Genomic DNA, 56,661 nt, shown 5'->3' with positions numbered 1-56,661 from the left:
GGTCCCATTGGATGGCGGCCGTTTCGCAACTTCTGACTTGAATGACCTTTACCGTCGTGTCATCATCCGTAACAACCGTCTGAAGAGATTGATTGAAATCAAGGCTCCTGAAGTGATTTTGCGTAATGAAAAACGTATGTTGCAGGAAGCTGTCGACTCTCTGTTTGATAACTCCCGTAAATCGAGTGCAGTGAAGACCGACGCTAACCGTCCGTTGAAGTCACTTTCCGACAGTTTGAAGGGTAAGCAAGGACGTTTCCGTCAGAACTTGTTGGGTAAGCGTGTCGACTATTCCGCACGTTCTGTAATCGTTGTAGGTCCGGAGCTGAAGATGGGCGAATGCGGTATCCCTAAACTGATGGCAGCCGAGCTTTACAAGCCGTTCATCATTCGTAAGCTCATTGAGCGTGGTATCGTGAAGACGGTAAAGAGCGCCAAGAAGATTGTAGACCGCAAGGAACCCGTTATCTGGGATATTTTGGAACACGTGATGAAGGGGCATCCGGTGCTGTTGAACCGTGCCCCGACACTTCACCGTCTGGGTATCCAGGCATTCCAGCCTAAAATGATTGAAGGTAAGGCAATCCAGCTGCACCCGTTGGCATGTACGGCGTTCAATGCCGACTTCGACGGTGACCAGATGGCCGTGCACTTGCCGTTGAGCAACGAAGCGATTCTGGAAGCACAGATGCTAATGCTCCAGTCACACAATATATTGAACCCTGCCAACGGTGCTCCTATCACTGTGCCTGCTCAGGATATGGTACTTGGTCTGTACTATATTACGAAGCTGCGCAAGGGTGCCAAGGGTGAAGGCCTGACATTCTACGGTCCTGAGGAAGCGCTGATTGCCTACAATGAAGGTAAGTGCGACATCCATGCTCCGGTAAGCGTAATAGTGAAAGACGTTGACGAGAATGGTAACATTGTGGACAAGATGATGCACGATACCTCCGTGGGCCGTGTCATTGTCAACGAAATTGTTCCGGCAGAAGCAGGATATATCAATACGATTATCTCCAAGAAGTCACTCCGAGACATCATCAGTCACGTAATCAAGGTGTGCGGTGTTGCCAAGGCAGCCGACTTCCTCGACGGAATCAAGAACCTCGGTTATTACATGGCCTTCAAGGGTGGTTTGTCGTTCAACTTGGGCGATATCATTATCCCGGAAGAGAAGGAAGCATTAGTACAGAAAGGTTATGATGAAGTAGAGCAGGTAATCAATAACTATAACATGGGTTTCATCACGAACAACGAGCGTTACAACCAGGTAATCGATATCTGGACGCACGTGAACTCTGAGTTGTCCAACATCCTGATGAAAACCATTTCAAGCGACGACCAGGGTTTCAACTCTGTATACATGATGCTGGATTCCGGTGCCCGTGGTTCTAAGGAACAGATTCGTCAGCTCTCCGGTATGCGTGGTTTGATGGCGAAGCCCCAGAAAGCAGGTGCCGAAGGCGGTCAGATTATCGAAAACCCGATTCTTTCTAACTTTAAGGAAGGTCTGTCCGTGTTGGAGTACTTTATCTCTACCCACGGTGCCCGTAAGGGTCTTGCCGATACCGCTTTGAAGACGGCCGATGCCGGATACCTGACCCGTCGTCTGGTTGACGTATCGCATGATGTGATTATTAATGAAGAAGACTGCGGCACGCTCCGCGGATTGGTTTGTACGGCACTGAAGAACAATGATGAAACCATTGCCACTCTGTATGAACGTATCCTGGGTCGTGTATCCGTACATGATATTGTTCATCCTACAACCGGCGAACTGATTGTGGCCGGCGGTGAGGAAATTACCGAGGACATTGCACAACGCATTGAAGACTCTCCAATCGAGAGCGTTGAAATCCGTTCTGTATTGACCTGCGAATCCAAGAAAGGTGTTTGTGCCAAGTGTTACGGACGTAACCTGGCTTCCAGCCGTATGGTTCAGAAGGGCGAGGCAGTCGGCGTAATCGCTGCACAGTCTATCGGTGAGCCGGGTACACAGTTGACACTGCGTACATTCCATGCCGGTGGTACGGCAGCCAATATTGCTGCCAACGCAAGCATCGTGGCCAAGAATCCTGCCCGTCTGGAATTCGAAGAACTCCGTACGGTAGACGTTATCGACGAAGCAGGCGAACCGGCAAAGGTAGTGGTAGGCCGTTTGGCCGAAGTGCGTTTCGTGGATGTCAACACGGGTATTGTGCTTTCCACTCATAATGTACCCTACGGTTCTACGCTCTATGCAGCCGATGGTGAAATGGTAGAGAAAGGCAAGATGATTGCCCGTTGGGACCCGTTCAACGCGGTTATCATTACCGAAGCTACCGGTAAGATTGAATTTGAAGGTGTTATTGAAAACGTGACTTATAAGGTAGAGTCTGATGAATCTACCGGTTTGCGCGAAATCATCATCATTGAGTCTAAGGATAAGACGAAGGTGCCTACCGCACACATCATGACAGAAGACGGCGAACTGATCCGTACATACAACTTGCCAGTAGGTGGCCACGTAGTGGTTGAAGACGGTCAGAAGGTAAAGGCCGGTGAAGTTATCGTGAAGATTCCGCGTGCCGTAGGTAAAGCGGGTGATATCACGGGTGGTCTTCCCCGTGTCACTGAGTTGTTCGAGGCACGTAACCCGTCTAATCCCGCTGTGGTTTCAGAAATCGACGGTGAGGTTACCATGGGTAAGGTGAAACGCGGTAATCGCGAAATTATCGTTACTTCCAAGACCGGTGAAGTGAAGAAGTACCTCGTACCGTTGTCCAAGCAGATTCTGGTTCAGGAGAACGACTATGTACGCGCCGGTACTCCGTTGTCTGACGGTGCTATCACACCTGCGGACATCCTGGCTATCAAAGGTCCTACGGCCGTGCAGGAATATATTGTGAACGAGGTTCAGGACGTTTACCGTCTGCAGGGTGTGAAGATTAATGATAAGCACTTTGAAATCATCGTTCGTCAGATGATGCGCAAGGTGGAAATCGACGAGCCAGGTGATACCCGCTTCCTGGAACAGCAAGTTGTTGACAAGATGGAATTCATGGAAGAGAATGACCGTATCTGGGGAAAGAAGGTGGTAGTGGATGCTGGAGATTCCCAGAGTCTGCAGGCTGGCCAGATTGTGACGGCCCGCAAGCTGCGTGACGAGAACTCCATGTTGAAACGCCGCGACTTGAAACCCGTGGAAGTGCGCGACGCTGTACCTGCGACTTCTACTCAGATTCTTCAAGGTATCACCCGTGCTGCATTGCAGACTTCAAGCTTCATGTCGGCTGCTTCCTTCCAGGAAACGACGAAGGTACTGAACGAGGCTGCCATCAACGGAAAGGTGGACCGTCTGGAAGGTATGAAGGAGAACGTAATTTGCGGTCACCTGATTCCTGCCGGTACCGGACAACGCGAGTTCGAGAAGATTATCGTTGGCTCCAAAGAAGAGTACGACCGTATGCTTGCCAACAAGAAGACGGTACTTGATTATGCTGTAGACGAGAAAGTAGAGGGATAGCCTTACAACGTCAATATAATTCTATAAAATAGAGAGGGAATATCCTATAAGAAGGAGTATTCCCTCTCTGTTTTATCTTTGCCTCTTCCTTCTGTACTGCAATGCTTCTGTATGTTTGTTACAGTGCTACTGCAAAACGGTTGCAGTGGCTTGCTCCTTTTTCAGAACGGATTATTATGTGTCTTTTTGAACTTAAATGTATATCATCCGAAAAAAAAGAGTACTTTTGGTCTATCTTTTAAGAACATTTTAAAAACAATTGTGCAACATGGAAAATCAAGAAAACAACAACGGTCAACTCCAGATAGAATTGAAGGAAGAAGTGGCGCAAGGTACATATGCCAATTTGGCTATTATAACTCATTCCAGTTCGGAATTTATTCTCGACTTTATCCGCGTGATGCCTGGAATGCCAAAGGCTGGCGTGCAATCGCGCATAGTTTTGGCACCCGAACATGCCAAGCGTTTGCTGCGTGCACTCGAAGAGAATATTGGGAAATATGAACGCGCTTTCGGACTGATTCGCATGCCGGACGAACAAACATTTCCGCCTCTTCCCAACATCAAGGGTGAAGCGTAAAATCAAAAAAAAACTTGTAGTGCATTGATTATTCAAAACTTATTAGTATCTTTGCAGCCCAAAAGTGTATAGTTTTGAATTAATATAAACAATAATATATAACTAAAAACAATTAAAATGCCTACAATTCAGCAATTAGTAAGAAAAGGACGCGAAGTGCTGGTGGAGAAATCAAAGTCTCCAGCCTTGGACTCTTGTCCTCAAAGACGTGGCGTTTGCGTGAGAGTGTATACAACCACTCCGAAGAAGCCGAATTCAGCTATGCGTAAAGTAGCTCGTGTACGTTTGACCAATGGTAAAGAGGTGAACTCTTATATTCCGGGAGAAGGTCACAACTTGCAGGAACACTCTATCGTGTTGGTACGTGGTGGTCGTGTAAAAGACCTTCCGGGTGTGCGTTATCACATCGTACGTGGTACTTTGGATACTGCAGGTGTTGCAGGTCGTACACAAAGACGTTCCAAATACGGCGCAAAACGTCCGAAACCGGGTCAAGCAGCTCCTGCTAAGAAGAAATAATCTGGTGGCCTGATTCCCAAAATAGGAAAATTTAAAGTAATAACTTACGTTTTAGTTTGTTGGAAATGCTAAAGGTTGAGTAAATTCTCCGGAGGGAGAGTTGAAGAAGACAGAAGTAAACAACCAAGAACGAAAAACATTATTCTTTCAGACAAATGAGAAAAGCAAAACCAAAAAAACGCGTTATCCTTCCGGATCCCGTGTTCAATGATGTAAAAGTTTCCAAGTTCGTGAATCACTTGATGTACGATGGAAAGAAGAACACTTCTTATGAAATCTTCTATGCTGCGTTGGAAACAGTGAAGAACAAAATGCAGAACGAAGAGAAATCCGCTCTTGAAATCTGGAAAAAAGCTCTGGATAATGTGACTCCTCAAGTGGAAGTTAAGTCTCGCCGTGTGGGTGGTGCTACTTTCCAGGTTCCTACAGAAATCCGTGCTGACCGTAAGGAATCAATTTCCATGAAGAACTTGATTATCTTTGCACGTAAGCGTGGCGGTAAATCAATGGCTGATAAGCTGGCTGCCGAAATCATGGATGCTTTCAATGAACAGGGCGGTGCTTACAAACGTAAAGAAGATATGCATAGAATGGCAGAAGCTAACCGTGCATTTGCTCATTTCAGATTCTAATACTATAAGAGACTAACCAATTAGAAGATTAAAAAAACTTAAAGTAAGGGAATTAGAAAATGGCAAAGCATGATTTACATTTGACACGTAATATCGGTATCATGGCCCACATCGATGCCGGAAAGACAACGACTTCTGAACGTATTTTGTTTTACACGGGTTTGACCCACAAAATCGGTGAGGTACACGATGGTGCCGCTACAATGGACTGGATGGAGCAAGAACAAGAACGTGGTATCACTATCACTTCTGCTGCTACTACCACTCGTTGGAAATATGCCGGTGATACTTATAAAATTAACTTGATTGACACTCCGGGGCACGTTGACTTTACCGCTGAGGTAGAACGCTCTTTGCGTATTCTTGATGGTGCCGTTGCTGCTTATTGTGCAGTAGGTGGTGTTGAACCGCAATCTGAGACAGTTTGGCGCCAGGCTGATAAATATAACGTACCGCGTATCGCTTACGTTAATAAGATGGACCGTTCGGGTGCTGACTTCTTTGAGGTAGTCCGCCAGATGAAGGACGTTTTGGGTGCTAATCCGTGTCCTATCGTCATTCCTATCGGTGCTGAGGAATCTTTCAAAGGTCTGGTAGACCTTATCAAAATGAAAGCTATCTATTGGCATGATGAAACAATGGGTGCTGACTATACAGTAGAAGAAATTCCTGCAAATCTGGTAGACGAAGCTAATGAATGGAGAGATAAGATGCTCGAAAAAGTGGCTGAGTTTGACGATGCTTTGATGGAGAAATATTTCGATGATCCTTCTACCATTACAGAAGAAGAGGTTTTGAGAGCTCTCCGTAACGCAACAGTGCAAATGGCTGTCGTTCCGATGCTTTGCGGTTCTTCATTCAAGAACAAAGGTGTACAGACATTGCTCGATTACGTGTGTGCATTCTTGCCTTCTCCGCTGGATACAGAGAACGTTATCGGTACAAACCCCGAAACTGGTGCTGAAGAAGACCGTAAACCGAGCGAAGACGAAAAGACTTCTGCTTTGGCATTTAAGATTGCAACAGACCCGTATGTAGGTCGTTTGACTTTCTTCCGCGTTTATTCCGGTAAGATTGAGGCTGGTTCTTATATCTATAACTCTCGTTCTGGTAAGAAAGAACGCGTATCCCGTCTGTTCCAGATGCACTCAAACAAGCAGAATCCGGTAGAAGTTATCGGTGCTGGTGATATTGGTGCTGGCGTAGGTTTCAAGGATATACATACTGGTGATACATTGTGTGACGAAACTGCACCGATTGTATTGGAGTCTATGGACTTCCCGGAACCGGTAATTGGTATCGCAGTTGAGCCTAAGACTCAGAAGGATATGGATAAACTGTCAAATGGCTTGGCTAAGCTGGCTGAAGAAGATCCGACGTTTACAGTTAAGACTGACGAACAGACTGGTCAGACAGTTATCTCTGGTATGGGTGAGCTTCACTTGGATATTATCATCGACCGTCTGAAACGTGAGTTCAAGGTTGAATGTAACCAAGGTAAGCCTCAAGTTAACTATAAGGAAGCTATCACTAAGACAGTCAACTTGCGTGAAGTTTACAAGAAGCAGTCCGGTGGTCGTGGTAAGTTTGCTGATATTATCGTGAACATCGGCCCGGTTGATGAAGACTTCAAGGAAGGCGGATTGCAATTCGTCGACGAAGTGAAGGGTGGTAACATTCCTAAGGAATTTATCCCGTCTGTACAGAAAGGCTTCACTACTGCCATGAAGAATGGTGTATTGGCAGGTTATCCGTTGGATTCATTGAAAGTAACCTTGATTGACGGCTCTTTCCACCCGGTTGACTCAGACCAGTTGTCTTTCGAAATCTGTGCTATCCAGGCATATAAGAATGCTTGTGCCAAGGCAGGTCCGGTATTGATGGAGCCTATCATGAAACTGGAAGTTGTTACTCCGGAAGAAAACATGGGTGACGTTATCGGTGACTTGAACAAGCGTCGTGGCCAGGTGGAAGGTATGGAATCCAGCCGTTCCGGTGCACGTATCGTGAAGGCAATGGTTCCGCTGGCAGAAATGTTCGGTTACGTAACAGCATTGCGTACCATCACTTCTGGTCGTGCAACCTCTTCAATGGTATACTCTCACCACGCCCAGGTTTCCAACTCTATTGCCAAGGCAGTATTGGAGGAAGTAAAAGGTCGTGCTGACTTAATCTAAAAAAACTTGAAGTCCCGTAGGCTAGCGAATGACTCTTAGCCTGCGGAACTTCATCTTATATAACTATTTAATAACTAAAGACAGTAATGAGTCAAAAAATTAGAATCAAACTGAAATCTTACGACCACAACTTGGTTGACAAGTCAGCTGAGAAGATTGTAAGAACGGTGAAGACAACGGGCGCCATCGTTAGCGGTCCGATTCCTCTTCCTACGCACAAGCGTATCTTTACCGTGAACCGTTCGACTTTCGTTAACAAGAAGTCGCGTGAACAATTCGAACTCTCTTCTTACAAGAGACTGATTGACATCTATAGCTCAACAGCTAAGACAGTAGATGCTCTGATGAAGTTGGAGTTACCGAGTGGTGTGGAAGTAGAAATCAAAGTGTAAGTATTAAAAATTAAGTGAAATGCCAGGATTATTAGGAAAAAAAATCGGAATGACATCCGTTTTCAGTGCCGAGGGTAAGAATGTACCATGCACTGTTATCGAAGCAGGTCCTTGTGTTGTTACTCAAGTGAAAACTGTAGAAAAGGACGGTTATGAAGCTGTTCAGCTGGGCTTCCAGGACAAGAAGGAGAAGCACACTACAAAGCCTTTGATGGGCCACTTTAAGAAAGCTGGAGTAACTCCCAAGAAACACTTGGCTGAGTTCAAAGAATTTGAAACAGAGTTGAATCTGGGTGACACTGTTACCGTAGAACTGTTCAATGACGCAACTTTTGTTGACGTTGTAGGTACTTCTAAGGGTAAAGGTTTCCAGGGTGTAGTAAAACGCCATGGTTTTGGTGGTGTAGGCCAGACTACTCACGGTCAGCACAACCGCGCTCGTAAGCCGGGTTCTATCGGTGCTTGTTCTTACCCTGCAAAAGTATTCAAAGGAATGCGCATGGGCGGACAGCTTGGTGGCGACAGAGTAACTGTTCAAAACCTGCAGGTATTAAAGGTAATCGCGGAGCACAATCTTCTTTTGATTAAGGGATCTGTTCCTGGTTGCAAAGGTTCAATCGTAATAATTGAGAAATAATGGAAGTTAACGTATATAACATTAAAGGTGAAGACACTGGGAGAAAGATTACGTTAAACGAGTCTATCTTCGGAATTGAGCCCAACGACCACGCTATCTACTTGGATGTTAAACAGTTTATGGCTAACCAGCGTCAGGGTACACACAAGTCAAAGGAAAGAAGCGAAATCAGTGGTTCTACTCGTAAAATCGGTCGCCAGAAAGGTGGTGGTGGTGCACGTCGTGGTGACATGAACTCACCGGTACTTGTTGGTGGTGGACGCGTATTCGGTCCGAAACCGAGAGATTACTACTTCAAATTAAACAAAAAAGTAAAGGCTCTGGCTCGTAAGTCAGCTTTGTCATACAAGGCTCAGAACAACGCAGTTGTAGTAGTAGAAGACTTCTCTTTTGAAGCTCCGAAGACTAAAGATTTTGTTGCAATGACAAAAAATCTTAAAGTTTCTGACAAAAAGCTGCTTGTGATTTTACCAGAAGCAAATAAAAACGTATATTTGTCGGCTCGTAATGTGAAGGGTGCTAATGTGCAGACTATCTCAGGGTTAAATACTTACAGAGTATTGGACGCTGGGGTCGTTGTGTTTGCTGAAAGTGCACTTTCTGCTATCGACAATATCTTAATGTAAAAAGGAGGCTTAAATAATGGGAATTATTATTAAACCGTTAGTGACAGAGAAGATGACTGCAATTACTGATAAGACGAATAATCGTTTCGGCTTTATCGTGCGTCCTGAAGCTAATAAACTGGAAATTAAGAAGGAAGTTGAAGCCCTTTACAACGTTACAGTAGTTGATGTGAATACAATGAAGTATGCCGGCAAAAACAAGAGCCGCTATACTCGTGCCGGTATCATCAACGGACGTACGAATGCGTTCAAGAAGGCTATCGTTACGTTGAAAGAAGGAGATACTATTGATTTTTATAGCAATATTTAATAAAAATGGCAGTACGTAAATTTAAGCCCACAACACCGGGGCAAAGACATAAAATTATTGGTACTTACGAAGAGATTACTGCACGGGTACCAGAAAAGTCTCTTGTATTTGGTAAGAAATCTTCAGGTGGTCGTAACAACGAAGGTAAGATGACTATGCGCTACATCGGTGGCGGTAGTAAGAAGATTATTCGTATCGTAGATTTCAAGAGAAATAAAGACGGTGTGCCTGCAGTGGTTAAAACAATTGAATACGATCCGAATCGTTCGGCTCGTATCGCTTTGTTGTTTTATGCAGATGGAGAAAAAAGATATATTATTGCTCCCAATGGATTGCAAGTTGGTACGACTTTGATGTCAGGTGAGACTGCCGCTCCGGAAATCGGAAACGCACTTCCGCTTCAGAATATTCCGGTCGGTACTGTAATTCACAACATCGAATTACGTCCGGGACAAGGCGCTGCCTTGGTTCGCTCGGCTGGTAACTTCGCTCAGTTGACTTCTAGAGAAGGTAAGTACTGCGTTATCAAGTTGCCTTCAGGTGAGGTTCGTCAGATCCTCAGTACTTGTAAGGCTACTATTGGTAGTGTAGGTAACTCAGATCATGGATTGGAAAGTTCAGGTAAAGCTGGACGTTCTCGTTGGTTAGGACGTCGTCCGCGTAACCGTGGTGTTGTTATGAACCCGGTTGATCACCCGATGGGTGGTGGTGAAGGACGTGCTTCAGGAGGACACCCGAGATCTCGTAAGGGATTGTACGCTAAGGGTCTTAAGACAAGAGCTCCGAAGAAACAATCGTCTAAGTATATTATTGAGAGAAGAAAGAAGTAATCTGATTAATTGAGTAAATTATGAGTCGTTCATTAAAAAAAGGTCCGTATATTAACGTTAAGCTTGAGAAGAAAGTGCTTGCCATGAATGAATCGGGCAAGAAAGTGGTAGTTAAGACCTGGGCCAGAGCTTCAATGATTTCGCCTGATTTCGTAGGCCATACTGTTGCAGTTCACAACGGAAATAAATTTATTCCTGTTTATGTTACCGAAAATATGGTAGGACACAAGTTGGGCGAATTTGCTCCAACTCGTACTTTCAGAGGACACGCTGGTAACAAGAAAAAATAAAACAGGATTTATCTGAAATAATAAAGTAATAATATAATGGGAGCAAGAAAAAAAATATCGGCTGAAAAAAGAAAAGAAGCCCTTAAGACCATGTATTTTGCGAAATTGCAAAATGTTCCTACTTCCCCCCGTAAAATGCGTCTCGTGGCTGACATGATTCGCGGGATGGAGGTGAACAGAGCACTCGGCGTTTTGAAGTTCTCTTCAAAAGAGGCTGCCGCAAGAGTGGAAAAGTTGCTGCGCTCTGCAATTGCTAACTGGGAGCAGAAAAACGAACGTAAAGCTGAAAGTGGCGAGCTGTTCGTAACCAAGATTTTTGTTGATGGTGGTGCTACACTCAAAAGAATGAGACCGGCTCCGCAGGGTAGAGGTTACAGAATTCGTAAACGTTCAAACCACGTAACGTTGTTCGTTGGTTCTAAAAGTAATAACGAAGATCAAAATTAAGGTAAATGGGACAAAAAGTTAATCCAATAAGCAACCGTTTAGGAATTATCAGAGGATGGGATTCCAATTGGTATGGTGGAAAGAATTACGGCGATTCTCTGCTGGAAGATAGCAAGATTCGTAAATATTTGAACGCTCGTCTGGCAAAGGCTAGTGTGTCAAGAATTGTAATTGAACGTACACTGAAACTCGTGACTATTACCGTTTGTACTGCACGTCCGGGTATCATTATCGGCAAAGGTGGCCAAGAAGTTGACAAGTTGAAAGAGGAGTTGAAGAAGGTTACTGATAAGGATATTCAGATTAATATCTTCGAAGTTAAGAGACCAGAGTTGGATGCTGTTATCGTGGCTAACAACATTGCCCGTCAGGTTGAAGGCAAAATAGCCTACCGTCGTGCCATCAAGATGGCTATTGCCAATACAATGCGTATGGGTGCGGAAGGTATCAAGATTCAGATTTCAGGACGTTTGAATGGTGCAGAAATGGCCCGTTCTGAAATGTATAAGGAAGGAAGAACTCCGTTGCACACTTTCAGAGCAGATATCGACTATTGTCATGCAGAAGCATTGACTAAGGTTGGTCTTCTCGGCATTAAAGTTTGGATTTGTAGAGGTGAAGTTTATGGTAAGAAGGAGTTGGCTCCGAACTTTACGCAAAGCAAGGAAAGTGGTCGTGGAAGCAATAGCGGAAACAATGGCGGAAAGAACTTCAAAAGAAAGAAAAATAATCGCTAACGAATTTGATTTTTAGGAATTATGTTACAACCGAAAAAAACAAAATTCAGAAGACAACAAAAAGGCCGTCAAAAGGGTAATGCCCAAAGAGGAAACCAGTTGGCTTTCGGATCTTTTGGTATTAAGGCCTTGGAAACGAAATGGATTACAGGCCGTCAGATTGAAGCTGCGCGTATTGCAGTGACAAGATATATGCAACGTCAAGGACAGATTTGGATTCGTATTTTCCCCGACAAACCTATCACCAGAAAGCCTGCTGATGTGCGTATGGGTAAGGGTAAGGGTGCGCCGGAAGGATTCGTAGCGCCTGTTACACCGGGTAGAATTATTATCGAAGCCGAAGGAGTATCTTATGAAATCGCTAAAGAAGCTTTGCGCTTGGCTGCACAGAAGCTTCCTATCACAACTAAGTTTGTGGTTAGACGTGATTATGATATTCAAAATCAAAATGCGTAAGAAGTATGAAAACAGCAGAAATTAAAGAGATGCCTACCAGTGACTTGGTAGAAAGAGTTGAAGCAGAAGTAGCTAATTACAACCAAGTGATTTTAAATCATTCTATTTCTCCTTTGGATAATCCTGCTCAGATCAAACAATTACGCAGGACTATTGCGCGTATGAAGACTGAATTACGCCAAAGAGAACTTAACAATAAATGATGAGCTTGATGGAAGCAAGAAATTTAAGAAAAGAAAGAACTGGGGTTGTGCTGAGCAACAAGATGGATAAGACCATTACAGTAGCAGCTAAGTTTAAGGAGAAACACCCCATATATGGTAAGTTCGTTAGCAAGACGAAGAAGTACCATGCTCATGATGAAAAGAATGAGTGCAATATCGGCGATACTGTACACATCATGGAAACTCGTCCTTTGAGCAAGACTAAGAGATGGAGATTGGTAGAAATAATTGAAAGAGCTAAGTAATTATGATACAAGTAGAATCCAGACTTACAGTATGTGATAATAGTGGGGCAAAAGAGGCTCTCTGTATCCGCGTTTTGGGTGGTACAGGTCGTCGCTATGCTTCAGTAGGGGACGTGATTGTCGTTTCTGTTAAGAGCGTTATCCCTTCAAGTGATATTAAAAAAGGTGCAGTGTCTAAAGCTTTGATCGTACGTACTAAGAAAGAAATCCGTCGTGCTGATGGCTCTTACATACGTTTTGATGATAATGCTTGCGTGTTGTTGAACAATGCAGGTGAAATTAGAGGTAGTCGTATTTTCGGTCCGGTAGCTCGTGAACTTCGTGCTACTAACATGAAAGTTGTGTCACTCGCTCCTGAAGTACTTTAATATTGTAAAAGATTTGAGTAATGAGTAAATTACATATTAAAAAAGGCGATACAGTTTATGTAAACTCCGGTGAAGACAAGGGTAAGACTGGTCGTGTATTGAAGGTTCTTGTTGATAAAAACCGCGCAATCGTTGAAGGTATCAACATGGTGTCTAAGAGCACAAAACCGAATGCTAAGAACCCGCAAGGTGGTATTGTGAAGCAAGAAGCTTCTATCCACTTGTCAAACTTGAACCCCGTTGATCCAAAGACTGGCAAAGCAACGCGTGTTGGTAGAAAAGTAAGTGCTGAAGGCACTTTAGTGCGTTATTCTAAAAAATCAGGAGAGGAGATTAAGTAATGAGTAATACTGCTAGCCTTAAGAAAGAATATGCAGAGCGTATTGCGCCTGCATTGAAATCACAGTTCCAGTATTCTTCTTCTATGCAGATACCCGTACTTAAGAAGATTGTTATCAATCAGGGTCTGGGTATGGCTGTTGCCGACAAGAAGATTATTGAAGTGGCAATTAATGAAATGACTACTATCACTGGCCAGAAAGCCGTGGCAACCATTTCTCGTAAGGATATTGCAAACTTTAAGTTGCGTAAGAAAATGCCGATTGGCGTTATGGTAACTCTGCGTCGTGAGAGAATGTACGAATTCCTTGAAAAGTTGGTTCGTGTAGCTCTGCCTCGTATCCGCGACTTCAAGGGTATTGAAAGTAAGTTCGATGGTAAGGGTAACTATACCCTTGGTATTCAGGAACAAATCATTTTCCCTGAAATTAATATCGATAGTATTACTAGAATTCTCGGAATGAATATTACCTTTGTAACCTCTGCGCAAACAGATGAAGAAGGGTATGCCTTGTTGAAAGAATTCGGTTTACCGTTTAAAAACGCTAAAAAAGATTGATAATATGGCAAAGGAATCAATGAAAGCACGCGAAGTAAAGCGTGCTAAATTAGTAGCCAGATATGCCGAGAAAAGAGCTGCGTTGAAGCAAATCGTTAGAACCGGTGATCCTGCTGAAGCTTTTGAAGCTGCACAGAAATTGCAGGATTTGCCTAAAAATTCTAACCCGATTCGCATGCACAACCGTTGCAAGCTGACAGGTCGTCCCAAAGGATATATCCGTCAGTTTGGCATCTCCAGAATCCAGTTCCGTGAGATGGCTTCTAACGGTCTTATTCCCGGTGTAAAGAAAGCAAGCTGGTAATTATTGTTTTTAAATATTGTCAGGGTAGGCCTGATTAATTTAATTTATTTTTTATATGACTGATCCAATAGCAGATTATTTGACGAGGTTGCGGAACGCTATTCAAGCGAAGCACAGAGTTGTGGAAGTTCCGGCTTCTAATTTGAAAAAAGAAATCACTAAGATTCTTTTTGAAAAGGGCTACATTCTTAATTATAAGTTTGTAGAAGATGGTCCTCAAGGTACAATCAAAGTTGCCTTGAAGTATGATCCGGTAAACAAGGTTAACGCAATCAAGAAGCTGGAGAGAATCTCTTCTCCGGGTTTGCGTCAATATACCGGTTATAAAGACATGCCGCGTGTTATTAATGGTTTGGGTATTGCTATAATATCTACTTCCAAGGGTGTAATGACCAACAAAGAAGCCGCTGAACTGAAGATTGGTGGTGAAGTTTTGTGTTATGTATATTAATAGGAGGAATTAGCAATGTCAAGAATAGGAAAATTACCCATTAGTGTTCCCGCTGGAGTAACAGTTACTCTGAAAGATGACGTGGTTACCGTTAAGGGACCCAAAGGCGAAATGAGCCAATATGTAAATCCTGCTATCAATGTTACCATCGAAGACGGTCATGTTGTTTTGGCTGAGAATGAAAATGCAATGCTGGATAACCCCAAGCAAAAGCATGCATTCCATGGATTATACCGTTCATTGGTGCACAACATGGTTGTTGGTGTATCAGAAGGATATAAGAAAGAATTGGAACTTGTCGGTGTAGGTTACCGTGCCTCTAACCAGGGAAATATCATTGAACTGGCTTTAGGTTATACTCACAGTATCTTTATACAGTTGCCTCCTGAAGTTAAAGTTGAGACTAAGTCTGAAAGAAACAAGAATCCTTTGATTATATTGGAATCTTGCGACAAGCAGTTACTTGGTCAAGTTTGCTCTAAAATACGTTCTTTCCGTAAGCCTGAACCGTATAAGGGTAAGGGTATTAAGTTTGTTGGCGAAGAAATTCGTAGAAAGTCTGGTAAATCAGCTGGTGCTAAATAATCATTTAAATTGATATTATTATGACAACAAAAATAGAAAGACGAATTAAGATCAAATATAGAGTACGCAACAAAATTTCAGGTACTACTGAATGCCCGCGTATGAGTGTATTTAGAAGTAACAAGCAAATCTATGTTCAGATTATCGATGACTTGTCCGGTAAGACATTGGCTGCCGCTTCTTCGTTGGGTATGACTGAAAAAATGCCTAAGAAGGAACAAGCTGCTAAAGTAGGTGAACTGATTGCGAAAAAAGCTCAGGAAGCAGGTATTACTACTGTTGTTTTCGACCGTAATGGTTACTTGTATCATGGGAGAGTAAAAGAGGTGGCTGATGCTGCCCGTAACGGTGGACTTAAATTTTAATCATTATGGCAGGACTTAATAATAGAGTTAAGATTACAAACGATATAGAGCTGAAAGACAGATTGGTTGCTATTAATCGTGTAACCAAAGTAACCAAAGGTGGTAGAACTTTTAGTTTCTCTGCTATTGTGGTAGTAGGAAACGAAGAAGGCATCATCGGTTGGGGCCTTGGTAAAGCTGGTGAAGTAACCGCTGCTATTGCCAAAGGTGTTGAATCTGCAAAGAAAAACCTGACAAGAGTGCCTGTACTGAAAGGTACAGTTCCTCACGAACAGTCTGCAAAGTTCGGTGGCGCTGAAGTATTTATTAAACCGGCTTCTCACGGTACTGGTGTTGTTGCTGGCGGTGCAATGCGTGCCGTATTGGAAAGTGTTGGTGTAACAGACGTTTTGGCTAAGTCAAAAGGTTCTTCCAACCCGCACAACTTGGTAAAGGCTACTATCTTGGCATTGAGTGAAATGCGCGATGCTCGTATGGTTGCCCAGAACAGAGGAGTTAGTATGGAAAAAGTATTTAGAGGATAAGGAGGAAGAATATGTCGACTATAAAGATTAAACAAGTTAAAAGTAGAATTGGTGCTCCTGCTGATCAGAAGAGAACTCTCGATGCACTGGGACTTCATAAGTTGAATCGTGTGGTTGAACACGAATGCACTCCTTCAATTCTTGGAATGGTGGATAAGGTTAAACACTTGGTTACCATTGTTAAGTAATTATTTGTTGAATATAAAACGAATTACAATATGAACTTAAGTAATTTAAAACCTGCAGAGGGATCTACTAAAACAAGAAAGAGAATTGGACGTGGTCCGGGTTCTGGCTTGGGAGGTACTTCTACTAGAGGTCATAAAGGAGCTAAATCAAGATCTGGATACTCTAAGAAAATCGGTTTTGAAGGTGGTCAGATGCCTCTTCAACGTCGTGTACCTAAGTTTGGCTTTAAAAATATCAATCGTGTAGAGTATAAGGCTATCAACTTGGATACAATTCAGAAATTGGCTGAAGCAAAGAACTTGCAGACTGTAGGTATCAGTGACTTCATTGCTGCTGGTTTCATTTCTGCAAGCCAGTTGGTAAAAGTATTAGGTAACGGAACTTTGACTGCTAAGTTGGATGTACAAGCACATGCATTTTCTAAGACTGCTGTTGCTGCCATCGAAGCTGCTGGTGGACAAGTAGTAAAACTCTAATTCAATGAGAAAAGCTATTGAAACATTAAAGAATATATGGAAAATTGAGGATCTGAGACAACGGATCCTCATTACCATATTGTTTGTGGCAATCTACCGTTTTGGTTCGTATGTCGTTTTGCCGGGTATCAATCCGTCAATGCTGACACAATTGCATCAACAGACAAGCGAAGGTCTTTTAGCCTTGTTAAATATGTTTTCCGGAGGAGCATTTTCCAATGCCTCTATTTTTGCATTGGGTATCATGCCGTACATCTCTGCCTCCATTGTGATTCAGTTGCTGGGTATTGCGGTTCCGTATTTCCAGAAATTGCAGCGCGAAGGTGAGAGTGGTAGAAGAAAAATGAATCAATATACTCGTTATCTGACGATTCTTATTCTTTTGGTTCAGGCTCCTTCTTATTTGCTCAATCTTAAGATGCAGGCTGGTCCTTCTTTAAATGCTTCATTAGATTGGACTCTGTTTATGTTTACTTCTACCATTATTTTAGCGGCTGGAAGTATGTTTATTTTGTGGCTTGGTGAGAGAATTACGGATAAGGGTATCGGTAATGGTATTTCGCTGATTATCATGATTGGTATCATCGCCCGTCTGCCACAGTCCTTATTCCAGGAATTGATTTCCCGTATGACGGACAAGACTGGTGGTCTGGTAATGTTCTTGATTGAGCTTGTTGTTCTGCTGGTTGTTATTGCATTCGCTATTCTTTTGGTGCAGGGAACTAGAAAGATTCCTGTACAATATGCGAAGAAGATCGTGGGTAACAAGCAATATGGCGGTGCTAGACAGTATATTCCTTTGAAGGTGAATGCTGCTAACGTGATGCCTATCATTTTTGCTCAGGCTATCATGTTTATTCCTATCACTCTTGTTGGGTTCTCAAATGTAAATGATGCAAGTGGTTTCGTACGTGCATTGACTGATCATACAAGCTTTTGGTATAATTTGATTTTTGCAGTGTTGATTATATTGTTTACGTATTTCTATACTGCAATTACTATTAACCCGACTCAGATGGCTGAAGATATGAAGAGAAACAATGGTTTTATTCCGGGTATCAAGCCAGGAAAGCAAACTGCTGAGTATATTGACGTGATTATGTCGCGTATTACTTTGCCTGGTTCTTTCTTCTTGGCCTTGGTTGCCATTATGCCTGCGTTTGCCGGTATATTCGGTGTGAAAGCTGAGTTTGCTCAATTCTTTGGCGGTACATCTTTGTTAATCCTTGTGGGTGTGGTGCTTGATACTCTCCAGCAGGTAGAAAGTCATTTGTTGATGAGACACTATGACGGTTTGCTGAAATCCGGACGTATTAAAGGCCGCAGTGGTAATGTGGCTGCATATTAATCTTTTTTGAAGAATGATATTTCTTAAAACAGAAGATGAAATAGAGCTGCTCCGCAAGAGTAATTTGCTTGTTGGAAAGACGTTGGCTGAGATAGCTAAGGTTATAAAGCCCGGAGTGACAACAAAAGAGCTGGATAGGGTGGCGGAAGAGTTCATCAGAGACAATGGTGCTGTTCCAACCTTTAAAGGTTTTCCTAATCAATATGGCGATCCGTTTCCAGCTTCTATTTGCACATCTGTAAATGACCAGGTGGTACATGGTATTCCGGGAGATGATGTGGTACTGAAAGATGGTGATATCGTGTCTGTTGATTGTGGTACTTACATGAATGGCTTTTGTGGCGACTCAGCCTATACGTTTTGTGTAGGTGAAGTTGACGAAGAAGTCCGCAAATTACTGAAGGTTACTAAAGAAGCATTGTACATAGGGATACAGAATGCCGTTCACGGCAAGCGGTTGGGTGATATCGGTTATGCGATACAGCAGCACTGCGAATCTAATTCTTATGGTGTGGTGCGTGAGTTTGTGGGTCACGGAATAGGCAAGGAAATGCATGAAGATCCTCAGGTTCCCAATTACGGAAAGCGTGGTTATGGGACAATGCTGAAGAAAGGCTTGTGCATTGCCATTGAACCGATGATAACTTTAGGTAACCGACAAATACTCATGGAGCGTGATGGCTGGACGGTGAGGACAAAAGACCGCAAGTGTGCAGCTCATTTTGAACATACGATAGCAGTCGGCACTGGTGAAGCTGATATATTGTCATCATTCGAGTTCATTGAAGAAGTATTAGGAGATAAAGCAATTTAAGAAATTAATATGGCAAAGCAATCTGCAATAGAACAAGATGGAGTTATAGTTGAAGCATTGTCTAATGCAATGTTTCGTGTTGAATTAGAAAACGGACATGAGATTACTGCACATATTTCCGGTAAGATGCGGATGCATTACATCAAAATCCTGCCAGGGGATAAAGTAAGAGTCGAAATGTCTCCTTACGATTTATCGAAAGGAAGAATTGTATTTAGATATAAATAAAATTAAGATATGAAAGTAAGAGCATCCTTAAAGAAACGTACGCCAGAGTGTAAGATCGTTAGACGTAATGGCCGTTTGTATGTTATTAACAAGAAAAATCCTAAGTATAAACAACGTCAAGGATAATATTATTATTTTTGCAAAAAAAATAATTTAGTATATGGCTATAAGAATAGTTGGTGTCGATTTGCCTCAAAACAAGAGAGGTGAAGTTGCGTTGACCTATGTATATGGTATAGGTCGTAGTAGTTCAGCAAAAATTTTGGATAAAGCAGGTGTTGACAGAGACCTGAAAGTAAAAGACTGGACGGATGATCAGGCTGCCAAGATTCGTGAGATCATTGGTGCAGAGTATAAGGTTGAAGGTGATCTTCGTTCTGAAGTTCAATTGAACATTAAGCGTTTAATGGATATCGGTTGCTATCGTGGTGTTCGTCATCGTATTGGTCTTCCAGTAAGAGGTCAGAGCACAAAGAACAATGCCCGTACTCGTAAGGGTAGAAAGAAAACCGTTGCTAATAAGAAAAAAGCTACTAAATAATAATTGTTGATATGGCAAAAAAAACAGTTGCAGCAAAAAAGAGAAATGTGAAGGTTGATGCTAATGGACAGTTGCATGTTCATTCATCTTTTAACAACATTATTGTTTCTCTGGCAAACAGCGAAGGTCAGATCATTTCTTGGTCTTCTGCCGGAAAGATGGGTTTTAGAGGTTCAAAGAAGAACACTCCCTACGCAGCACAGATGGCTGCTCAAGATTGTGCTAAGATAGCATACGATCTTGGCTTGAGAAAGGTAAAAGCATATGTGAAGGGCCCGGGTAACGGACGTGAGTCTGCTATTAGAACTATCCACGGTGCAGGTATCGAGGTTACTGAAATCATTGACGTAACTCCGCTTCCGCACAACGGTTGTCGTCCTCCGAAAAGACGTAGAGTTTAAAATTTACCTTTAATAGAAGTGAGACTTGATTTTGTTATTGGATTGTAAACTTTCTCTCTGCAATCGCGGCTGCAACAAACCCAAGTTCATGAATAAACAATTAAATATTTAAAAGAAATGGCTAGATATACTGGACCAAAATCAAGAATAGCCCGTAAATTCGGTGAAGGTATCTTTGGAGCAGATAAAGTATTGTCAAAGAAGAACTATCCTCCCGGACAGCACGGTAATTCCAGAAAGAGAAAGACTTCTGAATACGGTGTTCAACTTCGTGAGAAACAGAAAGCCAAATATACTTATGGCGTTTTGGAAAAACAATTCCGCAACTTGTTTGAGAAGGCTGAGACTGCTAAAGGTATTACTGGTGAAATCCTTCTCCAATTGTTGGAAGGTCGCCTTGACAATATCGTATTCCGTTTGGGTATTGCTCCTACTCGCGCAGCTGCTCGTCAGTTGGTGAGCCACAAGCACATTACTGTAGACGGTGAGGTTGTGAATATTCCTTCTTATGCAGTGAAACCGGGTCAGGTGATCGGTGTTCGTGAAAGATCCAAATCATTGGAAGTTATCGCTAATTCACTGGCTGGCTTTAACCATAGCAAATATCCTTGGTTGGAATGGGATGATAACTCTAAGGTAGGCAAATTGCTGCATGTACCTGAAAGAGCAGACATTCCTGAAAACATTAAAGAGCATTTGATCGTAGAATTGTATTCTAAATAATAATTAATTTCATGGCGATATTAGCATTTCAAAAACCTGATAAAGTATTAATGTTGGAAGCGGACTCTAGATTCGGAAAATTCGAATTTCGTCCGTTGGAGCCCGGTTTCGGTATTACCGTGGGTAATGCACTGCGCCGCATCCTGCTTTCTTCATTGGAAGGTTTTGCTATCACTACTATCAAGATAGACGGTGTTGAGCATGAATTTTCCAGTGTTCCGGGGGCAAAAGAGGATGTTACTAACATTATCTTGAATCTGAAACAAGTGAGATTCAAGCAAGTAGTTGAAGAATTCGAGAGTGAGAAAGTAAGTATTACAGTCGAGAATTCAAGTGAATTTAAAGCAGGTGACATAGGTAAGTATTTGACTGGATTTGAAGTGTTAAATCCTGAATTAGTTATTTGTCATTTAGATTCAAAGTCGACTATGCAGATAGATATTACGATCAACAAAGGTCGTGGTTATGTTCCTGCTGACGAAAACCGCGAATATTGCACCGATGTGAACGTAATTCCTATCGATTCTATTTATACTCCGATACGTAATGTGAAGTATCAGGTAGAGAACTTCCGTGTAGAGCAGAAGACCGACTACGAGAAACTGGTACTTGAGATTACTACCGACGGTTCCATTCATCCGAAAGAAGCCCTGAAAGAAGCTGCAAAGATTCTGATTTATCACTTCATGCTTTTCTCTGACGAGAAGATCACGCTGGAAACAAATGATGTTGACGGCAATGAAGAGTTTGATGAAGAAGTATTGCACATGCGTCAGTTGCTGAAGACCAAGCTCGTTGATATGGATCTCTCTGTACGTGCCCTCAACTGTCTGAAGGCTGCAGATGTAGAGACTCTTGGTGACTTGGTACAATTCAACAAGACGGATTTGCTGAAATTCAGAAACTTCGGAAAGAAATCGCTTACCGAGCTTGATGATTTGCTGGAAAGTCTGAATCTGTCGTTTGGAACTGATATTTCTAAATATAAATTAGATAAAGAATAAAAAATGAGACATAATAAGAAATTCAACCATTTGGGTCGTACTGCCTCTCATAGAAACGCTATGTTGGCTAATATGGCGTGTTCTTTGATTAAGCACAAAAGAATCACTACGACCGTTGCAAAGGCTAAAGCTTTGAAGAAGTTTGTTGAGCCTTTGATTACAAAGGCTAAAGACGATACGACTAATTCCCGTCGTGTTGTATTTAGCAATTTGCAAGACAAGTATGCTGTAACTGAATTGTTTAAAGAAATCTCTGTGAAGATTGCTGATCGTCCGGGTGGTTACACTCGTATTATCAAGACTGGTAACCGTTTGGGTGACAACGCTGAAATGTGCTTCATTGAACTCGTTGACTACAACGAAAACATGGCTAAGGAAAAGGTTGCCAAGAAGGCTACTCGTACCCGCCGTTCAAAGAAAGCTGCTGCTACTGAAGCTACTCCTGCTGCAGAAACTGCTGCACCAGTTGCAGAAGCTCCTGCTGCTGAGGAAGCTAAAGCTGAATAATTCAACTATTCTTTTTATATATAGAAGCCGTTCCAATTTGTTTGGAGCGGCTTTTTATTTCCTATAAATCATCCAAGAAACATTAAAAGATGTGTGCATTAAACAAATTCCTGAAAGAAACTGTTATATTTGCACATAGATATGGCTAAATTCTTAAGATTCATAGGATTCATGGTGCTTGCATTGGCTTTATGGCAGACTGTAAGCGATACATTTGCCAATAAAGCGGCGAGTGGTGGGAATGTTGTGAGTGAGAATACTATTGCCGTACATGAGCAGACTGATGCCTATATTGCGATGCCTCAATTGCCTTATCTGCCGGATGCAGAGCTGGCGGGCATGGGTGGACAATTACATTCGCTGACGTACTCCCGTATACAGCGCATTTCTACCACGGAATATATATTTTCTTTAAAGGACTGGATTGACAAACTGGCCCAGCGAGCGGCTGTTTTGTCTCTGCATCGTGAGAAACTCTATGATGCCACTGCCTATTATCGTTGCCAGCCGGTGTGCGAATATTACATTTTCACGCTAAGGCGTATTCTCATTTAGTGTTTTATTGAATCTTCCTTTTTCCCTTGTGTATGGTCAGACTATGTGTTTTTGCAGGGAAATACTGTATTTTCTATTTCTAATAAATTCATTAAAACATATTATAATTATGGCAACTCAAACTATTGACGCAACTCTTTTTGCGTCTTCACATCCCGATATTGTAAAGCGTACCAGTGTTTCAGGACTTATCTTTTCAGTAGCTATGCTGCTGGTCGGTGTTTTTATTTTTGCATCCATTTTTGAGGTGAGTGATAAATCTTCCACTCTCAGCATGGCTTTGATGGTGCTGGGTACGGCATTCGTCTTGCTTGGCGTGTTCCGTCTGTTTTGGAAATCGAAGGAAGTGGTCTATTTGCCGACGGGCAGTGTGACCAAGGAACGCAGTGTTTTCTTCGATTTGAAATATTTGGGCAAACTTACAGATATGATTGAGAATGAACAGCTGAATGGCGAGACTGAAATAAAAAGTAGCGGCAGTGGAAATGTGCGCATGGATGTCATGATTTCGCAGGACAATAAATTTGCGGCTGTACAGTTGTATCAGTTTGTGCCTTACACGTATACTCCGGTAACTTCCGTACGCTACTATACGGGTAGCGATGCGGTTGCAGTATCTACTTTCCTGGAGAAATGTAAAACAGCATAATCAGTCAAAGAGTTAGACTTGACTTTAACTGTGGTGGGGATTAGTCGGCAACGGCAATCCCCATTTTTTTCATCAGGAAGCAGGCGTTCATATTCTGGGCGATGCCTGGGCGCAAGCGGTAGGAGAATGTCAGTTCATTGTCTGTAATGTCTGCTTCGAAGCGATAGTTGCGGATGTCATCGGGGAAGAGGTCGATGAGTGTTCCCAGCAGTAGGTCGTGGGTGGCAATGATGCCATTGGCCTGCAAAGTCATGAATTGCTTGATAAGGGCAAAGGAGCCTTTCTGCTTGTCCATGGAGTTGGTACCTTTCAGAATTTCGTCGAGGATGATGAAAAGCTCCTCACCAGCCTGCAGCTTGTCTATGATGAGTTTCAGACGTTTGAGTTCGGCAAAGAAGTAGGACTCGTTGTCGTTCAGTGAATCCGAGGTACGCAGGCTAGTGATGAGCCGGGCCGGGCATATTTCCATTTGGCGGGCACAGACGGGGGCGCCGATGCAGGCAAGGAGGTAATTGATGCCCACCGTACGCAGATAGGTGCTTTTCCCTGCCATGTTGGCGCCGGTGACGATGATGAAAAACGGTCGTTTCACCATGTCGATGTCATTGCGGACACAGCGGTCTCGGTTCATCAGCGGATGGCCCAGGGCTTCGGCACGGAGACGGAAGGAGGAAGGGGCATTGATGGGTGCTTCCGTTTCAGAATTGCTTTCTTCTTCTTTATTCAGGTTTCCTTTCCCCTTTCTTTCCGCTTGAACTATCTTTGGGTAAATATAGTCCGGATGATTATAGGCAAATGTTGCCAGTGAGTTGAGCGCATCCATTTGTCCGATGGCATCGAGCCACCCGGGCAGTTCAGCGGCATATTGCTCTTTCCAGGTTTCAATGCGCATGATTTGACGCAGCTCCCAGAAGAAGAGGCCGTTCAGAATGACGTACATAAAGACATTGTTGCGTTGGTCGAGTTCATCCATGAGCTTGTTCAGCCTGCTGATGGAGTGGGAGGCTTTCCGTTTTTCTCCGCCAATCTGTTGTTTTATCTCTTTGAGCAGGGTGGCTTGTGCAGGCTGCTTTTCCATGAGGTGGAGCAGGGCGGCGTAGGTGGAGAGAATTTGCAGTTTTTTGCCATAGATGGCCTGCATCTTGGTGACTTTGCCAGTGAAGCCGAAGCCGGCGATGACGAAGCAGGTCCAGATGATGCCGTAGATACTTGCGGACAGAATTCCTGCCATGACGAGTGCGAGGCAGATGAGGTTGGCTCCCGTCACCAGTACCGGCAGGAGGCGCAGTAATTTCCGGCTCCGGAAGATGCTCGGACTTTCCGCCCATTGGCACAGTTCTGTTTCATCGGCGGCTTTTCCTTTGTACAGCAGGCCGAGGATACGGAAGCGCTGACGGAATTTCAGTTCCGGAGCCAGTTCACTGACGGCTTCTTGTCGGCGGATGATTTCTTCCTTTCTCTCGAGATGTTTCCCCAGCCAGTGGGCGAGGCGGTGTTTCCCGGGCTGTGTGCAGGTACGGTTGATGTACTGGAAAAGGGAATGCGGACCGAAAACATCCAAATCATAGGTGTAGAGATGGGTGGGGTCGATGTATGCTTCGCCGTCATCGAAAGAAGACGTATCGTAATCCAGAGCGGCGAGTTCCTGCTCGTTGATTTCCATCTTCTTTTCTAGATAGTCCTTGCGATGGAACAGCCGGTTGTGGTATTTCATTAAAAATAGGAACGGCAGTAGGGTGATGAGGGCAATGCAGGCCAGTATACCCCAGCTCTCGCTCCAGAAATAGATAATTCCTACTACTCCTGCCACAAATAGCAGCAGGCGCAGGCTGCCGATGCGGTAAATCTTCTGTTGTACTTTATTCAGTTCTTGTCTTGCCTCTTCTGCCGTGTTGCGGTAGACGGCGCTGATTTTATCTATCGTATTTATTTGCTCCATACATGTTAAGTTTAAGGCAAAGATATACATTTCCAATTGTTTTTTCCGCGATTTTTTGTCTACTTCCGATAAAAAATGTACCTTTCGCTCACTAAAACAAAGTTTCAGAAAAGAGGAGGTTGGGATATGAAGAAGAGTTGGTTGTCAGGCGTTCTGATGTTGCTGGCGGTTTTGCCGGTGGGGGCGCAACAGGTAATGTATTCCAATCTGAAAGAGTTGGTGGAGAACCGTGGCGATACGGTTACCACACTGAAGATTGAGAAGCGTACAAAGAACCAGATTTACCTCATGGGCGGTGCCGATTATCGTATTACGGTAGACGACAATCCCGGTCTTTGCCGTTATTTGAAGTCCCGTTGTTATGCTGTACGGGTAGATACCTCGCTTTATGTCAATTGCCGTAAGATGCGCTATAAGCGTTATCGCTTCGGGCAGTGGTATGCACCTGCCATGTGGCTCGGCGGCAAGGTTTACTTCTGTGCACAGCCTGTGGGACAAGCAGCCACCAGTACCATGACTCCCGATGATGCCACACGATTGGGCGGTGAAGTGGGAGACGCCATCAATGCTTCGGGACTGGTGCATGCCCGCGTCTATTACGAACTGAATCCCGAAACCGGAAAGTCCGAGTTCGTGGGACGTGAGCGAATGATGCAATTGCTTGCCGGATACCCGACACTGCACGCCGAATTCGAGAAAGAAACAAGCGAGTCGGCAGAGGTCATCGGCAAGTATCTGCGTGCACTCCGTCCATTAATCACTAATCATTAATCATTAATAAGATGATATTATTGCAAGACGTGCCCGATGGGTACGAATACTGCTTTGCGGGTAACGGAAAGTGCCCCAAAGCCTCTTCCTGCCTGCGGGCGATAGCGGCACAACTGTTGTCCGAGAGTGAAGGCCCCCAGCCACAGTCCGTTCGTGCGGTGAATCCTTTTTATGTCGGCAGCTTGTCCGGGTCCTCCACCTGTGCCTGTTACCGCTCCAGCGAGCAGCTGCACTATGCCCGCGGTATGACACGCCTTTTCGACGAAGTACCCGCCAAGCTGCTTTTCACCGTGCGCCATCGCGTGATGGGATGCTTCTCTTGTGAACGCTATTACTATCATTGCCGCAAGGGCGAGCGCCCTATCTCTCCCGAAGAACAGCAGCGGATAGCCCGGGTATTCAAAGCGGTAGGCATAGGCACCAAGCCTAAGTTCGACCACTACGAGTATGCGGTAGCTTGGTGACCGGCTGCAAAGTCACTGCACACCTTTTGCAGCGTCACTGCAAACCCGTTGCAGTCGCGCTGCAAAGCAGTTGCAGTATCACTGCAAATAGGTATGCAGTGATGCTGCAAACGGTATGCAGTGGCACTGCAAAATGCATGCACTCACTTTGCAGTGAGAAGTCGCTGTTGTTCACGTTGTTACAGTATGAATACAATGAGGCCTTATCTCCCTCTTTTCGGCCTGCTGTTTACAGATTGCAGAAGAAGGATACGAATACCGGTACACTCATATCAATTAATATTCCGTGGAATATAGCGATAGGAATCACGTCCTTTCCGGAATATTGGGTGATGGAGGGTAGAAGTACATCCATCGAATTGACCCCTGCCGCCGATATAGGTGCCAGTTTGCCGAAATATTTCCGGATGAGCGGTGCACCCAGCAAAGCCATCATTTCACGGAAGATATTGGCAAGCAGGGCGATGGTGCCCAGCTCCGTGGCGAGTTGCAGGCCTATGGAAGGTTCCTTGAATTGCGTAATCAGAATGGAGGAAAGCGAATAATAAGCAAATCCGCTACCCACCGCCATGCAGTCGAACACACTCCATTGGCTCAACAGCAGACTGGCGAAGGCGGAGAACAACAGCGTTCCCACAATGGTGGCCATCGGCACCAAAAGCATTTTGGGCCGCAGGCTCTTGACCAGCTCCTTCAGTTTCTTGTTGCTCCCGATGCCGATGCCCACCTGGAACATCAATGCATAGAGCACATACATGGATAAGTCGTGCAGGTCGAACTGAAAATCATTGGCTACTCCCATCAGGCAGCCGGCACAGAAAAATGCAACAACCGTCAAACTTCCCTTCATCTCTTCTCTCCTTTCTTGAAAAATAGGTGAAACACCATCAGTGAGGCCAGCATACTGCCCGTAATGCTCAGTGAGGCCAGTACGGCGGCCTGCCACCCGAATCTTCCCAGATTGTCAACAATCAGACGGTTGGAACCGATGGATACGCCGAGTACAAAGAGCAGCAGTAAGATGGTGAGCGAGGCGCTTTTCTCCACTTTTTGCAACATCTGTACGTTACGCATCAGGTATCCGATACCGATTCCTATAAACATGATAGATATAATTGTAAACATAAGTTTTCTTCTTCTTTTTGGTGAATACATAGGTTAGTCCGGTTTTTCCGAATGGAAACCCCATACACGGCATTTCTCCCTCCTTTTCTCGGTAAGGGAAGTGCAAAATAGTAAAATGTAAATTGCAGGGTAGTTAAATGAATCCGCTGAACCAATGTACGTGCACTATGAAATGGCCGCATAAGGTCTTGTTGCCCCATGCAGCATTGCGCGTATTGTATGTTGTAGTTAAGGACTGGTTCATATCGTTTTTTGAATTTCGGCGCAAAGGTAATGCTAGCTTGAATAATTTCCAAATAAATATTCATAATTTGTTTTGTGAAAAGACTCTTCAATATATGGAAGCTCCCGTAAAAACATTATTTTTGCAGGAACATAGAGGAAATACAAGAGTTCCTTTGTTTAGAAATATAGTTTTAAAAAGAAAAGAGACATGAAAAGATTGAGAGATTTAACTGCTGTTCTTGGCATGGTTGCTTTGACTGCTTGCAACAATGCCTCCATTGAAGGCTCTTGGGTGGAGCCGGTTCCGGGAATGTCCGGTATGCAACAAGGTTTCGTTCTTGATGGGGACGGAAGCGCCTCTTCCATTAACATGGCCACCTTGAAATATGAGGCATGGAAAAAAGTAGGAAACCGGTTGTTACTTTCAGGTACCAGCATCGGCAATCACCAGAATATTTCTTTTACGGATACGCTGACAATAGAAAAACTGACGCAGGACAGTCTGACTCTTAAAAGAGGAGAGCTACTCTTGAGGTATGCCAAAACCAACGAAGACTGAATAAAGAAAAAAATGCTTTGATTTTGGTTATTTAGTCTCGGGGCTGGGTTTCAAGAAGTCGTTCCGGCTCATTCTTCTCAGATGCTTCTTTTTGCTTCCGTCATCAATGACGAGGGTCAGCGAATCGCTCCATTGTTGGAGAGAAGATAGAGAAGAGATATCGCATGATACGGTACGGAAGTGATGGCTTGTTTTTGTCCATCCGTCGGGAATGCGCGGATTGTAGCAAAGTTGCAGTCTGAGCGTGTCCGGTTCCTGCTTGGTTGCGTCGTATACCAGATTCACTTCTCCGTTGTGGATTTCGCCGTTTATGTGGTTGAAGGTGGAGAATCCGGCCTGTAAATCCACATAGCCGTAAGAGGCATAATCTATAGACAATGATTGGGGAATAGTACAATTTTCATTGCCGGTGATGTGTCCGGCATCCGCTTCCTCCTGGGTGAGGGGATGAACTGTTTCGTATGCCTCTATTGTATAGACCTGCGCATTGTCGATATATTTCATGCCATTGGTAGAGGTGGTCCAGTCGTCTTCTGTGTAATAAAAGTTGAAGTAACCCCGTTCCTTGCCGGCAAGTTCCTTGCTGTGCGAAACAACCAGACCGGCATAGTGTCTCTGGTAGCAGTAGAAACCGTTTTCTGCATCTCCCACGATGGTGGCCACGTTGGCAAATCCTCTGGAACCGTCGTCCTTCATAAGGTCTGTGCAACTAGCACAGCTAAGCATGCCGATTGTCAGGATGATACTTGATAGTAAGTTTTTCATAGTTATATTCTTTTGGCTTTTAATGATTTTATCTCGTCTTTTTTTGGAAGAGTTTCACAAATATAGAGATTATTTTGATAAAATGTAGTGTGTGGAGGCAAAAACATCTGAAATGTTTGCAGGTTCTGGGATAATCTCTGATAAAAGCGTTGTAACAAACAGCGGGGGGCGGGCGAAGTGTTTTGGTCGGTTTCTGACTAAAAGATAAATAATCCTGGCATTCCATTGCGAATATCGGGATTTATTTCTATATTGCGGCAAATATAGCCTTCGTGGGCTGACACTTTGTAAATCCTTAATCTTTATAGGACATGGAGATAACCTTAAGTAAAACATTGCCTTCCTATCCTTCCTTTGTCGAGGGTATCCGGCGGGCACCCGACCGTGGCTACACCCTTACCCCTGCGCAGACGGCTACGGCATTGAAGAACGCTTTGCGCTACATCCCCAAAGAGCTGCACGAAACCCTCGCTCCGGAGTTCATGGAAGAACTGCGTACACGTGGACGTATCTATGGCTACCGCTACCGCCCGCAGGGCGACCTCAAAGCGAAACCCATCGACGAATACAAGGGGAACTGCATTGAAGGCAAGGCATTCCAGGTGATGATTGACAATAATCTTTGTTTCGACATCGCCCTTTATCCGTATGAATTAGTTACCTATGGTGAGACGGGACAGGTCTGCCAGAACTGGATGCAATACCGGCTCATCAAGCAGTACCTCGAAGTGTTGACGCGCGAACAGACACTGGTCATCGAAAGCGGACATCCGTTGGGGCTTTTCAAGTCCAAGCCCGAGGCGCCCCGTGTCATCATTACCAATGCGCTGATGGTGGGGCTCTATGATAATCAGAAGGACTGGCACACCGCTATGCAGATGGGCGTTGCCAACTACGGGCAGATGACTGCCGGCGGCTGGATGTACATCGGTCCGCAGGGCATCGTGCACGGCACGTTCAACACGTTGCTGAATGCAGGCCGTCTGAAACTGGGCATTCCGCAGGACGGCGATTTACGCGGACGCTTGTTTGTTTCTTCCGGTCTGGGAGGCATGAGCGGTGCGCAGCCCAAAGCTGCCGAGATGGCAGGGGCGGCGGCAATCATTGCCGAGGTGGATGCTTCCCGCATCGAAACCCGCCATACCCAGGGTTGGGTGGGACACGTTACGGATTCTCTGGAAGAAGCCTTCTCGCTGGCTCGACAAGCCATGGACGAGTGTCGCCCGGTTTCTGTGGCCTATCACGGCAATGTCGTCGATTTGCTGGAATATGCGGTGCAGAAGCAGTTGCACATAGATTTACTTTCCGACCAGACTTCCTGCCATGCCACCTATGAGGGCGGTTACTGTCCTGCCGGACTGACGTTTGAGCAGCGTACCCATATGCTGCACGAGAATCCGTCGAAGTTCCGGTGTCTGGTGGATGCTTCCTTGGAGCGTCATTTCAAGGCTATAAAAAGGCTGGTGGAACACGGCACGTACTTTTTCGATTATGGGAACTCCTTCATGAAAGCCGTCTACGATGCCGGCGTGAGCGAAATTGCTCGGGACGGAGATGATAAGAACGGCTTCATCTTTCCCAGCTATGTGGAAGACATAATGGGACCGGAACTGTTTGATTATGGTTATGGTCCGTTCCGCTGGGTGTGCCTCAGTGGAAAACATGAAGACTTGGTGAAGACCGACCGTGCGGCGATGGAATGTATCGACCCTACACGTCGCGGGCAAGATTTGGATAACTATAATTGGATTCGTGATGCGGAGAAAAACAACTTGGTGGTAGGCACGCAGGCTCGTATTCTTTATCAGGATGCCGTGGGACGTATGAATATAGCTTTGCGCTTCAATGAAATGGTGCGTAAGGGAGAGGTCGGCCCCATTATGTTGGGACGCGACCATCACGATGTCAGCGGTACAGACTCTCCATTCCGTGAAACATCCAATATCAAGGACGGCAGTAATGTCATGGCAGATATGGCGGTGCAGTGTTTTGCTGGAAACTGTGCGCGTGGTATGAGCTTGGTGGCCTTGCACAATGGAGGTGGCGTAGGTATCGGAAAAGCCATCAACGGCGGTTTCGGCATGGTGTGCGACGGCAGTGACCGGGTAGACGAAATCCTGCGTTCCGCTATGTTGTGGGATGTGATGGGTGGTGTGGCCCGCCGTTCGTGGGCACGCAATCCGCATGCCATGGAGACGAGCGAGGAGTTTAACCGTACGCATGCAGACGGCTATCATATCACGATGCCGTATGTGGCTGATGAGAAGTTGGTGCAGAAAGTGGTGAAGGAGTAAGTAAAGTGATGATTTCATTTTTTAGACGCGGATAACGCGGATTTTTTCTTTCAAAAGAATCCCGACGTCTCTGTATTCCGATAAAAAGAATTCGCGTCATCTGCGTCTGAAAAATCAGAGTATATATATTTTTTTTTAAAGAGCATTATGAATAAGATTATGGAATGCGTCCCCAATTTCAGCGAAGGGCGCGATTTGCAGAAGATAGATAAGATAGTAGCTCCTTTTCGGGGCAAACAAGGTGTGAAACTGTTGGATTACAGTAACGATGAAGACCACAACCGCCTTGTGGTGACCGTAGTGGGCGAGCCGGAACCGCTTCGTGATGCTGTGCTCGAAGCTATCGGCGTGGCGGTAGAGCTGATAGACCTCAATCACCATCAGGGACAGCATCCTCGTATGGGTGCTGTAGATGTAGTACCTTTTATCCCCATCCGGAATGTGACGATGGAAGAAGCCGTTGCCCTCTCGAAAGAAGTGGGCAAGGAGGTTGCAAAACGTTACAATCTTCCCGTCTTCTTATATGAAAAGTCTGCTTCTGCCCCTCATCGGGAGAATTTGGCTGCTGTCCGTAAAGGGGAGTTCGAAGGTATGGCCGAGAAGATAAAGCAACCGGAATGGCATCCCGACTTCGGACTGGCCGAACGTCATCCCACCGCAGGCACAGTGGCTATCGGTGCCCGCATGCCTTTGGTGGCTTATAACATCAACCTCAATACCCCCAGTCTGGAGATAGCCCATGACATCGCTAAGAAAATCCGTTTCATCGGCGGAGGACTGCGTTATTGCAAGGCAATGGGAGTGGAGTTGAAGGACCGCGGCATCACGCAGGTATCCATCAACATGACGGACTATACCCGCACCGCCCTCTACCGTGCTTTCGAACTGGTGCGTGTGGAAGCCCGCCGCTACGGCGTCAGTATTGTGGGCAGTGAGATTATCGGTCTGGTGCCGATGGAGGCCTTGATAGATACAGCGTCCTACTATCTGGGATTGGAGAACTTCTCCATGGAGCAAGTCTTAGAAGCACGAATGTAACCGAATTAAATAGTACTAACTTAATTCCCCTCCCTACGGGGGAGGGGTTAGGAGAGAGGCTTTATGACAGAAAACCTTATTATATTCAATACCCGTGTAGTGACCCCCCTCGGCTTTTCTGCCCGTTGCGGCAAGGAGATGGAGCAACTGAGCATCATCGACAATGCTACGGTGGAAGTGACCGATGGCATCATCACCTACGTCGGACCTAACCGTGGAGAGGAGCGTGACGGCTATTATCAGCACTACTGGCATTACAATGCCCGCGGCAAGTGTCTGCTACCCGGCTTTGTGGACTCACACACACATTTTGTGTTTGGTGGCGAGCGTGCCGAGGAGTTCTCCTGGCGTTTGAAGGGAGAGAGTTACATGTCCATCATGGAACGTGGAGGAGGCATCGTGAGTACGGTGAAAGTTACCCGTGCATGTAATTTCATCCAGCTGCGCAGCAAGGCGGAGGGCTTTCTGAAGCAGATGAGTGCTATGGGAGTGACTACCGTAGAGGGAAAGAGCGGCTACGGTCTGGACAAGGAAACCGAGCTCCTGCAGCTTCGGGTGATGCGTAGCCTTAATAATGACGAGCACAAGCGTGTAGACGTTGTCTCCACTTTTCTCGGTGCACATGCTGTGCCTGCAGAATACAACGGACAGACGGACGAGTACGTGGACTACATTATCCGCGAAGTGATGCCCGTAGTGGTTCATAATAATTTGGCAGAGTTCTGCGATGTCTTCTGTGAGCAGGGCGTTTTCTCCATCGAGCAGTCCCGTCGCCTTTTGCTGGCAGCCAAGGAAATGGGACTTGTCTTGAAACTCCATGCCGACGAGATTGTACCATTAGGGGGTGCCGGACTGGCTGCTGAACTTTCTGCCGTCTCTGCCGACCATCTGCTGCATGCTTCGGATGCGGACATCCGCGCCATGGCCGACAAGGGAGTTGTGGCGACCCTTCTTCCGCTGACAGCCTTTGCTTTGAAGGAACCCTATGCTCGTGGGCGCGAAATGATTGATGCTGGTTGTGCCGTGGCCCTTGCCACCGACCTCAATCCGGGCAGTTGTTTCTCCGGTTCCATCCCCCTGACATTTGCCTTGGCGTGCATTTATATGAAAATGAGTATTGAAGAGGCCATCACTGCTCTGACCTTGAACGGTGCGGCCGCTCTGAACCGTGCGGACAGCATTGGTAGTATCGAGGTGGGCAAGAAAGGAGACTTCGTAGTGCTCAATACGGATAATTATCACTTTTTACCTTATTATGTAGGTATGAATTGTGTCAATACCACCATAAAGGGGGGAGTGCTTTATCCTGTACTTTAAGAAGTGCTGATATCCCCTCTTAATCCTTAATCTTTAATATTTAATATCATGTTAGTTGATTTGACAGTAAAGGAATTTTTGAATAAAGTGGCGGGTAGCGATCCCGTCCCCGGTGGCGGTAGTATTGCCGCTTTGAACGGTGCTATTGCTTCTGCTCTTGCCGCTATGGTTGCTAACCTCACCATCGGTAAGAAAGGTTATGAACTTCACGAAGAGCTGATGCGCCATATCTCCGGAGTTGCCTTGCAGCAAAAGGGGGCTTTTGTAGAAGATATAGACCGCGACTCTGAAGCCTACGACAAGGTGTTTGCCTGCTTCAAGATGCCGAAAGCTACGGATGAGGAAAAGGCGGCGCGCAGTACTGCCATCCAGGCGGCTACCAAGTTTGCCGCCCTTGTTCCCATGCAGGTGGCACGCAATGCGTATGAGCTGATGACGGTTATCATGGATGTAGCTCGCCTGGGCAACCGCAATGCCGTTACGGATGCTTGTGTGGCCATGATGTCTGCCCGTTCGGCTGTGCTGGGCGCACTGATGAATGTACGCATCAACCTGGGTTCGCTGAAGGACAAGGAGTTTGTGTCCAAGCTCCAAAGTGAAGCCGACGAATTGGAACACTTGGCTTGTGCGAAAGAAAAGGAATTGTTGGACGAAATCAATCAAGAGCTGAAAGTATGAACAATGTCTATTATGTAGGTTCCGGTGAGTTGACCTTCGACCTCATCGAACGTATCATCAATGAAAATCTGAAACTGGAGCTGGCTCCGGAAGCCAAGCTGCGGATACAGAAGTGCCGCGATTATCTGGACAAGAAGATTGCGGAGTCGGAAGAACCCTTGTATGGCATTACCACCGGTTTCGGCTCGTTGTGCAGTAAGAGCATTTCGTCGGACGAGCTGGGCACCTTGCAGGAAAATCTCATCAAGAGCCATGCTTGCAGTGTGGGCGAGGAGATACGCCCGGTCATCATCAAACTGATGATGTTGCTCAAGGCGCATGCTCTCTCTTTGGGGCATAGCGGTGTGCAGGTCATCACCGTGCAGCGCATCCTCGATTTCTTCAATAACGACGTGATGCCTATCGTTTATGACCGTGGCTCACTGGGCGCCTCCGGCGACCTGGCTCCTCTGGCCAACCTCTTCCTGCCGCTTATCGGTGTGGGCGATGTCTATTATAAAGGAAAGAAGCGCGAGGCTATCAGTGTGCTCGACGAGTTCGGTTGGGAACCGGTGAAGCTGATGAGTAAAGAGGGATTGGCATTACTCAACGGCACCCAGTTTATGAGTGCCAACGGTGTCTTTGCTCTTCTCAAAGCCTTCCGTCTCTCCAAGAAAGCCGACTTGATTGCCGCCCTCTCCCTGGAAGCTTTCGACGGGCGTATAGATCCGTTTATGGACTGTATCCAGCAGATTCGTCCACACAAGGGCCAGATAGAAACAGGTGCCAACTTCCGCAAACTATTGGAAGGCAGCGAGCTGATAGCCCGTCCCAAGCAGCATGTACAAGACCCTTATTCGTTCCGTTGCATCCCTCAGGTGCATGGGGCCACGAAAGACGCCATCCGTTACGTGGCTTCCGTCCTGCTGACGGAAATCAATTCTGTGACGGACAATCCCACCATCTTCCCCGATGAGGACCGTATCATCTCGGGCGGTAACTTCCACGGCCAGCCGCTTGCCATTTCCTACGACTTTCTCGGCATTGCCCTGGCAGAGCTGGGCAATATATCCGAGCGGCGCATCGCCCAGCTTATCATGGGGCTGCGTGGACTTCCGGAATTCCTTGTGGCCAATCCCGGTCTGAACTCCGGTTTCATGATTCCGCAATATGCTGCCGCGTCTATGGTAAGCCAGAATAAGATGTACTGCTATGCCGCCAGCAGCGACTCCATCGTTTCCTCCAACGGGCAGGAAGACCATGTCAGCATGGGTGCCAATGCAGCTACTAAGCTTTATCGCATTATGGACAATCTGGAGCATATCCTTGCCATCGAACTGATGAATGCCGCTCAAGGCATCGACTTCCGCCGTCCGGCAAAGACTTCTCCGGTTCTGGAGCGTTTCCTGCACGAATATCGCAAGGAAGTCCCTTTTGTGAAGGAAGACATCGTGATGTATAAGGAAATCCATAAGACAGTCGCTTTCCTCAACCGGACAAAGTTTGATTATTAGGAACTTCCCAATAAATCTGCCAGAAACATAATAATTATTAATCTGTTAACAATAAGAAAGGAAACTTAATTGGCGAATTGAGTTTTCTTTCTATATTTGTCCCGTTTTATTCCGATAATGAATAAAAATAGTTTTAGTTTAGAAAGGGAAGAAAAATGGGCGAACACACGAAGCATTCAACATCACGGGTGGAACTGAGGGAACGTATCATTCTGGCCGCCGTAGAATTATTTACAACAAATGGAATAAAAAGTATCACGATGGATGAGATTGCCGCATCTTTGGGTATCTCTAAGCGCACTCTCTACGAAGTTTTTCCGGACAAGGAAACCTTGTTGGAAGAATGTATCCTGAAGTCCCAGAAGGATGGTGATATTTTTGTGAAAGGAGTAATAGAGACTTCCAGTAACGTATTGGAAGTTTTGTTGAGATGTTATCAGTGGAGCATAGAGCGTTTTCATGCCACGAACAAGAAGTTTTTTGAGGATATCAAGAAATATCCCAAGGCTTATCAGCTGATGAAGAACAACCGGAACCGGAGCTCGGAAGATACAGTGAACTTCTTCAAAGAGGGCGTGAAGCAAGGCATTTTTCGTGATGATGTGAATTTCGCCATTATCAATCTGCTCGTGCGCGACCAGCTCGATTTGCTGATGAATTCGGACATCTGCAATGAGTATTCTTTCCTTGAAGTGTACGAATCTATCATGTTCACTTTCTTGCGCGGTATCTCTACGGAGAAGGGCGCCCGTGTCCTGGAGGACTTTATCTGCGAATATCGCAAGAATCAGGTAAAGCCGGATGAAACGAAGGAGTAGTTTTAATAAATAATCTATTTTTGATTTATGAAGATGCAGAGATTTTGGGTAGGAAGAGCACTACTGTTGGCAGTTGCTGTGCTGTATGCCGGCGGCTATGTGCGCGCACAAGAGGCAAAGGATACCCTGACCCTGACCCTTGACCGTGCCTTGGAGATTGCTTTAAGCGACAATCCTACCATAAAGGTGGCGGAGGAAGAAATTGCTTTGAAGAAAGTGACTCACAAGGAAACCTGGCAGAACTTGCTTCCGCAGGCAAGCATTGACGGTACGTGGAATCATACCATCAGTGCGGCACAGATGAATCTTGGCGGACAGTCGTTCAAGATGGGTATGGACAATTCGAATACGGTAAGCGGGGTGCTGAATATAAGTTTGCCCATATTCGCCCCTAGCGTATATAAGGCCATGTCGATGACGAAGACAGACATTGAACTGGCTGTGGAAAAGTCACGGGCTTCTAAGCTGGACTTGGTGAACCAGGTAACTAAGGGTTACTATCAGCTGATGCTGACGCAAGACTCTTACGATGTGTTGCAGAAGAGCTATAAGCTGGCGGAAGACAACTACAACATTGTCAATGCCAAGTATCAGCAGGGTGCCGTCAGTGAGTTCGATAAAATCAGTGCCGAGGTGCAGATGCGCAGCATTAAGCCGAATGTGATTTCGGCGGGTAATGCCGTGACGTTGTCCAAGTTGCAGTTGAAGGTACTGATGGGGGTAACGGCCGATGTGGATATAGAGATTGCCGACAATCTCGGCAATTATGAGACAGAGCTGTTTGCCAATGAGCTGAATCAGCCCGCTGCCAATCTGAACAATAATACGACGATGAAGCAGTTGGACTTGAACCGGAAGATGCTCAATCAGAACATCAAGTCACTCCGTACCAACTTCATGCCTACTTTGGGTATGAACTATTCTTACCAGTACCAGTCACTCTACAACGAGGATTGGAACATCCTCGATTATAATTGGAGCGGAAGTTCCGCACTGATGTTTACGCTGAGTATTCCTTTGTATAAGGCAAGCAATTTCACCAAGCTCAAGTCCAACCGTATTCAGATACGTCAGTTGGAGCAGAACCGTCTGGACACAGAGCGAAAGCTGAACATGCAGATTACCAGCTACCAGAACAACATGGCTGCCAGTTCCGAGCAGGTTGTCAGCAACCGCGAGAATGTGATGCAGGCACAGAAAGCTGTGCAGATTGCCGGTAAACGCTATGAGGTAGGCAAAGGTACGGTGTTGGAACTGAACACATCACAAGTGCAGCTTACGGAGGCCGAACTGACTTATAATCAGTCCATCTATGATTATCTGGTTGCGAAGGCTGACCTTGACCAAGTGCTGGGAAAGGATTATATTGCAGAGAACTAAGAATGAAGAACTAAGAACTAAGAATGAAGAATAGAAATAAGAACAACGATATGAAAAAAGGTTTTCAATGGATGGCCCTGCTGGTTGTTGCCATGCTGGGGGCATGTAGCGGAGGTAGTGATAAAGCTGCTGCTGAGAAGGTGGACGAAAAGCCGAGGGTGAAACTGGCCGAGGTGTCGTCCCGTCCCGTGGAACAGATTCAGGAATACACCGCTACGGTGGAAGCCGAAGTAAAAAACAATATTGCTCCCTCTTCTCCGGTGCGTATAGACCGCATCTTTGTGGAGGTGGGCGACCGCGTGTCGAAAGGCCAGAAGCTGGTCAGCATGGATGCTGCCAATCTGAAGCAGATAAAATATCAGCTGGACAACCAGCAGATAGAGTTCAAGCGTATTGACGAGTTGTATAAGGTAGGCGGTGCCTCCAAATCGGAGTGGGATGCCGCCAAGATGAATCTCGACATCCGTGAGACTTCCTATAAGAATCTCTTGGAGAACACCTCGTTGCTCAGTCCCATTAACGGGGTGGTGACGGCACGCAATTACGATAACGGAGATATGTATAGCGGTGGAGAACCGGTACTGGTAGTGGAGCAAATCACTCCGGTAAAACTATACATCAACGTATCCGAAGGCTACTTTACCAAAGTGAAGAAGGGCGCTCCCGTATCCGTGAAAGTGGATGTCTATGGTGACGAGGAGTTCGAAGGCAAAATCAGCCTTGTTTATCCTACCATCGACCCGGCTACCCGTACTTTCCCGGTAGAGATACAGCTTGTCAACCGTGACCAGCGCGTACGTCCGGGAATGTTTGCCCGCGCCACGCTGAACTTCGGAACACAGGACCACGTGGTTGTTCCCGACCTGGCCATTGTGAAGCGTGCCGGTTCAGGCGACCGCTATGTCTATGTCTACAAGAACGGCAAGGTGTCTTATAATAAGGTAGAGCTTGGCCGTCGTATGGATACGGAGTATGAGTTGATTTCCGGTGTAGACAATAACTCTCAAGTTGTTATTGCTGGGCAGTCTAAATTAGCCGATGGTGTGGAAGTCGAGGTAGAAAAATAATATGGTAATGTGGTAATGTGATAATATGCTAATGTGCCGATGTAGCTACATTGCGCAGCCAATTAGCATATTAGCACATTGGCAAATTAAAGAATTAATCTTATGAGTTTATACGAAGGAGCGGTTAAGAAACCGATTATGACCTCGCTCTGCTTCCTGGCAGTGGCTATATTTGGTCTGTTCTCTCTGTCGAAATTGCCGGTAGACCTTTATCCGGACATCGAGACCAACACCATTATGGTGATGACGACCTATCAGGGTGCCAGTGCCTCGGACATCGAGAATAACGTGACCCGTCCGTTGGAAAACGTGCTGAATTCGGTCAGCAACTTGAAGCATATCACTTCCCGTTCGTCGGAGAATATTTCCGTGATTACGCTGGAGTTTGAGTATGGGTATGACATAGACGTGCTGACGAACGACGTGCGTGATAAACTGGACATGGTGAGCTCCATGCTGCCCGATGAGGTCGAAACTCCCATCATCTTCAAGTTCAGTACGGACATGATTCCTATCCTGCTGCTCTCCGTGCAGGCGGAGGAGAGCCAGCCGGCTCTTTACAAAATATTGGATGACAACGTGGCGAATCCCTTGGCGCGTGTGCCCGGTGTCGGTACGGTGTCCATTTCGGGTGCCCCCAAGCGTGAGGTCAATGTATATTGCGACCCCAATAAACTGGATGCCTACAACCTTTCTGTAGAAACTATCAGCTCTATTATCAGTGCCGAAAACCGGAATACGCCGGGCGGTACGTTTGATGTGGGTAGCAATACCTATTCGCTGCGTGTGGAAGGTGAGTTCAAGGATCCCAAAGAGATGGAGAACATCGTGGTAGGTACGCACAACGGTGCTTCCGTCTATCTGCGCGATGTGGCAAAAGTTGTGGACTCTGTGGAGGAACGTGCACAGAAGACGTATAGCAACGGTGTGCAGGGCGCTATGATTGTGGTGCAGAAACAATCGGGTGCCAATTCTGTAGCCATTTCGCAGAAGGTAATTGATATGTTGCCACAGTTGCAGAAGTCACTGCCGAGCGATGTGAAGCTGGGGATCATTGTCAATACTTCCGATAACATCTTGAATACGATAGACAGCTTGGAGGAAACCATTATGTACGCTATGCTGTTCGTTATCTTGGTGGTGTTCGTTTTTTTGGGGCGTTGGCGTGCCACGGTCATCATCTGTATCACCATACCGATGTCACTGGTTGCCTCGTTCATCTATCTGGGTATCATCGACGGCGGTTCACTGAATATCATCTCGCTCTCTTGTCTCTCTATTGCTATTGGTAACGTGGTGGACGACGCCATTGTGGTACTCGAGAATGTAACGACCCATATTGAACGGGGTTCCGAACCGAAGCAGGCAGCGATACATGCCACGAACGAGGTGGCCATCTCCGTAATTGCATCTACGCTGACTATGATTGCGGTATTCTTCCCATTGACGATGGTAAGTGGTATGTCCGGTGTGTTATTCCGTCAGTTGGGATGGATGATGTGTGTGATTATGACGGTTTCCACAGTTTCAGCCTTGTCATTCACCCCGATGATGTGTGCGCAGCTTCTGCGTTTGCAGAAAAAGCAGAGTAAGATGTTCCTTACGCTCTATACGCCGATTCAGCGTGCGCTGGACGGTCTTGACGTGTGGTATCAGAACCGGTTGAACTGGGCTGTGCGCCATCGTCTGACGGTTATGGCAGGCTGTGCCGCATTCTTTGTGGCAAGTCTGTTCTGTGCCAAGTACATCGGTACCGAGTTCTTCCCGGCAGCAGACAATAGCCGCATCGGTATCAACCTTCAGTTGCCCATCGGGGCCCGTGTGGAGCGTGCGGAAGCATTGGCTTCGGAACTGACAAACAAGTGGATGACGCGCTACGGAGATATGATGAAAGTTTGCAACTACACTGTGGGGCAGGCGGACTCTGACAATACGTTTGCTTCCATGCAGGACAACGGTAGTCATATCATTAGTTTCAATATCAGTCTGGTGAGTCCGGGAGACCGTGACGTGACACTGGAAACCGTTTGCGACGAAATGCGTGAGGACTTGAAGGGGTATCCCGAATTGGACAAGGCGCAGGTTATTCTGGGCGGTAGCACAGGCGGCATGAGCGCCCAGGCAAGTGCCGACTTTGAGGTTTATGGTTACGACTTCACCGCTACGGACAAAGTGTCAGCCGAACTGAAAGAGAAATTGTTGCAGGTGAAAGGTGTGAGTGAAGTGAACATCAGCCGTCAGGATTATCAGCCCGAATATCAGGTGGACTTTGACCGTGAGAAGCTGGCATTGCATGGCTTGAATCTTTCTACTGCCTCCAACTATCTGCGTAATCGTGTAAATGGTGCTTTGGCATCTTATTATCGCGAAGATGGTGACGAGTACGACATCCGTGTGCGTTACGCTCCCGAATTCCGTACAAAGATTGAAGATTTGGAGAACATCCTTATTTATACGCCTTCCGGTGAGGGTATCCGCGTGAAAGACCTCGGCAAAGTAGTCGAGCGTTCTGCTCCTCCTACTATCGAACGTAAAGACCGTGAGCGTATTGTTACTGTATCTGCGGTTATTTCGGGAGCACCTTTGGGCGATGTGGTGGCCGATGGTAATGCTATAATTGATAAGATGGACCTACCAAGTGGTGTTTCTATCCAGATTTCGGGTTCGTATGAGGACCAACAGGATTCATTCTCCGACTTGGGAACGCTGGCTGTATTGATTGTTATTCTCGTATTCATTGTGATGGCAGCTCAGTTTGAGTCTTTGAGTTATCCGTTCATCATCATGTTTTCCATTCCATTTGCATTCAGCGGTGTGTTGATGGCATTATTCTTTACGGGAACCAATTTGAATGTGATGTCGCTTTTGGGTGGAATCATGTTGATTGGTATTGTGGTGAAGAACGGTATCGTACTCATAGACTACATCACGCTTTGCCGCGAACGTGGTCAAGCGGTGCTTCACTCTGTAGTCACGGCAGGCCGCAGCCGTTTGCGTCCGGTATTAATGACTACACTGACCACTATCCTCGGTATGGTGCCGATGGCTGTAGGGCAGGGTGAAGGTGCCGAGATGTGGCGTCCGTTGGGTGTTGCCGTAATTGGCGGTCTGACGGTATCTACCATTCTGACATTGATTCTTGTCCCCGTACTCTATTGCTCGTTTGCAGGTGTTGGTATCCGCCGCACGCGTAAGAAGATTAAGAAAGACCGTGAGCTGAATGATTATTACCAGTTGCATAAGGAGAAGATGACGAAACCACGTAAACAATGATTAATCATTATCCGTTAATCATTAAACATTAATCACTAAACATTATATAGCGTGAAATCAGTATTTATAACATTCGACCAAGCGTTCTTTGAACGTATCATGGCATTGCTTGACCGCCACAACTGCCGCGGCTTCAGCTATTGGCAGCAAGTACAGGGGCGTGGCAGTAAGACGGGGGAACCGCACTATGGCAGCCATGCCTGGCCCAGTATGTGTTCCGCCATCATCACTATCATAGATGAGGCTAAGGTGGCTCCGTTGCTCGAAGCGCTCCACCGGATGGACAAGGAGACCGAGCAACTCGGACTCCGTGCTTTTGTTTGGAATATCGAACAGACCATTTAATCGGGTCTGCTCTGTCTATAACCGTTATCCCTGGAGAAAAAATCTTGTTTCTTTGGGGATAATTCTTTTTTGTCCGGAGAGATTTTTTCAACCTATATCTATATCTTTGCGGCCACATTAGGTATGGAAAAGAATTCATTGAAATATACGGGTCTGTTGGCGTTTATCGTATGGGGTGCATTGTTGCTGATGCATCTGTTGCCAAGTATTACGATGGGTGGCCGTGTGCTGAGGCGTGTGGATATCTTGGGGGACGTGCGTCGTCCTTCCAAGCCGGTGAGTGAGCCGGACAGCCTGCTGCCTCCGCCCCCGAAGGTGAAGCCCGCCTTTGTGGACACCTGCCGTGCGGGCATGACGTGCATTGAAGATTACAGCGATTCTACCATGCGTGGCATGACGCGGTTCTATCAGGCGCTCGACGAGCTTGCCAAAGCACCCCGTCCGGTTCGTATCGCCTACTTCGGCGACTCCTTTATCGAAGCGGATATTCTGACGGCTGATTTACGCGAGATGCTTCAGCAGAAATATGGCGGTTGCGGAGTAGGTTTTGTCACCATTACGTCCATGACCAGTGGCTTCCGTCCTACAGTGCGTCATTCCTTCAGCGGATGGCAGAGTCATTCTGTCATGGACTCCGTGTTCTTTGACCGTAGCAAGCTGGGAGTCTCCGGACATTACTTTATTCCGAATACCGGTGCTTATGTGGAACTGCGGGGGCAGAAGAACTATGCCTCCCGTCTGGATACTTGCCAGCGTGCCAGTATTTTTTTCTATAACCGTGGCACAACCACCCTTTCTGTCCGCGTCAATCGTGGCGAAGCAACTACCGAGACTTTTGAGCCGATTGATGATTTGCAGGAGATGACGGTAGAGGGAAATATCGGTTCTGTCCGTTGGACGGTGGAAAGTGCGGACTCCACCTTGTTTTATGGCCTTGCCATGGACGGTACTTCCGGCATTGTGCTGGATAACTTCTCACTGCGTGGCAGCTCCGGCCTTTCCCTCCGCTCTGTTCCCGTGTGGATGATGCGTGAGTTCAATGAACAGCGTCCTTACGATTTGATAATCCTGCAGTACGGACTGAATGTGGCTACAGAGCGCGGACGGAATTACGACAAGTACATTGCCGGCATGCAGACAACGGTGCAGCATCTCAAGGAGGCCTTTCCGCAAGCAGCCATCCTCATAGTCAGCGTGGGCGATAGGGACTATAAGACCGAAGAAGGGGAGCTGCGTACCATGCCTGGCATCAAGAATCTGGTTCGTTATCAACAGAATTTGGCGGCGGATGAGGCTGTCGCTTTCTGGAACATGTTCGAGGCTATGGGTGGGGAAGGCAGTATGGCAGACATGGTGCATGCCAAGCCGTCATTGGCCAATTATGATTATACGCACATCAACTTCCGTGGTGGAAAGCATCTTGCGGGATTACTTTATGAGTCTTTGATTTATGGCAAGGAACAGTATGACAGAAGGAGGGCCTACTATGAAGAGGAGCCATAAGGAGGATTCACGATTGTACGATTTACGATGTACGATTTGCTGCGCGGTGCTGGTGCTGATTGCGGCGATACGGCCGCTCCATGCACAGGACATACTGCCAGGCAGCCTTTCGTGTCATGCCAGTGGAGCGGATTGTGATACTCTCTGCCTCTATTCCCAACGTACGGATACGGTGTCTGTCCCTTTGATAACTTTTCCCGCCGCATTCCGGCAAATGAAGGAGAATGTACTTACCGACAGTCTGGGTATTCTTAATCCTTTCTGGGAGAAGTTGCGTCTGTCTCGGCTGGGCGCTTCCGCTGATACGCTTCGCATCGTACATGTGGGCGACAGCCATATACGCGGCCATATCTTCCCCCGTACCACCGGTGCGTTGATGCAGGACACTTTCGGGGCAGTCTCTTATACCGATGTAGGTATCAACGGTGCATTTTGTACTACTTTCACCCGTCCGGACCGTATTGCTGATATTGCGGCTCTGCATCCCGACCTGCTTATTCTTTCCTTCGGGACGAACGAAAGCCATAACCGCCGTTACAATACAATGCTGCACTATCGCCAGATGGACGACCTTGTACGCATGCTTCGCGAGAAACTGCCGAATGTACCGATGTTGATGACCACTCCTCCGGGCTCTTACGAGAGTTTCCGGCAGCGTCGCCGTCGTCGGACCTATAAGATTAATCCGCGTACTGCCGTTGCCGTGCAGACTATCCGCTGCTATGCCGATGAAAACGGATTGGCGGTATGGGACATGTACGAAATACTTGGCGGTACCCACCGTGCCTGCCTCAACTGGCAGGAAGCCGGATTGATGCGTCCGGACCATGTACACTATTTGCCGGACGGTTACCGCCTGCAAGGCGAGCTGTTCTACCAGGCCTTGTTAAAAGCTTATAACGATTATGTGGAATATTGACGAATTTTTATCCGGATTGAATATAGACTTGGACCGTTTGCGCGATGTCTTCACTTATGACCCGCAAGCCCCGATGATATTCAGCAGTGGTATTTTCCTCTGGCTGTTTGTCGCTTTTATATTGGTTTATCTGTTGTTGCAACGCCGGACGACGGCGCGTTTGCTGTTTGTCACCTTGTTTTCCTATTACTTCTATTATAAAAGTAGTGGCACTTATTTCTTCCTGCTTGGACTGGTGACGGTCTGTGACTTTTTCATTGCACGCTTGATGGCACGCGAGGCTATTCCCTGGCTACGTAAGGCATGGGTTGTGTTGAGTCTGTTCATCAATTTGGGATTGTTGTGTTACTTCAAGTACACCAATTTTCTGGGCGAAACTTTTGCCTCGCTGACGGGAGGCACGTTCACGACAATGGATATTTTCCTTCCGGTGGGCATCTCTTTTTTCACTTTTCAGTCGTTGAGCTATACGATAGATGTGTACCGTCGCCAGATAACGCCTCTGACCAGTTTGTTGGATTATGCTTTTTATGTTTCTTTCTTTCCCCAGTTGGTGGCGGGTCCTATTGTACGTGCCCGTGATTTCATTCCGCAAATCCGCCGCCCGCTGTTTGTCTCCAATGAGATGTTCGGACGTGGAATCTTCCTCATCGTGAGTGGGCTCTTCAAGAAAGCGGTTATATCGGACTATATCAGCGTTAACTTTGTAGAGCGTATTTTTGATAATCCTACTCTTTATTCGGGGGTGGAGAATCTGATAGGTGTTTATGGCTATGCCTTGCAGATTTATTGCGACTTCTCCGGTTACAGTGATATGGCTATCGGCATTGCCTTGTTGCTGGGCTTCCATTTCAATATCAATTTCGATTCCCCTTATAAGTCCGCTTCCATTACGGAATTTTGGAGGCGGTGGCATATTTCGCTTTCCAGCTGGTTGCGCGATTACCTTTATATTTCTTTGGGAGGCAACCGGAAGGGGAAAATCCGCCAATATGCCAATCTCATCATTACCATGTTCCTGGGCGGCTTGTGGCATGGCGCTTCGTGGAATTTTGTACTTTGGGGAATGATGCATGGCGTTGCGCTTGCAGCCCATAAGTTCTGGATGACGCTTACCGGGCGTAAGAAGGGGACGGAGAGCCATGGCATCCACCGCTTCTTCGGAGTGCTTGTCACTTTCCATTTTGTTTGTTTCTGCTGGATATTCTTCCGTAATGCGGAGTTCTCCACATCAATGGATATGCTGAAGCAGATATTCACTACTTTCCGTCCGCAACTCTTCCCGCAGCTGGTAGAGGGTTATTGGGAAGTGTTTGCACTGATGGCATTGGGCTATCTGCTGCATTTTGTGCCCGACAGTTGGGAACGTGCTTGCACAAAAACAGTAATCCGCCTCCCCTTGTTGGGAAAGGCGGTACTGATGCTTGCTGTAATCTATCTGGTCATTCAGATGAAAAGTTCGGAGATACAGCCGTTTATCTATTTCCAGTTCTGATTACTTCTTCTCGGTCGCTGTGGAGTCTGCCTGCTGTCGGAAGGGTTCCCGGTAGTTGAGCCCGTCTCTCCGGTAGAGGCCGATGAGTCCGGCCAGTCGGGTAGTGAAGTTTGTATAATCTTTCTTTTCCAGTTGTGTCCATTGTACTTCGGCAAGGGCGGCCATACGGGGGAGAACCATATACTCTACCTGTTCGCTGGTCGGGATGTATTCTGTCCAAAGGTTGGCTTGTGTGCCGAGTATGTGCTTGGCTTGTTCTTCGGTCAGTGAGGCGGTAGGATTCAGACTGTATACTTTCTCCAATGGGACAAAGCCTCCGATGGCAAATGGTTCGTGCCGGGTATCCTCACTTTGGTAATAATCAAAGTAGCAATAGTCATTGGGTGTCATTATCACGTCGTGTCCCAGTTGGGCCGCCTTGATTCCTCCTGCCGAGCCACGCCATGACATAACAGTTGCGTTGGGGGCGACGTCGCCTTCCAGAATCTCATCCCAGCCGATAATCTGGCGTCCTTTACTATTGAGGAGCTTTTCGATACGTGTCATACAATAGCTCTGCAGACGGTCTTCGGCAGTATGGTTCTTGTCGGCTTTCAATTTTTCGGTTCTGATACGTGCCTGGCATTTGGGACACTTTTCCCAACGGGTGCGGGGAGCTTCGTCACCGCCGATGTGGATGTATTTGGAAGGGAATATGTCAATGATTTCGGCCATGACATCTTCGAGGAACTGCATGGACTTTTCGTTGCCGATGCACAGCACATCTTCGAATACGCCCCAACGTGGGCACACTTCATACGGTCCACCGGTACATCCCATTTCGGGATAGGCGGCCAGTGCGGCAAGCATGTGTCCGGGCAGGTCTACTTCGGGGATGACCGTGATATAGCGCTCCCCGGCATATTTTACGATTTCTTTGGCTTGCTCCTGCGTATAGAAACCGCCATACCGGGTGTTGTCATACTCTTCGGTGTTCCGGCCGATAACGGTACGGTCGCGCCAGGCGCCAATTTCCGTCAGCTTGGGATACTTCTTTATTTCTATTCTCCAGCCTTGGTCTTCGGTGAGGTGCCAGTGGAAGGTATTCATATTGTGAAGTGCCAGCAAGTCTATGTATTTTTTTACGAACTCAATGGGAAAGAAGTGGCGGCCCACATCGAGGTGCATGCCCCGGTAGCTGAAGCGGGGTTCATCCTGGATGCTGCCGGCAGGCAATAGGATAGAGGTGGCTTTGGTTTCGGCGGGGATTGATTTACGCAGGGTTTGTATACCGTAGAACACCCCGTTCTCGGTCTGTCCGTTTAGGGTCACCCGGTCGGCTTTGACGGTCAGCACATAGCCTTCCCGGTTGCTGATGGCCGGATCCAGTCCCAATGTGATGGCGCCTTTGGGCGCTTCGCTCCCCGGGGCAAGGGCTTCTGTCTGGAGGGTGTGGCCGGTGGACTGGCTGATGTATTCGGCCAAAAACTCGGCATTGCGTTTCAAAAGTTCATTGTGTTCGGGGTAGGCGATGATGGTACCGTCATTCAGGTTGAAGGGGGATTCCTGACTCAAGGCAACCTCCTGGGGCAGGGGAATGACTTGATAGTTGGCTGTTGTTTCTACTCCGCATGAAGAGCAGGCCAGGATGAGAGTGCCTGCAAGGAGCATGTGTGTAAGTTTTCTCATGGTATTGAACTGATTAAATTAGTGTCTGACAAATATACTAAAAAAATACTAAAGAGGCAGAGGAGAAGGGGATAAATGCATGCTCATACCTCAGTTCTTCTTTGCTCTGTACTCCTTGGGTGACATTCCCGTGTGTTTCTTGAAATATCGTCCGAAGAAAGACTGGTCGGGAAAACGATATTTGTCGGCAATCTCTTTCAGTGACATGCCGGTGGATTGCAGTGCCATTTTCAGTTCCAATATCAGGTTTTCGTCAATGATTTCTTTGGCAGAATCTTCTGCCACTTGTTTGGTGATGGCAGATAGGTAGCGGGTCGAAATGCAGAGTTGGTCAGCATAAAAAGCGACATCCCGCTGGGTAGTACAGTACGTATGTACCAGATTTATGAACTTTTTGAACAATTCTTCTTTCCGGTTACTGCCATTGATTTGCTCTTCCGTAAAGTAACGTTGAACCTTGTCGTAGGTGTCGAGAAAGAAAATTTGCAGCAGGTTTTGTGCAATGGCTTCGCGATACAGATTTTCAGAATCGCGGTAGATGGCATTGCTTGCCGTGATGAGTCCTGTGATAGCACGAACCGGTTCGTCTTCGGTATGCGTATAGCATGCATTCTCCTTTATAAAATGTATGAAGGGCGGCTCTAAACGGAAGCATGCCGTCTTGAACATTGTCTCGGAATAGGCAAAGAAGTCCACCAGGAAATCTTTACTCGCACTTGTCAGTGAAATAATGGAACTTGGAAGCAGCGTAATGTGCGTATTGGGTACAATATGATATTTTCTTAAATCTATTGTGATATTTGCTTCTCCACGGGTGCAGAACATCAGTGCTCCATTGTTCATTTTCAGAAGACGTTCCCGGAAGAATTCCAGCTTGTCTGTTCCGGCTCTGAACGTTTCTTGTTTGGTAGTCAGTAATGGGTTCATATGTTAGATTGCTTATGATTTGCGGTTACAAAGGTACGAGTTCTTTTTGGATTGTTAAATGGCATGTTCCGAAAATGAACAGTCGTGTACCTTCAATGAAACAAATGGTTGTTCAAAAACGGCATACCTTTGCTGCCGGCTTAAAAAATGAAAGAGAAAGCCGACGTATTATTTTTTTAAGATAAAAAGTATGATAACAAAAAAGAGTATGATGAAACAGATGATGACCGTCATCTGTAGTGCAACACTGGCAGCCTGCGGCAGCGCGCCTGTCGTGCAACCCCAGTCGGAATATCAGGTGATGACTATTTCGACTACCGACAAAGAACTGCAGACAATTTATTCCGCAGCCATCCGCGGACGGCAGGACATTGACATCTATCCGCAGGTGTCCGGTACACTCACCAAACTTTGTGTGGAGGAAGGACAGACCGTGCGTCGGGGGCAAGTCTTGTTTATTATCGACCAGGTGCCCTATCTGGCAGCCTTGCGCACAGCAGAAGCCAATGTGGAAGCTGCCCGTGCCGGCGTGGCCACTTCGCAACTGACATATGACAGCAAGAAGGAGCTTTATGCCCAGAAGGTGATTTCCGAGTTTGACTTAAAGACTTCCTACAACAGCCTGCTGACAGCGAAAGCCCAGTTGGCCCAAGCCGAGGCGCAGCAGGTGAATGCCGCCAATAACCTCTCTTATACAGAAGTGAAGAGTCCGGCAGATGGAATGGTAGGTACGCTCCCTTATAGGGTGGGGACGTTGGTCAGCGCCAGTTTGCCCAAACCACTGACGACCGTATCCGATAATTCTAATATGTATGTCTATTTCTCCATGACAGAGAATCAGTTGCTTGACCTCACCCGCCGCTACGGCTCCAAGGATAAGGCGCTGGCAGAGATGGACTCTATCGAATTACAGCTCAATGACCGTTCTGTCTATCCGCAAGAAGGTAAGATAGAAACTATCAGTGGTGTAATTGATACCTCTACGGGTACAGTCAGTCTGCGTGCCGTGTTCCCCAATAAAGAGGGATTGCTGACCAGTGGCGGTTCGGGCAACGTCATCATCCCGGTACGGAAAGAGAACTGCATCGTTGTTCCCCAGAGTGCCACTTACGAAGTACAGGACAAGGTCTATGTATATAAGGTAGTTGACGGCAAGGCGCAATCAGTTCCCGTGCAAGTGACCCGTGTGAATGGAGGTCAGGAATATATCGTAGAGAGTGGCTTGAAAGTGGGGGACACAATTGTGGCCGAAGGCGTGGGTTTGCTGCGTGAAGGTACCTCCGTCCAACCCAAAACGAATGAATGATAATTTTTAACCGATAGAATATGAACCTCAGAACTTTTATAGAACGCCCCGTTTTTTCGGCAGTCATCTCCATTACGATTGTCATTCTGGGCATCATCGGATTGTTCACCTTGCCCGTTGAGCAATATCCCGACATTGCGCCGCCCACCATCATGGTGAGCACCACTTACTATGGTGCCAGTGCGGAAACCCTTCAGAAAAGTGTTATCGCTCCGTTGGAAGAGGCCATCAACGGTGTGGAGGACATGACTTACATGACTTCTACCGCCAGCAATGCAGGGTCGGTTTCCATTACTGTTTACTTCAAGCAGGGTACAGACCCGGACATGGCGGCGGTCAATGTGCAGAACCGTGTGTCCAAAGCTACGGGGCAGCTTCCTGCCGAAGTAACCCAGGTGGGTGTCACCACCAGCAAGCGGCAGACCAGTATCTTACAGATGTTCTCTTTATATAGCCCTGATGACAGCTATGACGAGAACTTTCTTGCCAACTATATCAGTATCAACCTGAAGCCGCAGATTCTCCGTATCTCCGGTGTGGGCGATATGATGATTATGGGTGGTGACTACAGCATGCGTATCTGGATGAAACCGGATGTCATGGCGCAGTACAAGCTGATACCTTCGGATGTGACGGCTGTGCTGGCAGAGCAGAATATCGAATCGGCCACCGGGTCGTTTGGTGAGAACTCGGATGAGACGTATCAATATACCATGAAATATACGGGACGCCTCATTACTCCTGAGGAGTTCGGCGACATCGTCATCCGTTCTACCGAAGACGGCGAGGTGCTGAAACTGAAGGACATCGCCGATATAGAGCTGGGTAAGGACAGTTATGCCTACAAAGGTACCATGGATGGACATCCCGGTATCTCCTGCATGGTGTTCCAGACCGCGGGCTCCAATGCCACGGAAGTGAACCGGCAGATTGACCGGCTCCTTGAAGAAGCACGCAAGGACTTGCCGAAAGGCGTGGAGCTTACCCAGATGATGTCCAGCAACGATTTCCTCTTCGCCTCTATCCACGAAGTGGTGAAAACGCTGATTGAGGCTATTATCCTGGTTATCCTGGTGGTTTATGTCTTTTTGCAAGACATCCGCTCTACGCTGATTCCGCTGGTAGGTATCGTTGTTTCACTGATTGGTACGTTTGCTTTCATGTCCGTTGCCGGATTCAGTATCAACCTGATTACGCTGTTTGCGCTGGTATTGGTGATTGGTACGGTGGTGGATGACGCCATTGTCGTGGTGGAGGCGGTGCAGGCACGGTTTGATGTGGGCTATAAGTCCTCCTATATGGCAAGTATCGATGCGATGAAGGGCATCAGCAACGCGGTTATCACTTCTTCACTGGTGTTTATGGCGGTGTTTATTCCGGTATCGTTCATGGGAGGGACTTCCGGTACGTTCTATACCCAGTTTGGGTTGACGATGGCGGTGGCCGTTGGTATTTCGGCGATTAATGCGTTGACACTCAGTCCCGCACTTTGTGCCTTGCTGCTGAAGCCTTATATCAATGAGGACGGAACGGAGAAGAATAATTTTGCTTCGCGCTTCCGCAAGGCATTCAACACGGCTTTCGAGGCGGTGGTCGAGAAGTATAAGAAGATAGTGTTGCTGTTCATCAAGCGCCGCTGGCTGGGATGGTCGTTGCTGGCACTTTCGGTGGTGCTGCTGGTATTCCTGATGAATACCACCAAGACCGGACTGGTGCCCGACGAGGACCAAGGAACGTTGTTTGTCAACGTTAGCACCGCTCCGGGTAGCTCGCTCAAGACGACAAATGACATTATAGACCGCGTGGAGAAGCGTCTGGAAGACCTTCCTCAGAAATTGCACTTGCAGAAAGTTGCCGGTTATGGTCTGCTGTCCGGGCAGGGAAATTCTTTCGGTATGATTATCGTGAAGCTGAAACCTTGGGACGAGCGTACGGCAAAGGAAGACCAGGTGCAGGCAGTCGTCAACCAGATATACGCTCGCACGGCGGATATTAAGGATGCTACAGTCTTTGCCATTGCTCCGGGTATGATTCCGGGCTATGGTATGGGTAATGCGCTGGACTTGAATGTGCAGGACAAGCAGGGAGGGGATATGAACACCTTCTTCCAGACCACCCAGCAGTATCTGGCGGCACTGAACCAGCGTCCGGAAATTTCGATGGCATACTCCACGTTCGATGTACGCTATCCGCAGTGGACCGTCGAGGTGGATGCTTCCAAGTGCAAACGTGCCGGGATTACTCCCGACCAGGTGTTGTCCACACTGTCGGGCTATTATGGCGGGCAATATGTCTCCAACTTCAACCGTTTCTCCAAAGTTTACAAGGTAATGATTCAGGCCGACCCGAAGTTCCGTTTGGATGAGGCTTCACTGAACAATGCCTTTGTGCGCATGTCCAACGGTGAGATGGCTCCGTTGAGCCAGTTCGTTACGCTGACCCGTTCCTACGGTGCCGAGTCCTTGAGCCGCTTCAACATGTTCAACTCCATTGCCGTGAATGCCATGCCTGCTGAGGGATACAGTACCGGTGACGCCATCCGTGCCGTACAAGAAACGGCGGAGATAGCCTTGCCGAAGGGATATGGCTATGACTTTGGTGGCATCACCCGCGAGGAAAGCCAGCAGAGTGGTACTACAGTCATCATCTTCGGTATCTGTATCTTGATGATTTACTTGATTCTGAGTGCGCTTTACGAGAGCTTTCTGATTCCGTTTGCCGTTATCCTGGCCGTTCCTGCGGGCCTGATGGGGTCGTTCCTTTTTGCCAGGATAGCCGGGTTGGAGAATAATATCTATTTGCAGACGGGACTTATCATGCTGATAGGTCTGTTGGCAAAGACTGCTATTCTGTTGACGGAGTATGCCGCCGAGCGCCGTAAAGCGGGAATGGGGCTGATTGCTTCTGCCGTCAGTGCGGCAAAGGCGCGTTTCCGTCCCATCCTGATGACGGTACTGACGATGATTTTCGGCCTTTTCCCCTTGGTGGTTGCCACGGGTGTCGGAGCCAACGGTAACCGTTCATTGGGTACGGGTGTTGTCGGTGGTATGTTCATCGGCACATTGGCGCTGCTGTTCATTGTTCCTGTCTTGTTCATCAGTTTCCAGTGGTTGCAGGAGCGGCTTCGTCCTGCCCAATCCGTCCCGACGAGCGACTGGCAGATTGAGGAAGAGATGAAAGTAAGCCGGAAGGAGATAGAAGAATCACATTAGTACATTATCGCGTAACTAACATAAAAAAATAATGAAGAAACAATTCATATTATTAGCTGTCGTCGGCTTGGTACTGACCAGTTGCGGCATCTATACCAAATACCAGCGCCCGGAGGACATCACGACCGATGGACTTTATGGACACGATTTGGATGGGCAAAGTCTGGATAGCCTGAGTCTGTTTGTGGCATCAGACACTGCCTCCATCGCTTCCCTTTCCTGGCGCGAGCTTTTTACGGACCCGCAATTACAGTCGCTCATCGAGCAAGCCTTGCAAGGCAACACCGACCTGCTTTCCGCCCGGCAACGTATCAAGGAGGCGGAAGCCACGCTGATGTCGGCCAAACTTTCGTACCTGCCTTCGTTTATGCTCACTCCGCAGGGTGGCGTCAGCAGTTTCGACAATTCCAAAGGCTCGTGGACCTATTCCGGCATTGCCTCGGCAAGTTGGGAAGTCGATATTTTTGGTAAGTTGACCAATGCCAAACGCCGTTCCAAAGCGCTCTACCTTCAAAGCTTGGAGTACGAACAAGCCGTCAGCACTTCGCTGATAGCTAATGTGGCCAATCTGTACTACACCTTGCTGATGCTCGACGAGCAATACCGCATTTCCGAAGAAACAGCCGCCAGTTGGCGCGAAAGTGTACGCACCATGCGAGCCATGATGGCTGCAGGCATGACGAACGAGGCGAGTGTCTCGCAATCCGAAGCCAACTGTCGTCAGGTGGAAGCTTCGCTGCTCGACCTCCGGCAGCAGGTAAAGGAAGTGGAGAACAGTCTCTCCATTCTGTTGGACGATGTTCCGGGCACCATTGAGCGTGGCCGGTTGGCGGGGCAGGAGTTCCCGCAGGAACTTGCGGTGGGCGTACCTCTGCAACTGCTTTCCCGCCGTCCCGATGTGAAAAGTGCCGAACTCTCGCTGGCATCCGCTTTCTACAGCACCAATGCCGCCCGTTCTGCTTTCTACCCCTCCATCACCTTGAGCGGTACAGCTGGCTGGACCAACTCGGCAGGAAGCATGATTGTCAATCCAGGAAAACTACTCTTCTCCGCCATCGGCTCGCTGACACAACCCTTGTTCAACAAAGGGCTGAACGTGGCACAGCTCAAGATAGCCAAAGCACAGCAGGAAGAAGCCAGGCTCGCTTTTCAGCAAGCTTTGCTCAATGCCGGTAGCGAAGTGAACAATGCTCTGACCCAAGTGCAGGTAGCCCGTGGAAAGACGGAGCTCCGCGCAAGGCAGATAACTTCACTGGAAACTACCGTCCGCAGCACCCGGTTACTGATGCAACACGGCACTTCCACCTATTTGGAAGTGCTCACTGCCCAGCAGGGGCTACTCTCTGCCCAACTGACACAGGTAGCCGACCGCTTTGATGAAATACAAGGTATCATCAACCTCTATCAAGCCCTTGGTGGAGGGCGGGAGTAAAATATACTCTTTCTCATCTTCATTCTCTCGCCCCTCTATCAATCCGGCATTTCCTTTTTTTGTGGGAATCCGATGGTAGAGGGGCTTTCATATAAGCGGGCTATGGCAAAAAAACTACGGTTTCTTGCCGTCAAACCGGGACAAACTTTATAACTTTGCGGCATACGACATAAAAATCTATCTATTATGAACTGCAAATCCTTGTTTTTTCTGGTTGTTTTTTCCCTGACCCTTATATCAGGGGTGTTTGCTCAAAAGAAAGTTTCTATTCTTGGCGATTCCTATTCCACTTTTTACGGTCATGTCTCTCCTGCCGCCAATCTCTGCTGGTATGGAGTTCCCGGCGAAAAGAAAGAGAATGATGTGACAAAGGTGGAGGAAACCTGGTGGTACCGTTTCATCCATGAGCACGGCTTTCAGTTGGAACGCAACAATTCCTATTCCGGCTCCACCGTCTGTCATACCGGTTACGAGAAAGCCGATTACTCCGACCGTTCTTTTATCACCCGTATTCACAACCTCGGCACCCCCGACATAATCCTTGTTTTTGGCGGTACCAATGACAGTTGGGCAGGTGCTCCCATTGGCGCATACCAATATGATGGCTGGACGAAAGCCGATTTGTATAGCTTCCGTCCTGCCTTTTGCTATCTGCTTGCATCTCTCAAGCAGCTCTATCCTGCGGCCAGGATTTATAATATTACCAATTCAGAATTATCCGAAGAGGTAACTGATTCCATGGATGAAATTTGCCGGCACTATGGCATCGAGAATATTCGTTTGCACGACATTGATAAACAATGGGGGCATCCTTCTGTGCAAGGAATGCAGAGTATCGATGCTCAGGTTTGGGAGTCTGTCTCCCCGATATTGGAGGCTTCTGTTTCTTTGCCTGCCAAGAACTAAGGACAGACTCATTGGGAGTTATCCTTTTCTATCCTAAATGCTAATCTTTCCACTGCCGTATTCTTTTCTTTCCACAGCTGTGGAAAGAAAAGAATACGGCAGTGGAAAGAAAGTAAAATCCTTGTGGCAAGAAAAATAATTAGTACCTTTATGTCTTTTCCTGATTTAGCTAGACGCTTTTTCTTTTTATAACCGATATCAG

Annotated in this window: 63 protein-coding genes and 1 pseudogene (1 of these 64 only partly in view); 57 read left to right on the top strand and 7 right to left on the bottom strand. The window is 46.8% G+C overall.

The genetic code is table 11. The features are described 5' to 3' along the window. The 37 genes from rpoC to DW947_RS17290 form a co-directional block, all read left to right on the top strand. Positions 1 to 3,508 carry the 3' portion of a DNA-directed RNA polymerase subunit beta' gene (gene rpoC, locus DW947_RS17470; protein ID WP_008661873.1) on the top strand. It extends 788 nt beyond the left edge of the window, so the window shows 3,508 of its 4,296 coding nt (coding positions 789-4,296); the start codon falls outside the window, past its left edge; it ends in the stop codon at positions 3,506 to 3,508. Between the two features lie 268 nt (positions 3,509 to 3,776). After that, positions 3,777 to 4,088, top strand: coding sequence for a DUF3467 domain-containing protein (locus DW947_RS17465; protein WP_005825714.1), 312 nt, complete (start codon positions 3,777 to 3,779; stop codon positions 4,086 to 4,088). A gap of 117 nt (positions 4,089 to 4,205) precedes the next feature. Then, positions 4,206 to 4,607, top strand: coding sequence for a 30S ribosomal protein S12 (rpsL, locus tag DW947_RS17460; protein ID WP_005825712.1), 402 nt, complete (start codon positions 4,206 to 4,208; stop codon positions 4,605 to 4,607). 155 nt (positions 4,608 to 4,762) lie between these two features. After that, a complete protein-coding gene (gene rpsG / locus DW947_RS17455; protein ID WP_005825710.1) occupies positions 4,763 to 5,239 on the top strand; it encodes a 30S ribosomal protein S7 in 477 nt (158 codons plus the stop codon). A 59-nt stretch (positions 5,240 to 5,298) separates the two neighbouring features. Continuing rightward, positions 5,299 to 7,416: an elongation factor G gene (fusA, locus tag DW947_RS17450; RefSeq protein ID WP_117866807.1), complete on the top strand. Its 2,118-nt coding sequence runs from the start codon at positions 5,299 to 5,301 to the stop codon at positions 7,414 to 7,416. 86 nt (positions 7,417 to 7,502) lie between these two features. Next, on the top strand, positions 7,503 to 7,808 hold the full coding sequence (gene rpsJ / locus DW947_RS17445; protein WP_004291244.1) for a 30S ribosomal protein S10: 306 nt from the start codon (positions 7,503 to 7,505) through the stop codon (positions 7,806 to 7,808). Between the two features lie 19 nt (positions 7,809 to 7,827). Next, positions 7,828 to 8,445: a 50S ribosomal protein L3 gene (gene rplC, locus DW947_RS17440; protein WP_005825708.1), complete on the top strand. Its 618-nt coding sequence runs from the start codon at positions 7,828 to 7,830 to the stop codon at positions 8,443 to 8,445. After that, complete coding sequence (gene rplD, locus DW947_RS17435) at positions 8,445 to 9,071, top strand: 50S ribosomal protein L4 (protein ID WP_005825707.1); 627 nt, start codon at positions 8,445 to 8,447, stop codon at positions 9,069 to 9,071. The genes rplC and rplD overlap by 1 nt, the downstream gene beginning before the upstream one ends. Before the next feature lie 16 nt (positions 9,072 to 9,087). Further along, entirely contained in the window at positions 9,088 to 9,381 is a 294-nt protein-coding gene (rplW, locus tag DW947_RS17430) for a 50S ribosomal protein L23 (RefSeq protein WP_005825706.1), read from the top strand. Positions 9,382 to 9,386: 5 nt separating this feature from the next. Beyond that, a complete protein-coding gene (gene rplB / locus DW947_RS17425) occupies positions 9,387 to 10,211 on the top strand; it encodes a 50S ribosomal protein L2 (protein WP_005825705.1) in 825 nt (274 codons plus the stop codon). Between the two features lie 20 nt (positions 10,212 to 10,231). Beyond that, positions 10,232 to 10,501, top strand: a complete 270-nt coding sequence (gene rpsS, locus DW947_RS17420; protein WP_002558070.1) for a 30S ribosomal protein S19 — start codon at positions 10,232 to 10,234, stop codon at positions 10,499 to 10,501. Between the two features lie 36 nt (positions 10,502 to 10,537). Next, a complete protein-coding gene (rplV, locus tag DW947_RS17415; protein WP_004291236.1) occupies positions 10,538 to 10,948 on the top strand; it encodes a 50S ribosomal protein L22 in 411 nt (136 codons plus the stop codon). Positions 10,949 to 10,953: 5 nt separating this feature from the next. Further along, on the top strand, positions 10,954 to 11,685 hold the full coding sequence (rpsC, locus tag DW947_RS17410; RefSeq protein WP_004291235.1) for a 30S ribosomal protein S3: 732 nt from the start codon (positions 10,954 to 10,956) through the stop codon (positions 11,683 to 11,685). Positions 11,686 to 11,706: 21 nt separating this feature from the next. After that, complete coding sequence (rplP, locus tag DW947_RS17405; RefSeq protein WP_004291234.1) at positions 11,707 to 12,141, top strand: 50S ribosomal protein L16; 435 nt, start codon at positions 11,707 to 11,709, stop codon at positions 12,139 to 12,141. A gap of 5 nt (positions 12,142 to 12,146) precedes the next feature. Further along, positions 12,147 to 12,344, top strand: coding sequence for a 50S ribosomal protein L29 (gene rpmC / locus DW947_RS17400; RefSeq protein ID WP_005825702.1), 198 nt, complete (start codon positions 12,147 to 12,149; stop codon positions 12,342 to 12,344). Next, positions 12,341 to 12,610: a 30S ribosomal protein S17 gene (gene rpsQ / locus DW947_RS17395; protein WP_005825701.1), complete on the top strand. Its 270-nt coding sequence runs from the start codon at positions 12,341 to 12,343 to the stop codon at positions 12,608 to 12,610. Before rpmC ends, rpsQ begins: the two co-directional genes overlap by 4 nt. A gap of 2 nt (positions 12,611 to 12,612) precedes the next feature. Next, on the top strand, positions 12,613 to 12,978 hold the full coding sequence (gene rplN, locus DW947_RS17390) for a 50S ribosomal protein L14 (RefSeq protein ID WP_005825700.1): 366 nt from the start codon (positions 12,613 to 12,615) through the stop codon (positions 12,976 to 12,978). A gap of 20 nt (positions 12,979 to 12,998) precedes the next feature. After that, positions 12,999 to 13,319 (top strand): 50S ribosomal protein L24, encoded by a 321-nt coding sequence (rplX, locus tag DW947_RS17385; RefSeq protein WP_005825699.1) that lies wholly within the window; start codon positions 12,999 to 13,001, stop codon positions 13,317 to 13,319. Continuing rightward, positions 13,319 to 13,876 (top strand): 50S ribosomal protein L5, encoded by a 558-nt coding sequence (rplE, locus tag DW947_RS17380; protein WP_005825698.1) that lies wholly within the window; start codon positions 13,319 to 13,321, stop codon positions 13,874 to 13,876. The genes rplX and rplE overlap by 1 nt, the downstream gene beginning before the upstream one ends. Positions 13,877 to 13,880: 4 nt before the next feature. Continuing rightward, positions 13,881 to 14,180, top strand: coding sequence for a 30S ribosomal protein S14 (gene rpsN / locus DW947_RS17375; protein ID WP_005825697.1), 300 nt, complete (start codon positions 13,881 to 13,883; stop codon positions 14,178 to 14,180). 55 nt (positions 14,181 to 14,235) lie between these two features. Beyond that, entirely contained in the window at positions 14,236 to 14,631 is a 396-nt protein-coding gene (rpsH, locus tag DW947_RS17370) for a 30S ribosomal protein S8 (RefSeq protein ID WP_004291226.1), read from the top strand. A 15-nt stretch (positions 14,632 to 14,646) separates the two neighbouring features. After that, a complete protein-coding gene (gene rplF, locus DW947_RS17365; protein ID WP_009037301.1) occupies positions 14,647 to 15,216 on the top strand; it encodes a 50S ribosomal protein L6 in 570 nt (189 codons plus the stop codon). Between the two features lie 20 nt (positions 15,217 to 15,236). Next, entirely contained in the window at positions 15,237 to 15,581 is a 345-nt protein-coding gene (rplR, locus tag DW947_RS17360; RefSeq protein WP_005656518.1) for a 50S ribosomal protein L18, read from the top strand. Between the two features lie 5 nt (positions 15,582 to 15,586). Next, positions 15,587 to 16,105: a 30S ribosomal protein S5 gene (rpsE, locus tag DW947_RS17355; RefSeq protein ID WP_005825693.1), complete on the top strand. Its 519-nt coding sequence runs from the start codon at positions 15,587 to 15,589 to the stop codon at positions 16,103 to 16,105. An 11-nt stretch (positions 16,106 to 16,116) separates the two neighbouring features. Further along, on the top strand, positions 16,117 to 16,293 hold the full coding sequence (rpmD, locus tag DW947_RS17350; protein ID WP_004291222.1) for a 50S ribosomal protein L30: 177 nt from the start codon (positions 16,117 to 16,119) through the stop codon (positions 16,291 to 16,293). A gap of 30 nt (positions 16,294 to 16,323) precedes the next feature. Further along, positions 16,324 to 16,770: a 50S ribosomal protein L15 gene (gene rplO / locus DW947_RS17345; RefSeq protein WP_005825692.1), complete on the top strand. Its 447-nt coding sequence runs from the start codon at positions 16,324 to 16,326 to the stop codon at positions 16,768 to 16,770. A gap of 4 nt (positions 16,771 to 16,774) precedes the next feature. Beyond that, a complete protein-coding gene (secY, locus tag DW947_RS17340) occupies positions 16,775 to 18,118 on the top strand; it encodes a preprotein translocase subunit SecY (protein WP_005825690.1) in 1,344 nt (447 codons plus the stop codon). A gap of 13 nt (positions 18,119 to 18,131) precedes the next feature. After that, positions 18,132 to 18,932 carry a type I methionyl aminopeptidase gene (gene map / locus DW947_RS17335; RefSeq protein ID WP_005825687.1) on the top strand — a complete coding sequence of 267 codons (801 nt, stop codon included), beginning with the start codon at positions 18,132 to 18,134 and terminating at the stop codon, positions 18,930 to 18,932. Between the two features lie 9 nt (positions 18,933 to 18,941). Then, the gene (gene infA / locus DW947_RS17330) at positions 18,942 to 19,160 is read left to right on the top strand and encodes a translation initiation factor IF-1 (protein WP_002558052.1); all 219 of its coding nucleotides are present in this window, start codon (positions 18,942 to 18,944) and stop codon (positions 19,158 to 19,160) included. Positions 19,161 to 19,169: 9 nt separating this feature from the next. Next, positions 19,170 to 19,286 carry a type B 50S ribosomal protein L36 gene (ykgO, locus tag DW947_RS17325; protein WP_002558051.1) on the top strand — a complete coding sequence of 39 codons (117 nt, stop codon included), beginning with the start codon at positions 19,170 to 19,172 and terminating at the stop codon, positions 19,284 to 19,286. Between the two features lie 34 nt (positions 19,287 to 19,320). Beyond that, a complete protein-coding gene (gene rpsM / locus DW947_RS17320; protein ID WP_004291218.1) occupies positions 19,321 to 19,701 on the top strand; it encodes a 30S ribosomal protein S13 in 381 nt (126 codons plus the stop codon). 11 nt (positions 19,702 to 19,712) lie between these two features. Continuing rightward, a complete protein-coding gene (gene rpsK, locus DW947_RS17315; protein ID WP_002558049.1) occupies positions 19,713 to 20,102 on the top strand; it encodes a 30S ribosomal protein S11 in 390 nt (129 codons plus the stop codon). A gap of 117 nt (positions 20,103 to 20,219) precedes the next feature. Beyond that, positions 20,220 to 20,825: a 30S ribosomal protein S4 gene (rpsD, locus tag DW947_RS17310; RefSeq protein ID WP_005825685.1), complete on the top strand. Its 606-nt coding sequence runs from the start codon at positions 20,220 to 20,222 to the stop codon at positions 20,823 to 20,825. Between the two features lie 11 nt (positions 20,826 to 20,836). Next, entirely contained in the window at positions 20,837 to 21,829 is a 993-nt protein-coding gene (locus tag DW947_RS17305; protein WP_005825683.1) for a DNA-directed RNA polymerase subunit alpha, read from the top strand. A 3-nt stretch (positions 21,830 to 21,832) separates the two neighbouring features. Next, the gene (gene rplQ / locus DW947_RS17300) at positions 21,833 to 22,336 is read left to right on the top strand and encodes a 50S ribosomal protein L17 (RefSeq protein WP_005825680.1); all 504 of its coding nucleotides are present in this window, start codon (positions 21,833 to 21,835) and stop codon (positions 22,334 to 22,336) included. A 141-nt stretch (positions 22,337 to 22,477) separates the two neighbouring features. Then, positions 22,478 to 22,891 carry a hypothetical protein gene (locus DW947_RS17295; RefSeq protein WP_005825677.1) on the top strand — a complete coding sequence of 138 codons (414 nt, stop codon included), beginning with the start codon at positions 22,478 to 22,480 and terminating at the stop codon, positions 22,889 to 22,891. A 109-nt stretch (positions 22,892 to 23,000) separates the two neighbouring features. Beyond that, a complete protein-coding gene (locus tag DW947_RS17290) occupies positions 23,001 to 23,540 on the top strand; it encodes a hypothetical protein (RefSeq protein ID WP_117963535.1) in 540 nt (179 codons plus the stop codon). A gap of 40 nt (positions 23,541 to 23,580) precedes the next feature. On the opposite strand, the gene DW947_RS17285 is transcribed toward DW947_RS17290, so the two are convergent. Then, entirely contained in the window at positions 23,581 to 25,479 is a 1,899-nt protein-coding gene (locus DW947_RS17285) for a MutS family DNA mismatch repair protein (protein WP_117963539.1), read from the bottom strand. Between the two features lie 126 nt (positions 25,480 to 25,605). Between DW947_RS17285 and DW947_RS17280 the strand changes: the two genes are divergently transcribed. After that, positions 25,606 to 26,250 (top strand): DUF6563 family protein, encoded by a 645-nt coding sequence (locus DW947_RS17280; protein ID WP_034529315.1) that lies wholly within the window; start codon positions 25,606 to 25,608, stop codon positions 26,248 to 26,250. Between the two features lie 11 nt (positions 26,251 to 26,261). Further along, positions 26,262 to 26,714, top strand: a complete 453-nt coding sequence (locus DW947_RS17275; protein WP_117963536.1) for a DUF6078 family protein — start codon at positions 26,262 to 26,264, stop codon at positions 26,712 to 26,714. Positions 26,715 to 26,943: 229 nt separating this feature from the next. Here the strand turns inward: DW947_RS17275 and DW947_RS17270 are convergent, their stop codons facing one another. Next, positions 26,944 to 27,564, bottom strand: coding sequence for a lysine exporter LysO family protein (locus DW947_RS17270; RefSeq protein WP_005825665.1), 621 nt, complete (start codon positions 27,562 to 27,564; stop codon positions 26,944 to 26,946). After that, positions 27,561 to 27,839, bottom strand: a complete 279-nt coding sequence (locus DW947_RS17265; protein ID WP_005825664.1) for a LysO family transporter — start codon at positions 27,837 to 27,839, stop codon at positions 27,561 to 27,563. Before DW947_RS17265 ends, DW947_RS17270 begins: the two co-directional genes overlap by 4 nt. Before the next feature lie 433 nt (positions 27,840 to 28,272). On the opposite strand from DW947_RS17265, the gene DW947_RS17255 reads away from it, so the two are divergent. Then, positions 28,273 to 28,623, top strand: coding sequence for a lipocalin family protein (locus tag DW947_RS17255; RefSeq protein WP_005825659.1), 351 nt, complete (start codon positions 28,273 to 28,275; stop codon positions 28,621 to 28,623). A 27-nt stretch (positions 28,624 to 28,650) separates the two neighbouring features. Here DW947_RS17255 and DW947_RS17250 read toward each other — a convergent pair whose 3' ends face one another. Next, entirely contained in the window at positions 28,651 to 29,388 is a 738-nt protein-coding gene (locus DW947_RS17250) for a hypothetical protein (protein ID WP_016271991.1), read from the bottom strand. 311 nt (positions 29,389 to 29,699) lie between these two features. On the opposite strand from DW947_RS17250, the gene DW947_RS17245 reads away from it, so the two are divergent. The 13 genes from DW947_RS17245 to DW947_RS17185 all read left to right on the top strand — a co-directional run bounded on the left by DW947_RS17245 (position 29,700) and on the right by DW947_RS17185 (position 47,008). Next, complete coding sequence (locus DW947_RS17245) at positions 29,700 to 31,682, top strand: urocanate hydratase (RefSeq protein WP_061412542.1); 1,983 nt, start codon at positions 29,700 to 29,702, stop codon at positions 31,680 to 31,682. Between the two features lie 147 nt (positions 31,683 to 31,829). Continuing rightward, positions 31,830 to 32,720 (top strand): glutamate formimidoyltransferase, encoded by an 891-nt coding sequence (gene ftcD / locus DW947_RS17240; RefSeq protein ID WP_005833514.1) that lies wholly within the window; start codon positions 31,830 to 31,832, stop codon positions 32,718 to 32,720. A gap of 63 nt (positions 32,721 to 32,783) precedes the next feature. Beyond that, on the top strand, positions 32,784 to 34,037 hold the full coding sequence (gene hutI, locus DW947_RS17235) for an imidazolonepropionase (protein ID WP_061412545.1): 1,254 nt from the start codon (positions 32,784 to 32,786) through the stop codon (positions 34,035 to 34,037). Between the two features lie 48 nt (positions 34,038 to 34,085). Continuing rightward, positions 34,086 to 34,715 carry a cyclodeaminase/cyclohydrolase family protein gene (locus DW947_RS17230; RefSeq protein ID WP_005825652.1) on the top strand — a complete coding sequence of 210 codons (630 nt, stop codon included), beginning with the start codon at positions 34,086 to 34,088 and terminating at the stop codon, positions 34,713 to 34,715. After that, on the top strand, positions 34,712 to 36,208 hold the full coding sequence (gene hutH / locus DW947_RS17225; protein ID WP_005825651.1) for a histidine ammonia-lyase: 1,497 nt from the start codon (positions 34,712 to 34,714) through the stop codon (positions 36,206 to 36,208). Before DW947_RS17230 ends, hutH begins: the two co-directional genes overlap by 4 nt. A gap of 155 nt (positions 36,209 to 36,363) precedes the next feature. Next, a complete protein-coding gene (locus tag DW947_RS17220; protein WP_005825647.1) occupies positions 36,364 to 37,026 on the top strand; it encodes a TetR/AcrR family transcriptional regulator in 663 nt (220 codons plus the stop codon). Positions 37,027 to 37,053: 27 nt separating this feature from the next. After that, positions 37,054 to 38,406, top strand: a complete 1,353-nt coding sequence (locus DW947_RS17215) for a TolC family protein (protein ID WP_044467780.1) — start codon at positions 37,054 to 37,056, stop codon at positions 38,404 to 38,406. Between the two features lie 50 nt (positions 38,407 to 38,456). Next, the gene (locus DW947_RS17210; RefSeq protein ID WP_117963540.1) at positions 38,457 to 39,473 is read left to right on the top strand and encodes an efflux RND transporter periplasmic adaptor subunit; all 1,017 of its coding nucleotides are present in this window, start codon (positions 38,457 to 38,459) and stop codon (positions 39,471 to 39,473) included. A gap of 102 nt (positions 39,474 to 39,575) precedes the next feature. After that, a complete protein-coding gene (locus tag DW947_RS17205) occupies positions 39,576 to 42,746 on the top strand; it encodes an efflux RND transporter permease subunit (protein WP_005825640.1) in 3,171 nt (1,056 codons plus the stop codon). Between the two features lie 51 nt (positions 42,747 to 42,797). Continuing rightward, positions 42,798 to 43,091, top strand: a complete 294-nt coding sequence (locus tag DW947_RS17200) for a PG0541 family transporter-associated protein (RefSeq protein ID WP_005825638.1) — start codon at positions 42,798 to 42,800, stop codon at positions 43,089 to 43,091. Between the two features lie 123 nt (positions 43,092 to 43,214). Then, complete coding sequence (locus DW947_RS17195; protein WP_005825636.1) at positions 43,215 to 44,594, top strand: SGNH/GDSL hydrolase family protein; 1,380 nt, start codon at positions 43,215 to 43,217, stop codon at positions 44,592 to 44,594. Beyond that, complete coding sequence (locus DW947_RS17190) at positions 44,557 to 45,513, top strand: SGNH/GDSL hydrolase family protein (protein WP_117963538.1); 957 nt, start codon at positions 44,557 to 44,559, stop codon at positions 45,511 to 45,513. Before DW947_RS17195 ends, DW947_RS17190 begins: the two co-directional genes overlap by 38 nt. Continuing rightward, positions 45,500 to 47,008 carry an MBOAT family O-acyltransferase gene (locus tag DW947_RS17185; RefSeq protein ID WP_005825628.1) on the top strand — a complete coding sequence of 503 codons (1,509 nt, stop codon included), beginning with the start codon at positions 45,500 to 45,502 and terminating at the stop codon, positions 47,006 to 47,008. Before DW947_RS17190 ends, DW947_RS17185 begins: the two co-directional genes overlap by 14 nt. On the opposite strand, the gene DW947_RS17180 is transcribed toward DW947_RS17185, so the two are convergent. Together DW947_RS17180 and DW947_RS17175 are read right to left on the bottom strand one after the other, a co-directional pair. Continuing rightward, positions 47,009 to 48,676, bottom strand: coding sequence for a beta-N-acetylhexosaminidase (locus tag DW947_RS17180; protein WP_005825626.1), 1,668 nt, complete (start codon positions 48,674 to 48,676; stop codon positions 47,009 to 47,011). A 90-nt stretch (positions 48,677 to 48,766) separates the two neighbouring features. Then, positions 48,767 to 49,603, bottom strand: a complete 837-nt coding sequence (locus tag DW947_RS17175) for a helix-turn-helix domain-containing protein (RefSeq protein ID WP_016271980.1) — start codon at positions 49,601 to 49,603, stop codon at positions 48,767 to 48,769. Positions 49,604 to 49,793: 190 nt separating this feature from the next. Between DW947_RS17175 and DW947_RS17165 the strand changes: the two genes are divergently transcribed. From DW947_RS17165 to DW947_RS17150, 4 genes are all read left to right on the top strand, one after another. Continuing rightward, the gene (locus DW947_RS17165; RefSeq protein WP_005825620.1) at positions 49,794 to 50,909 is read left to right on the top strand and encodes an efflux RND transporter periplasmic adaptor subunit; all 1,116 of its coding nucleotides are present in this window, start codon (positions 49,794 to 49,796) and stop codon (positions 50,907 to 50,909) included. Positions 50,910 to 50,929: 20 nt separating this feature from the next. After that, a complete protein-coding gene (locus tag DW947_RS17160; protein ID WP_005825618.1) occupies positions 50,930 to 54,121 on the top strand; it encodes an efflux RND transporter permease subunit in 3,192 nt (1,063 codons plus the stop codon). 31 nt (positions 54,122 to 54,152) lie between these two features. Next, on the top strand, positions 54,153 to 55,553 hold the full coding sequence (locus DW947_RS17155) for a TolC family protein (RefSeq protein WP_005825616.1): 1,401 nt from the start codon (positions 54,153 to 54,155) through the stop codon (positions 55,551 to 55,553). A 186-nt stretch (positions 55,554 to 55,739) separates the two neighbouring features. Continuing rightward, positions 55,740 to 56,459, top strand: coding sequence for an SGNH/GDSL hydrolase family protein (locus DW947_RS17150; RefSeq protein ID WP_005825612.1), 720 nt, complete (start codon positions 55,740 to 55,742; stop codon positions 56,457 to 56,459). A gap of 8 nt (positions 56,460 to 56,467) precedes the next feature. On the opposite strand, the pseudogene DW947_RS21750 reads toward DW947_RS17150, so the two are convergent. Continuing rightward, a pseudogene (locus DW947_RS21750) lies at positions 56,468 to 56,661 on the bottom strand (hypothetical protein); the annotation flags it as partial.

The organism is Bacteroides sp. AM44-19, assembly GCF_003603395.1.
GTDB classification, from domain to species: domain Bacteria; phylum Bacteroidota; class Bacteroidia; order Bacteroidales; family Bacteroidaceae; genus Bacteroides; species Bacteroides uniformis.
This window is presented reverse-complemented; position numbering and strand designations above follow the sequence as displayed.

Coding starts and splice junctions, on each gene's coding strand:
- DW947_RS17465 (WP_005825714.1), top strand. CDS start 3,777: ATGGAAAATCAAGAAAACAACAACGGTCAACTCCAGATAGAATTGAAG.
- rpsL (WP_005825712.1), top strand. CDS start 4,206: ATGCCTACAATTCAGCAATTAGTAAGAAAAGGACGCGAAGTGCTGGTG.
- rpsG (WP_005825710.1), top strand. CDS start 4,763: ATGAGAAAAGCAAAACCAAAAAAACGCGTTATCCTTCCGGATCCCGTG.
- fusA (WP_117866807.1), top strand. CDS start 5,299: ATGGCAAAGCATGATTTACATTTGACACGTAATATCGGTATCATGGCC.
- rpsJ (WP_004291244.1), top strand. CDS start 7,503: ATGAGTCAAAAAATTAGAATCAAACTGAAATCTTACGACCACAACTTG.
- rplC (WP_005825708.1), top strand. CDS start 7,828: ATGCCAGGATTATTAGGAAAAAAAATCGGAATGACATCCGTTTTCAGT.
- rplD (WP_005825707.1), top strand. CDS start 8,445: ATGGAAGTTAACGTATATAACATTAAAGGTGAAGACACTGGGAGAAAG.
- rplW (WP_005825706.1), top strand. CDS start 9,088: ATGGGAATTATTATTAAACCGTTAGTGACAGAGAAGATGACTGCAATT.
- rplB (WP_005825705.1), top strand. CDS start 9,387: ATGGCAGTACGTAAATTTAAGCCCACAACACCGGGGCAAAGACATAAA.
- rpsS (WP_002558070.1), top strand. CDS start 10,232: ATGAGTCGTTCATTAAAAAAAGGTCCGTATATTAACGTTAAGCTTGAG.
- rplV (WP_004291236.1), top strand. CDS start 10,538: ATGGGAGCAAGAAAAAAAATATCGGCTGAAAAAAGAAAAGAAGCCCTT.
- rpsC (WP_004291235.1), top strand. CDS start 10,954: ATGGGACAAAAAGTTAATCCAATAAGCAACCGTTTAGGAATTATCAGA.
- rplP (WP_004291234.1), top strand. CDS start 11,707: ATGTTACAACCGAAAAAAACAAAATTCAGAAGACAACAAAAAGGCCGT.
- rpmC (WP_005825702.1), top strand. CDS start 12,147: ATGAAAACAGCAGAAATTAAAGAGATGCCTACCAGTGACTTGGTAGAA.
- rpsQ (WP_005825701.1), top strand. CDS start 12,341: ATGATGAGCTTGATGGAAGCAAGAAATTTAAGAAAAGAAAGAACTGGG.
- rplN (WP_005825700.1), top strand. CDS start 12,613: ATGATACAAGTAGAATCCAGACTTACAGTATGTGATAATAGTGGGGCA.
- rplX (WP_005825699.1), top strand. CDS start 12,999: ATGAGTAAATTACATATTAAAAAAGGCGATACAGTTTATGTAAACTCC.
- rplE (WP_005825698.1), top strand. CDS start 13,319: ATGAGTAATACTGCTAGCCTTAAGAAAGAATATGCAGAGCGTATTGCG.
- rpsN (WP_005825697.1), top strand. CDS start 13,881: ATGGCAAAGGAATCAATGAAAGCACGCGAAGTAAAGCGTGCTAAATTA.
- rpsH (WP_004291226.1), top strand. CDS start 14,236: ATGACTGATCCAATAGCAGATTATTTGACGAGGTTGCGGAACGCTATT.
- rplF (WP_009037301.1), top strand. CDS start 14,647: ATGTCAAGAATAGGAAAATTACCCATTAGTGTTCCCGCTGGAGTAACA.
- rplR (WP_005656518.1), top strand. CDS start 15,237: ATGACAACAAAAATAGAAAGACGAATTAAGATCAAATATAGAGTACGC.
- rpsE (WP_005825693.1), top strand. CDS start 15,587: ATGGCAGGACTTAATAATAGAGTTAAGATTACAAACGATATAGAGCTG.
- rpmD (WP_004291222.1), top strand. CDS start 16,117: ATGTCGACTATAAAGATTAAACAAGTTAAAAGTAGAATTGGTGCTCCT.
- rplO (WP_005825692.1), top strand. CDS start 16,324: ATGAACTTAAGTAATTTAAAACCTGCAGAGGGATCTACTAAAACAAGA.
- secY (WP_005825690.1), top strand. CDS start 16,775: ATGAGAAAAGCTATTGAAACATTAAAGAATATATGGAAAATTGAGGAT.
- map (WP_005825687.1), top strand. CDS start 18,132: ATGATATTTCTTAAAACAGAAGATGAAATAGAGCTGCTCCGCAAGAGT.
- infA (WP_002558052.1), top strand. CDS start 18,942: ATGGCAAAGCAATCTGCAATAGAACAAGATGGAGTTATAGTTGAAGCA.
- ykgO (WP_002558051.1), top strand. CDS start 19,170: ATGAAAGTAAGAGCATCCTTAAAGAAACGTACGCCAGAGTGTAAGATC.
- rpsM (WP_004291218.1), top strand. CDS start 19,321: ATGGCTATAAGAATAGTTGGTGTCGATTTGCCTCAAAACAAGAGAGGT.
- rpsK (WP_002558049.1), top strand. CDS start 19,713: ATGGCAAAAAAAACAGTTGCAGCAAAAAAGAGAAATGTGAAGGTTGAT.
- rpsD (WP_005825685.1), top strand. CDS start 20,220: ATGGCTAGATATACTGGACCAAAATCAAGAATAGCCCGTAAATTCGGT.
- DW947_RS17305 (WP_005825683.1), top strand. CDS start 20,837: ATGGCGATATTAGCATTTCAAAAACCTGATAAAGTATTAATGTTGGAA.
- rplQ (WP_005825680.1), top strand. CDS start 21,833: ATGAGACATAATAAGAAATTCAACCATTTGGGTCGTACTGCCTCTCAT.
- DW947_RS17295 (WP_005825677.1), top strand. CDS start 22,478: ATGGCTAAATTCTTAAGATTCATAGGATTCATGGTGCTTGCATTGGCT.
- DW947_RS17290 (WP_117963535.1), top strand. CDS start 23,001: ATGGCAACTCAAACTATTGACGCAACTCTTTTTGCGTCTTCACATCCC.
- DW947_RS17285 (WP_117963539.1), bottom strand. CDS start 25,479: ATGGAGCAAATAAATACGATAGATAAAATCAGCGCCGTCTACCGCAAC.
- DW947_RS17280 (WP_034529315.1), top strand. CDS start 25,606: ATGAAGAAGAGTTGGTTGTCAGGCGTTCTGATGTTGCTGGCGGTTTTG.
- DW947_RS17275 (WP_117963536.1), top strand. CDS start 26,262: ATGATATTATTGCAAGACGTGCCCGATGGGTACGAATACTGCTTTGCG.
- DW947_RS17270 (WP_005825665.1), bottom strand. CDS start 27,564: ATGAAGGGAAGTTTGACGGTTGTTGCATTTTTCTGTGCCGGCTGCCTG.
- DW947_RS17265 (WP_005825664.1), bottom strand. CDS start 27,839: ATGTTTACAATTATATCTATCATGTTTATAGGAATCGGTATCGGATAC.
- DW947_RS17255 (WP_005825659.1), top strand. CDS start 28,273: ATGAAAAGATTGAGAGATTTAACTGCTGTTCTTGGCATGGTTGCTTTG.
- DW947_RS17250 (WP_016271991.1), bottom strand. CDS start 29,388: ATGAAAAACTTACTATCAAGTATCATCCTGACAATCGGCATGCTTAGC.
- DW947_RS17245 (WP_061412542.1), top strand. CDS start 29,700: ATGGAGATAACCTTAAGTAAAACATTGCCTTCCTATCCTTCCTTTGTC.
- ftcD (WP_005833514.1), top strand. CDS start 31,830: ATGAATAAGATTATGGAATGCGTCCCCAATTTCAGCGAAGGGCGCGAT.
- hutI (WP_061412545.1), top strand. CDS start 32,784: ATGACAGAAAACCTTATTATATTCAATACCCGTGTAGTGACCCCCCTC.
- DW947_RS17230 (WP_005825652.1), top strand. CDS start 34,086: ATGTTAGTTGATTTGACAGTAAAGGAATTTTTGAATAAAGTGGCGGGT.
- hutH (WP_005825651.1), top strand. CDS start 34,712: ATGAACAATGTCTATTATGTAGGTTCCGGTGAGTTGACCTTCGACCTC.
- DW947_RS17220 (WP_005825647.1), top strand. CDS start 36,364: ATGGGCGAACACACGAAGCATTCAACATCACGGGTGGAACTGAGGGAA.
- DW947_RS17215 (WP_044467780.1), top strand. CDS start 37,054: ATGAAGATGCAGAGATTTTGGGTAGGAAGAGCACTACTGTTGGCAGTT.
- DW947_RS17210 (WP_117963540.1), top strand. CDS start 38,457: ATGAAAAAAGGTTTTCAATGGATGGCCCTGCTGGTTGTTGCCATGCTG.
- DW947_RS17205 (WP_005825640.1), top strand. CDS start 39,576: ATGAGTTTATACGAAGGAGCGGTTAAGAAACCGATTATGACCTCGCTC.
- DW947_RS17195 (WP_005825636.1), top strand. CDS start 43,215: ATGGAAAAGAATTCATTGAAATATACGGGTCTGTTGGCGTTTATCGTA.
- DW947_RS17190 (WP_117963538.1), top strand. CDS start 44,557: ATGACAGAAGGAGGGCCTACTATGAAGAGGAGCCATAAGGAGGATTCA.
- DW947_RS17185 (WP_005825628.1), top strand. CDS start 45,500: ATGTGGAATATTGACGAATTTTTATCCGGATTGAATATAGACTTGGAC.
- DW947_RS17180 (WP_005825626.1), bottom strand. CDS start 48,676: ATGAGAAAACTTACACACATGCTCCTTGCAGGCACTCTCATCCTGGCC.
- DW947_RS17175 (WP_016271980.1), bottom strand. CDS start 49,603: ATGAACCCATTACTGACTACCAAACAAGAAACGTTCAGAGCCGGAACA.
- DW947_RS17165 (WP_005825620.1), top strand. CDS start 49,794: ATGATAACAAAAAAGAGTATGATGAAACAGATGATGACCGTCATCTGT.
- DW947_RS17160 (WP_005825618.1), top strand. CDS start 50,930: ATGAACCTCAGAACTTTTATAGAACGCCCCGTTTTTTCGGCAGTCATC.
- DW947_RS17155 (WP_005825616.1), top strand. CDS start 54,153: ATGAAGAAACAATTCATATTATTAGCTGTCGTCGGCTTGGTACTGACC.
- DW947_RS17150 (WP_005825612.1), top strand. CDS start 55,740: ATGAACTGCAAATCCTTGTTTTTTCTGGTTGTTTTTTCCCTGACCCTT.